The organism is Pseudomonas sp. PLMAX (genome assembly GCF_046042685.1).
Taxonomy (GTDB): domain Bacteria; phylum Pseudomonadota; class Gammaproteobacteria; order Pseudomonadales; family Pseudomonadaceae; genus Aquipseudomonas; species Aquipseudomonas putida_AE.
Map to the genome: position 1 here is coordinate 5816996 of NZ_CP064949.1, position 56745 is coordinate 5873740.

Consider the following 56745-nt stretch of genomic DNA (forward strand, 5'->3'; position numbering starts at 1 on the left):
CTGGCGCAATCCGCGAACTGCTCGAAAACGCCTTCAGTGGCAAAAGACCTTAACCAAAGTACCGCGTTCAAAAACGCTAACAACAGGAGAACGTCATGGAACTCAATCCACACATCCTTCGCCATCACCACATCACTCTGAACGTAGGTGGCGCCCAGGAAGACTACGACTTCCACACCAAAGTGCTTGGCCTGAAAAGCGTCAAGAAGACCGGTCTGTACGATGGCACCGATCCGATCTACCACTTCTACTACGGTAACGACATTGGCGAGGAAAGCACGCTAATTACTTGCTTCCCTATGCGTCAATCGGGACGTATGGGTCGTCCAGGTAGCGGTCAGATCAAGACTCTCGCTCTCTCCGTTCCGGTTTCGTCCCTTGCCTTCTGGGCCAAGCATCTGGAAAACCACGGGTTCAAGCCTGAGTTCCAGGAACGTTTCGGTGAGCACCTGTTACATTTCGCCCACCCGTGCGGCATTTGCTACGAGCTCGTTGGCATTGCTGACGACGATCGTAAACCGTACTCGAACGGCGTCGTTCCGTCCGAGTGTGGCATTCGAGGCACCCACGGCATCACCGTCGCTGTTCGCGATCTGGAAAACTCTGCAGAGTTCATGCACTACGGCTGGTCTGGCAAGCAACAATTAACTGATGGTTCCTTTAGCCGCTACGAGGTAGGCAACGGCGGCTCCGGTACCATCATCGACTTTGAAGTTCGACCGGAACTGCCTCAAGGTTCTTGGACTTATGGTGAGGGTACAGTGCACCATTGCGCCTTCGAAGTGGCAGACCTCGAGATCCAAAAGAGCGTCAAACTGCACCTTGAGGCAATGGGTTTTACCGACGTCTCTGACCGGAAAGATCGCGGCTACTTCGACTCGGTGTATGTTCGCACTCCAGGTGGTGCCTTATTCGAGGCAGCTGTGTCCAAGCCCGAGGGCTTCCTCGTTGATGAGGCCTTCGAGGATCTCGGAAAAACCATCCAGATTCCGCCACAGCTGGGGGCTCGCGCCCAGGAAATCGCGGCATATCTTGAACCGTTGAAATATTGAGGTTGAAGGATGAACGAAAACATCCATCTTGGCCTTCCCACTCAGGTCTCGAGCCTCGCGCCCGAGACCGCAGGAGCGGCGATCATCCTCATTCATGGGCGCACCCAAAGCCCTGCCGACATGTTCGCCATAGCAGAGCAAATCAACCTGAACGGAATGCCTTACATCGCTGTGGAAGCGGCGGGCAAGAGTTGGTATCCGGACAAGTTCATGGCTCCGCTGGAGAACAACCAGCCATTCTTGGATTTCGCACTAGAGCGCCTTGATCTGCTAGTCAGCCAGCTGGTGGAGCAAGGGATTCCTCGTTCGAAAATTGCGCTAGTCGGTTTCTCTCAGGGTGCATGCCTAGCATGCGAATACCTTTACCGAAATCCACAGCGTTGGGGTGGACTCATTGCTTTCACTGGGGGGTTAATCGGGCCAGTCGGTATGACCTGGGAAAAACAGGTCAAACTGGAAAGCACGCCTGTCCTGCTCACAAATGGAGACAATGATCCCTGGGTGCCACTTCCTCGCACGGAAGAAACCCTGGAAGTGCTACAGGCGATGGGAGCGAAGACCCAATTCAAGGTCTACCCTGGTCGAGAACACCAGGTTAGCGACGACGAAATTGATCTCGCTCGGAACATGCTGCAGGAAATATTCGGCTCGTGAAACGCCCGCCGAATTTGAAAAGGCCACCTTTCGGTGGCCTTTTTTTTACTTTTCTGTAGCAAGGGTCATAACAGCCCCGGCATCTTCGCTCCTGTCCAACGACCAGATTGCTTCCACCAACGCTTCGATGTTGATGGTACTTCCACTTCGTTTAGCGAGGATGTTTAGCTTTTCTACTAAGTCAGAATCAGAAAGCGGCGCCATCAAGCCTCCTTTCGCTGAAGCAACACGGTGCTCAAGATAGCGCCCAGTATCCAAAAGGATTCTCACCGTCGCCGACTCAACAGAACAGTCAGGATCATCATAAAAATCCACCAACGGGTACATTGCCCGCAGAACCGGATCTGCCACGGCAGCATCACTGAACTGATCGAGGCCAGCCATTCCCGTCGCCAAGGTAACGGCAACAGCATGCTGCGCACTCACTTGAGACTCCCGCCCAAGTTTGATGTGCGGACGGTCTGTACGCTCTCGCAACAATGGATTACCGATCAGCTCTACTCGACATACCTGGCCGTACGTCCAACTTTTGTCTGCACGCAATGCGATGCAGGCCTCGATGACCGGATTGAGCACAACCCCACATGGATACGGCTTATAGGTGTTGGCCAACACCGCCCATGAGCTCCCCAACTCGTGCGTAAGCTCGTCAAACTTTGGAGAATCACCCATGACCCGGAGAAACCCTCGCGCGCCCTCCAGAGGGTGCTCAGGGCCCGCAAACCCTCTCTGCGCCAACAGTGCCGACAGCAGTCCGTTTCTTGAAGAGTTTCCGACACTCAGACTCTTCGCTGCACTCCCTAGAGTCTCAACGAGACCTGAAGCTTGCGCACTGGCGTTTCCAATAGCCCATGCCAACTGGCGAACATCAAGTCCTATGGCTTTGCCGGCAGCCAAAGCAGCTCCAAATATGCCGCAGGTTGAGGTGATATGCCAGCCTCGTTGGTAGTGCCAAGGGTGAAGCGCGTTACCCAGACGGCACTCAATTTCCATCCCCAACACTAGAGCGAGCAGTAACTGCTCACCCGAGACGATTGTCTCTTCAGCCAACGCAACGAGCGCAGAGGCAACCGGCCCAGTAGGATGGATGATTGTCGGAATATGGGTGTCGTCATAATCGTAGACATTGGCGCTCATCGCATTCAGAGCAGCAGCGTCAAGCATTCCCAGGGCTTCTGAGCGTCCAACAACCCCTCCTCGACCGCCAGGATGAAGGCTCTTGAGCAGCGTCATTGCAGTGTCGATATCTGAATCTTTGCATCCAGCAAATGCCACAGCGAAGTAGTTGATCAGAGCGCGCTTGGCTTCATGACGTACCTCGTCGGGTAAGTCAGCCCACTCAGTTGCGTACACAAACTCAGCGATCAGTTGAGTTATCGCCGGCACTTCTTTGGTCATGGCAGCGCAATTATCCATACAGCATCTCCAGGCAGACTCTAGCAATACGCGACGTTAGGAGCGCCAGCGGCAAGTAGGCACCTATCCAACGGCAGGAACGCCACACTCGCTCCGCCACTATCTTTCGGCAGGTGCCTATCCTGCCCATGCGCGCAACTCTGATCTCACAAATGAGCACGGGCAAGCTCTGCCTAGCTGCCGTCGACAAAAATCAGAGGGCGTAAGAAATGCTTAAAGAGCATTGCGCGTGGGCGCCTGCCAAGGCCCTTAGCCAGACTCCACACTCAGTTGCCTGTAACACCGATTTACTTGGGGGCCTCGGAAAATGAAGCCTCTGAAAAACAAGCGAGCTCTGATCACAGGCTCAACAGCAGGACTTGGTCTGGCCATCGGTGAAGCCCTGGCAGCGGCCGGCTGCAGCATCGTCTTACACGGCAGAGCGCCAGCCGATGAATTCAGCGCTTTGTGCGCAAACCTGCAAGATCGACACGGCGTTGAAGTTAGTTACGCTGCAGCAGATTTGAGTACCGAAGCAGGTGTTGAAGAATTAGTCAGCATTGCGCAAGCCCGACTGGGCGGCATCGATATTTTGGTCAACAACGCAGTGGCCAGACACTTCGCCACGGTACATGAACTCCCCGTCGATGCTTGGAACCTTGCTCTAGCAGTCAATCTGTCTGCCGTTTTCCATGCCACCCGACTTGCGCTACCCGTAATGCGCCAGCAAGGTTGGGGCCGCATTTTCAACATGACATCGATCTACGGAGTACGTGGTGCTCCGAACAGGGTCGATTATGTAACGACAAAGAGCGCGCTCCTCGGCTTTACCCGCGTTGTAGCTCTCGAAAATCTCGACTTCGGAATCACCTGCAACGCCATTTCACCAGGCTCGACGTTGACGCCTTCGATCGCAGCTCGTGTAGACGAACTGAAAGAGCAGGCCCAACTGAGTGAGAAGGACGCGGTTCGGCAGTTTCTAACCGGAAAGCAACCGTCCGGTCGCTTCAACGAAGCCACGCATGTTGGCGATCTCATTGTTTTTCTTTGTGGCCATTCGGGCACCGATATCACTGGAGCGATGCTACCGGTCGATGGCGGCTGGCTGGCTAGCTGACTACCTCGAGGAGACACGAAACAAATGTCACAACTCAGTATCGGATTCATCGGCCTCGGCACCATGGGTGAGCCTATGGCCACTCGCTTGGCACAAGCAGGTCTGAACCTCACTGTATTCGACCTAAATGAGGCTGCTGTAGACCGCCTTGTTGCGCTTGGAGCAAAACGTGCCGACAGCCCTGCTGCCGTTGCATCGCAAGCGGAAGTTGTCTTCGCAAGTCTGCCTACTCCTGATGTAGTTCAGAAGGTTGCCCTAGGTGATCAAGGTGTAAGCAGCGGAAGTAAAGTCCGCATTTTCGTGGATCTCTCCACCACAGGCCCTCGCACCGCCAAGCTGGTCGCCGAAAGTCTCGAAAAAAAAGGCATTGTCGCTGTTGACTGCCCTGTGAGTGGCGGCGCAGCAGGAGCTGCGAAGGGCACACTCGCGCTCATGGCTTCGTGCCCTACAGCCATATATGACGAAGTTAAACCGATCTTGGATAACCTCGGGAAGCTGATTTTTTGCGGTGAGGCGCCTGGTCTCGGCCAGACCATGAAGCTGGTTAACAACCTAGTCTCGCTGACGGCGTTGGCAGTGTCGTCAGAAGCTCTCGTTATGGGCGTTAAGGCAGGACTTGATCCTCAAATCATGCTCGATGTTTTCAACGCTGGCAGCGGCCGAAACAGTGCGACGGCCGACAAAATTCCACGTGCAGTTCTTCCCAGAACCTTCGACTTCGGGTTCACCACTGGCCTCTCGCTCAAAGACACTCGTTTGTGCCTTGACGAGGCAGAAGCCATGGGCGTACCGATGCCCGTTGGCAGTGCTGTTCGACAAGTCCTCAACATGACCCGTGCAGCCTATGGCGATAACGCCGACTTCACCCGCATCGTCTGCCTGTTCGAACAGTGGGCTGGCGTTGAAGTACCCACCCGTCCCAAACCGTAATCAAGCGAGACACCATGAACAACGAACTGTTTGAGAAAGGCTTTGCCAACCGTAAGGCCGTGCTAGGTGACATCCATGTTGAAAAATCGTGGGCAGCAGCTGACGAGTTCAACAAGCCGATGCAAGCTCTTGTCACCGAGTACTGCTGGGGCGCCATTTGGGGCGACGACGCTCTTCCGTTCAAGACTCGTAGCATCATCAACATTGCGATGCTCACAGCCATGAGCCAACATCATGAACTGGGTGTGCATGTGAAAGGCGCACTTACAAATGGTGTCACTAAAGAGGAAATTCGAGCTGTGCTCATGCAGGCCGCAATCTATGGTGGTGTCCCGTTGGCTCTCGCCGCATTTCGAGTAGCCAGCGAAGCCATCAAAGCTTGGGAAGCTGAACATAACGCTTGATGCTGCATGAAGCATCGCTCACCGGAGCGGTGCTTCAAAAGTGACGATGGATATCACAGCAAGGAGTCCTCCATGATCAGCCTGCTATTCCATGACCTTGTCGCCCTTGGCCATTCGCCATCACACCTTGTACTTTCCACTCAGCGGCTAAACTAGACAGTCTCCGCCCTTTCAGAGATAAGAGTGTTACCTGACACTTTATGTGGCACAGCTGCCCAATCTGCAATTGGCGACGAGCAAAACAATGTACAAGAGGCCGAAGAATCGGCTCAGATTTTAGAGGCTCCAAGCCCATGTCCAGAGCTCTATTACACGCTGACAGCAGCAACCATGATGCTATCCAGGTATTCCTTTTGGGATCCCGCCTGCAGCCGCCTGAAACCACAGGAGTAATCTGCCGCTCCCGACTTGCCAAGCGCTTTGGTGACTCTGGTGATGCCGTCTTGGCGCTAATTCAGTCACCTCCTGGCTATGGCAAAACTTGTTTTATGGCCCAGCAGTATCATTCGCTGAGGCAGCATCACCATAGGGCGGCCTGGCTATCTCTCGATGCCGACTGCCGAGACTTGCCGATTTTCATCGCCCACTTGAAAGGTGCCCTGGAGTTGGCTGAAACCCCGGAGCTATTGATCGAGCAGCTCTCCCGCATCGGTGAAGAAAACCTGCAGCAAGCCTTTAGCTCAACCATTAGGCTCATCCGGTCGCAGCCTACTCCCCTCTACGTTTTTGTAGACGACGTTCATCACCTCGCAGGTAGCGACTCTGTACGAGCGCTTTCGATGTTGGTAGACCACGCTCCTCCAGGACTCCATTTCATTCTTTCGTTTCGCGGCGAACCATGCATGTCGGTTGCCCGCCAGAGGATGCACGGTCAGGTATATGACGTAGGCTCAAGGGATCTGAAATTCACTCAGCCCGAAACGGCAAAGCTCATGGAGCGGCACGGAATTGCGCAGCTAGATCAGGCCCATCTGGACATTCTCGAAACTCGTTTGGAAGGCTGGGCTGGCGGCCTGAAACTGGCCGCAATGCTGCTCCAGCGGGATCCTGATCTACTCGAAAATCTTGCCAACTTCACTGGAGAGCGCCGACAGTTCGCCGATTTCTTCCTTCAGGACGTGCTATCTCGGCAAACACAGTCCATTCAAAATTTCCTTCTCCAGAGCGCGATTCTTGATCGATTAAGCATCCCTCTCTGCAATTTCCTAACGTCGAGCAACGACGGTTTGGAGCTTCTGCGAGAGTGCGAAACCAAAGGTCTGTTTTTGCTACCGATGGATGATGAACAGCGGTGGTATAGGTACCATCCTTTGTTCGCGGAGTTCCTACGTCGACATCTACGTGAAAGCAATCCAAGTCAATTTGAGCAGCTCAATCGAAGAGCCAGCGATTGGTTTGCAGACAACGGTCACTATGTCGAAGCTTTCAACCATGCGCTTAGTGCTGGCGACGCGATGCGTGCTGCGGAAATAATGGACGCCCACTGCGACTTTATTTTCGGAAATGAGTCCACTGCCGATCTCCTTGCTGAAAAGCTCCCGAAGCATATTCTCGAACGCTTCCCTCGGATTGTATTGGCCCAGACCTGGCGCCTTCTAATGGGCTGGCATTTTGAGACTAGCAAAAAGCAGTTGGAGGTTGCTCGTCAGCGCATCCAGCAACTCAAGACAGAGGACAGCGTTTCGGAATCGGAGCTGACCTCATTAACCCACCATCTGCTGCATCGTGAAATGATGTTCGCCCTCACGTCAGATGAGATGCAAAAGGTAGAAGAACTCGCTAGAACACTGATCGATGAGTTCGACGATGCCCCTCCACTGGTTCGGGCAAGCTTGTATTCAGCATTGATATACACCCGCCGGGAGCACTACAAGCTTGGCGATATCGAGCGATTAAATACTCAAGCGACGGAGTTCCTAAAGTGTCTCGATAATCCAGCAGGAAAACTCGCCCACCAAGCGATTCTGGGCCCGTCTCGGTTCGTCGCTGGGCGCGTTCACGTCGCCCTTCAGTCAATGACTGATACGCTAAAGCAAGCGGAGCGCATTGTGGGAAAAGGCTCCCCTCTTGCCGCCGCCGTCGCCATGCATCTTGCGAAGATTCACTATGAACGTGATGAGCTCCCGCAGGCCCGGAAACTTCTTGAAGATTACCTCCCTCAGATACACGGTCTGGGGTTCGTAGATCAAGCAATCGCAGGGTGGCTGACCAGGGCGCGCCTCTCGATGATTGATGGCGACGCCGCTACTGCGTTCCAAATGCTCGACGAAGCAGACATCTTCGCCCAAAAGCACAATTTTGAACGACTCCGTCTTTTCTCACTCGCAGAGCGATTGAAGTGGCTGCTTCGTCAGGGCAACACCGACGCCGTTATTAAACTTGGTCGAAAACACGAGCTACGGGTGCCCGCCAGCCAGGTAGCGCCACACCACTCAATCACAACCCGAGATGAAGCTCGAGCTCTCGCCTGGGTTCGAGTGGCCCAAGCTGAGGATCGCCTTCCTGAGGCACTAAACCTTGCCAAGCAATGGCATCGGTACATGAGCTCTGCAGATGCCATTCGCAGCGTATTGAGGTGGGATCTGATCATCGCTCATTTGTCCTTACTAGCAGGGGATCAGCGAGCGGCATTACGAATTGTTCGACGAGCAATGTTCCAAGCAGCGCCAGGAGGCTTCATCAGAGTGTTTCTTGACGAAGGTGCTTGGCTACACAACTTGCTCCGCGAGCAGCTGCAAAATACCCAGGTCGACGGAGAGCAAACAGACGCGTTTGCTGCTGAGTTGCTCAAGCGCCTACAGACCGACAAAACCCTTGCAGCAAAACCCATCCTTCCTCCGCAGGAGCCGGTAGCAATCGCAGGCTCCCTCAATAGCCGCGAGCTAGACATACTCAAGATGGTAGCGGTCGGTATGCTCAACAGGGAGATTGGCACGAAGCTAGGTATGACCGAAGGTTCTGTGAAGTGGTACCTACAACAGATCTACGACAAGATCGGCATCCGACGCCGCTCCCAAGCGGCCGAGCGTGCACGTCAGTTAGGCATCCTGCGCTGACTACTTATCCCGGCACTATCCATCGATAGGTGCCGGGCTATCCCCCTCTACCTAGCCTCGCCTTAGAACAGCGGCCACCAGTCGGCCGGCACGTCTGTTCGCCTTATAAGCAGCCCACAAGGACAACAACATGCTGCAGACCATCCTGAACGCACTGATCAATCTATCTGTGGGGCGAAAGCTTCTAATAGGATTTGGCTTGGTCTCTGCTCTATCCCTGGCAGCGATTGCTCTAGCCATCCATTCAGCAAATCTGCTCCTAGACGGCAATCGGCAATTTGAAACGATCGCCGAAATAAACCTTCTGTTGCTTCAAGCACGAGGGGCAGAAAAAGACTTTGCGCTCAACCATGACAGCCAAGACGCAAAAGCGCTCTCACTAAAAATGGATAATCTTGGTAAGCGAGTAGACGATCTGTTGACCGAGAGCACGACTGACCACGAGATTCTGCAGGACATCCGCTCTACTGCTGGTTCGTACCGTGGCCAATTCGATCAATTTGTTTTGGATACAGAGAAATCTAAGCAAGCCCTAATAGCAATGCAAAAGCAGGCGGACGAAGCCCGCATCCAATTCGAATTCGTCGAGATGGATATGTACACCGCGCTGCGAGGCAGCATGAGTGCTCAAGAGGCTCTCAACCCGGACACCCTCACTTTTGCTGAGAATGCATCTGCCCTACTCCGCCAGATGATGGCGATTCGGAGCAGCGAATTCTCATTCACTCAGCTTGGCGAAGGAGAAGCGCTGAAAGAGTGGAATGAGCTGATGCAGGGCACAGAGGGAGATGTAGCAAGGCTGCACGAACGTATTGGCCAAGAGCATGACGATATCCTTCAAGCTGCTGAAGAAGCGCTCGCGAACTATCGAACCTCCTTTCAGCATTATGAGGCAAGCCGAAAGGCCAACGAGGTTGGCGCGCAGAAAATGCGAGACCAAGCACAGCGAGTTCTTCGACAAGCAGACGAAGCACTTGCCAACCACAAGCAATGGATGGCCCAACGAGCCGGCATGATTCTGCGCCTCTTGATCATCACCGCACTTGTGATCACCGGACTTGCACTGATCGCGGGTTACACGATCCGCAAGCTAATACTTCCTCCACTACAGCAAGCACTTAACCTAGCCCAGGCGATAGCAAAGGGTGACCTGAGCCATGAAATATCGACGAGTCGTAGTGACGAACTTGGCCAGTTATGCCAAGCGATGGGCGACATGACTACGGGTCTTCGATCGCTCATTCAGCGCATTGTCCAAGGCATTAACCAACTCCACCATTCTGCCCATCAACTGCAACAAGCCAGCTTGCAGAACAGTAGTGGCGCGAAAAGTCAGCAGCAAGTAACGGAGCAAGCTGCCACCGCTACACAGCAAATGGCCTACAGCGCAGAAGCAGTTTTTCGACATGCAGCGGACGCTTCAAATGCAGCTGAGTTAGCTAACCGTGAGGCCAGTGAGGGTGACGAAATCGTACGCCATAGCGCCGATCAGATTAGTCGACTAGCTGAAGACGTAAGCCTATCGATGCAGACCATTCAACGCCTACATGATGGAAGCGATCGTATTGGAAGCGTTCTTGATGTTATCAAAGCGGTAGCAGAGCAAACGAATCTCTTAGCTCTAAACGCAGCAATCGAGGCTGCCCGTGCAGGTGAACAAGGTCGCGGGTTCGCCGTTGTCGCTGACGAAGTTCGGGCACTCGCAATGAGGACTCAAGACTCCACCAGTCAGATTGAAGCACTCATCGCTGGATTACAGTCGCTGTCCGAGCAAGCGGTCAAGCAGATGGCCAATAGCGCTCAGCTCAGTCAGGAAGTAGCAGAACAGGGAGAACGCGCGCGAGTTGCAATTTCAAGGATCACAGTAGCAGTTAGCAGCATCCAGTCACTCAACTCACAGATAGCCTCGGCAGCCGAAGAACAGAGCTCAGTTGCTGGGGAGATCAGTGAAAATGTTGACCGAGCTCGGATGATCACTGACCAAGGCGTGGCCGCGACAGACAGCATTGCTCAGTCCAGCGCCGAGCTGGCACACCTTGGTGGAGAACTGCAGCAGTTGGTTCGTCAATTTCGGATTTGACGGAGCTATCTTTGGGTAGGAGTACGAACTCGAAATCAGGGTGACTATTCGGCTCCCAGCTGAGCTACTCGATCCCTTTCAGGCTGGTTTTTAGGAGCGATCTCGCACTTGTGAGCAGAGATCGCTCCTTTTTTTTGTCTCGTCATTACAAACAGCTCTTCATTTCGCACGCTATCCATGGATAGGTGCCCCCTCCATCAAACCATTCCTAACATCGCCTCAAGCTCTACCAATTCCAATTCAATAAAAATAACAGGACTCAGCAATGAGCAGCGCCTACGATGTCGTTACTGTGGGGTCTGGCCATAACGGCCTGGTCGCAGCCGCCTACCTCGCGGCTGCTGGTAAAAGAGTTTTAGTCCTCGAAAGAAATGAGTGGTTTGGTGGCGGCGTCGTCACTCGCGAGCTCACCGTCCCGGGGTTTCGCCACGACCAACACAGCGTCGGCCACATTTTCATCCAGGCAAACCCACTCATTCGCAACGACGAGCTTGGTCTGCTCAGCAAATATGGCCTGAAGTATATCTACCCTGAAGTACCGCTGATCTCGGTATTTGCAGATGGCAGTACGATCAACTTGTACCGCGATCGTCAGAAAAACTATGAAGAACTCGCAAAGTTTTCACAGAAGGACGCCGAAGCCTATCTGAAATTCTCAGAGATTGCGGCTCACTACCTACCTATGCTACTCGGCACTCTGTATTCCGCCCCGGTACCCATGGGCGCCCAATTCGCGATGATGGATCAAAGCCCGGAAGGTCGTGAGATGTTTGCGACCATGATGAAGAGCAGCTGGGAAATCATTTGTGAGTGGTTCAGCCACGAGAAGATCAGGCTGCACTTCGCTCGAATGGTTGGCGAGAACCTCGCCAGCCCCGAAGAGCTGGGTTCCGGCATTAGTCTCTTCATGTTCTTGGGCTTCATGGAAAAGTATGGCGTCGGTATTCCTGTCGGCGGTAGCGGTGCCCTTACCGAAGCTTTGATTCGATGCATTGAAGACCACGGCGGCGAAGTACTGGCTTCCGTCGATGTCGCCAAAATTGAGACGCGAGGAGGAAGAGCAGTAGGTGCTCGCACCCACGACGGACGTACCTTCGAGGCGCTCGATGGTGTAATCGGGGGTATTCATCCGCACCTGCTTCGCAGCTACCTCGATGATGCAGGCGTGGCGCCAGTGGTATTTGATCGCGCCGAGCGAACCCAAACCTCTCCCTGCGCCTGCATCACGATACACGCGGCATTGAATGAAAAGCTGCAATTCAAAGCAGGCGAGCACGTTGAAAAAGCAGCTTTCATCGAACTCTTGGGGGTGAATCTGGAGCAGTTCCGTCGCTCATTTGACGATGTCCGTTACAACCAGCTCCCCAGAGATCCGCTAATAGCCCTCGCCTCTCCCACCAACATCGATCCAAGCCGCGCACCAGCGGGCAAGGCAACAATGCACGCGTGGGCATATGTACCCTTCCAGGTTGAGCAAAACGCTCCCGAATACTGGGACGAAATCAAAGAGAGTTATGCAGAAGAGCTGCTCACCAAGATGCGCCCGTTCTTCCACAACCTCGACAGCAGCCTGATCATCTCGATGCACGTTGACACCCCTCTGGACATGCAGCGCACGTCGCCTAGCTTCCAACGCGGAGATCTACACGGCATTGCTGGTTACCAACATCAGTTCGGTGCTCACCGCCCTACTCCAGACCTTGGGCGCAACACCGTACCTGGGCTGGAACGCTTCTACCTGGTCGGGCCGTTTCAACACCCGGGAGGTGGCGTATTCGGCGCAGGCCGAGCGACCGCCATGCGCATGTTTGATGACCTCAAAATGAACTTCGGAAAATTCAATAAGGTGGCGTGATGAAGCTCTATTCCCCTGACGGGAGCGAATTAATGAAGATCGAAATGCTGGAGCGAGAGGGCGAAGTCTTGCTTCTTCGGGGCACAGCCTTTGGCGCCATGCCGATCACCGCAAAACTGAGCCCACAGGAAATGCGTGGTGGATTTAGTCTGCTAAACCTCAGGCTCGTTTGCTTTCTCATCAGCATGCTTTTCCGCCGCTAAGGAGTACCTATGCAACTCTCTTCCAACAAACAATTGGCACTCGACTATATGCGGCACATGGAGAGTGGCAAAACCTCCGCCGCGCTAGCCTTAACCAGTGATGATGCCCGTTTCTGGATGCCTGGCCCAGGGGATCTGAGCAAAGGACAAATGGCCGCGCTCTTCGAACAAATTGGCCCGCTGATCCTAAGCATGCGTCTAACGATCCACGGCGCAATTGAGGAGGGAGATCGGGTTGCGATAGAAGCCAGTGGACTCGCTCAGCTTGCCAACGGTAAGGAGTACGCCAACAACTATCACTTCCTTTTCGTCATCCGTGAAGGACAGATCGTAGTAGTGAAGGAGTTCGCCGACACCGCTCCTGCTGCAGTAATTTTCGAACAGTAGCCTCAACGCCGGACGGCGCAATGTCGTCCGGCCCGCTCGATGCGCAGCCGTTTCTCTCCCAAAGCCCCCTCCTGCCAATACCAAAAAATCCTTCATCAGTGGCTAACGATCGAGAGGAGGTTTGTCCTGCGAGCTGTTTCTGCCTCCGTTTGTGCGCCTGTTTTTAACACACGTATCCGGCACCTCACCTCAATAGCAGGTTCGTCATGTTGGAAACGTTGGGCCGCTTATCCTGCAAAAAACACTATCTGTTGATAGGTGTTCCCGAACCTGACGCTCTAGACAATTTCCATGCCTGCTTAATAAACCGCTGATCTCGCGGAATAAAAACAAGGAACAGGAGAGCTTCCGTGCCCTACCTATTGCTCCATGCAGCCGTATATCAAAAACCCGCCCGCAAAAGATTGGCCAGTTCGCTCAATTTTTTTTCCAGCTACTAGGTTGGATACTGCCCATGAAACGACGCACTTTTCTAAAGACAAGCTTCGCAGGTATTGCGGTGCCGGCGCTGTGTGGCACCTCAGGTTTGAGTCTTGCGCAATCACTTAGCGAATGGGTTGGAGAGCGACCTACCGCTGTTATTTCAGACGCCAGGTTTCCCTACTGCCAGCGTTTCGGAACAGCCGCTAGCGAAGCAGGTATCCGACATTTTTCGGTCGACGGTGACATTACTGGGATTTGGTTCAAACACCTGGATCCCATGTGGCGTAAGAGTCAGCCCGTCATCATTGGCATGACGGCTCACCAGCCGCTGTTCGTTCTTGAACGCCTCGGATGGGATAGAGGTATGCGTGTAGTGCTGCGTGTAGAACACGAATGGCTACCTGACGGCACGGTTCATCACCGCCTTGAAGCACCTACGCACCAGCTGCCGCAAGTCGAGGCGCTACTGACAGATGCCTCCGATTGGAGCGAACGCTTGGCCAGATTAGGCGCCAACTGCAACTGGAGCCATCAGGGCATGTGCACTACAAGTCAGGCCCGTGCACCAACCCCCAATCTACTTGAAAACGCATCAGCCCCCTTAGTCACTTGGATCATGGCTCCAGCACGAGCTGTGTGACTGCAATCCAACAATTACAAGAAGAGGATCTTCAAATGCGCCAACCTCCCGGCATCAGCAAACACGACTTCGAAGAAGTCGTTCGCCAATTCCAAGAGGCCGTTGGGAAGGAATGGGTATTCACTAGCGAAGAGGATCTCAACCTATATCGAGATGCCTACTCACCGTTCCGGGGAGAAGCCGAAGAGAGGGTTGCATCGGCTGCGGTCGCCCCCGCCTCAACGGAAGAAGTGCAGGCGGTGATGCGGATTGCCAATCGGTACAAGATTCCGATGTACCCCATTTCCACCGGTAAAAACTTGGGATATGGCGGCTCCGCTCCTGGATACTCAGGATCTGTAGTACTCGATCTCAAGCGCATGAGTCGCGTGATTGAGGTGAACGAGAAGCAGGCGTACTGCGTAGTGGAGCCAGGAGTCAGCTACTTCGACATGTATCGCCACCTCCAAGAAAACAACATCAAACTTTGGATCGATGTACCTGATCCAGGTTGGGGCAGCATGATGGGCAATGCCTTGGATCGTGGCGCAGGCTACACAGCGGCTCAGTACCGAAACCACTTTGACGCACATTGCGGTATGGAGGTTGTCCTCGCAGATGGCACGCTGATGCGCACCGGTATGGGAGCGATGCCGGGAGCCAAGACTTGGCAGACATATAAGTCGGGATTTGGGCCGTGGATTGATGGAATCTTCAGCCAGTCCAATTTTGGTGTCGTCACCAAAATGGGATTCTGGTTGATGCCGGAGCCAGAAGCTTTCCTCAAAGGTTCGGTTCATTTGCCACGCTACAAAGACATGATCCCTCTAGTAGACATCATGACTCATCTTGAAAACTCCAAGGCCTTCACTGGCTATCCAGACTTCTTTAGCCCTGTGCTTGGAACTCCTAGCCTTGCAGGTCTCCATGACTTTCTCGTTAATGGCCCAGAGCCGAGAGATGATGAGTACATGCATCTGTTCCAGAGCGGAGCAAAGCCTGAAGAGTATGAGGGATACGGACTACGCAACAAACTTCCTTTCTGGACATGCGACTTCACCTTCTACGGGCCAGAGAAAGTAATTCGGGCGCAATGGGAACACGTCCAAGAGAGCTATCGAAAAGCCATCCCTGATTCGACATTCGAAGAGAAAGAGTTCTACAACCTCCCGCTCACCGAGCAGCAAAAGGAAACCGTGCAATATCCAGCGCAGTTCGGCATCCCAACTATGCGAACATTCGCAATTGGCGCACGCTCAAAGTGGAGTCCTGCACCACCTTCAGATGGCCATGCCTGGTTTTCTCCAGTGATCCCTCGCGATGGTGCCGAAGTCCTGCGTATCAACGAGATCCTGGGCAATGCAGCGCGAGAACTGGGTGTGCCGCTGTTTTACGCCATGAACGTTCCGGTGCCGTCTTGGGAAAGGTCGTTCGTCTTCATTCTTCCATTCTTCATCACGAAGGATCCAGTGAAGAACAAGAAGTCCCGCGAGGCCTTCAATAAGCTGGTAAAGATCGCTGCAGAGAATGGATGGGGTGAGTACCGCACTGGATCTGTCTTCCAGGATGAAGTGATGGACACCTATTCCTTCAACGATCATGCGCTGTTGCGATTCCACGAAAAGGTTAAAGACGCGATCGACCCCAATGGGATCCTCTCCCCTGGCCGGTATGGAATTTGGCCTAAGCACCTCCGCAAGGAGAAAAAGACATGAGGCTTACAACTACTCTGACTCTCCTCGCACTTTACCTGGCCCCTACCTTGGGCGTCTGGGCCAGTGAGCAACCCGACGGCCAAAAAGTCTTCGAGAAATGGTGTATGCCATGCCACGGTAAGGGCAATAACTACCCAGGTACTGTTGCCTTGGAGGCGCGCTATAAAGGCGCGCTTCCAGGGCCTCTGCAAGAGCGTGTAGACCTGACACCTGAGATCGTGAAGTACTTTGTGCGCAACGGGATTTCCGTGATGCCGTTTTTCCGAAAAACGGAAATCAGCGACACCGAGCTGGATGCGTTGGCGAAGTATCTACAGAAGCAACCTGAGCAGGCATCTAAGTGATAGAGGTCGCGCGCCTCTGCATGGTGTCAGAGGGTATTCATGCTTTCGCCCGCGATCACCGCTGCCCTTCATCATACGTCGTGCCAAGCAGCCACTTCATACACAGCGAGGGCCACCTGAGATGTACAGATAACAGGGCGCGAAGCACCGCTGCTGACGATTTCTATCCTTCGATAGGTGATAGGCGATCCTCATTCGGAGAACTTCTACTGACACCTCTGGGCCAAACAGCGGCGTTGGGCGTGCGTAACTTCTGCGGTCAAAGAAGTACAAGTTCAACCGCTCCAAGTGCGCTGACCGAATTTATCGCTAACCACTTAAATTCAGGTCAGTGATTGTGACATTCTCGTCCAAATCGGAGACTACTGATGAAAAACAATAAAAAATTATCAGCCTTAACTTTTTGCCTTTCAACTCTTTTGGCTCACCAGTCCATGGCAGCCGTAAGTCCTGCAGAGGCAGAAAAACTTAAAAGTGAGTTGACCCCAGTCGGAGCCATTAAAGCAGGAAATGCCGATGGCTCGATCCCGGAATGGACAGGAGGTTTAGCTAAAGGCGGCAATCCACAGAACTCTTCCAATCTGACACGCCCTAGCCCGCTTTTCCCTACTGAAAAGCCAATTTTCACGATTACTTCTGCCAATGTGGGACAGTATGAAAGCAAGCTGACCGACGGCGCCAAGTATCTGCTGAAGAATTACCCCGACTATAAAATCAATGTGTACAAGACTCATAGAATTGGAGCCGCGCCTCAATACTTCTATGACCAATCAATCAATAATGCCACCAATGTCACCATGACCAACTCAATAATGTCTATGGAACATTACCAAGGCGGCATTCCTTTCCCCATTCCTAAAACTGGGGAGGAAGCTATTGCTAGCATGAAGTGGAACTGGCGGGGTGGAGACTCCACACTTGAAGCCAGCACCTGGTTTGTGTCTTCTTCTGGCAAACGCGCATTGACATCTGCAAACATTGTTAACATGACGACGCCATACAATTACCCGCCAGGTCGTGAGAACAAACTCGATAAAAAATTGTGGGGTGGATCACTGATCACCGCTACAGCACCCGCCTTTTCAGCTGGCGAAAAGCAAGTAGTCAATATCCCCGCTGACCCGATCACTACGCAAACCAACGCTTGGGTATACCTTGCTGGGCAGCGTCGGCTACGCAAAGCGCCTAATGTCCAATACGATGTACCCAACAACTTTACCTCTGGGCTTACAAACTTCGACGACTCCTGGGGCTTCAGCGGTGCCACCGACCGCTATGACTGGAAGCTGATTGGAAAGGAAGAACGTTACGTTCCTTACGAAGGCAATGTGCTGGTGAATACCAAACCAGAAGTTCTTTTGGGTGAAAAATTCATTAATCCAGAAGCAATGCGCTGGGAACTTCATCGCGTTTGGATCGTAGAAGCAACGTTGAAACCTGGTGCCCGCCACGTAGTACCGAAACGCCGTCTTTACATCGATGAAGATACTTGGACAATCCTCACCAGCGACCTTTGGGACGCTAAAGGGCAACTCTGGAAAAGCATGCAGCTCCCGCCGCTTACCTATCCAGAAATGTCGCTCACCCTTTCCGTCCCTCTCATTATCTACAACTACCAATCTCGTGATTACGCGGTGATGAACGCAATGAACGGTGATAAGGAAGGTATGAGCTTCGCCGAACTTCCAGCAACCATGTACACCCCACAATACCTGGAGCGCACGGGTGTAAGATAAGTAGCTTAATCTTTCCTGTACGCGCCTAGCAGTACTCGCTGCTAGGCGCGTTTTTCATTCATATTTGGCGCCGATTCTTTCGGAAAACCAAGTACCAAGGTCTGAAGTTGTTCGATAGCCAGTTCAGCTTCTAGCCGTGCCTTGTACTTGGCTAGGAGAAACGCTCTTGGCGCAAACGCTGAGCTGCCAGTCAAACTCCTATACCTTCATGTACTAGCACGTTGATACGGTCGGCGAGCAGATAAACATAGTTGCGCTTCGCCGCACTGATCACAGCCACAACGGTCAGAAGCAGCCGGAGGACGGAGCGATAGCAAATGAGTAGCTATGCTTGGTCTACTGCCGGAACTGATTGAGTAGACTGGACTGTCCGTTCATCGTGTATAAACCCCTTCAGCGGTCAGCCGACTGTCACAATGCCTGCCCTAGTCAGGGATAGAGACAGAACTAGGAATGTTATCCCTCACGCCTGTGAAGGCGTTATCAGCCCACTCGGGGTCTATTTAGAGTTAGGCCAAAAGAGGAGTCCGCCATGACCGAAGTCGATCGCCTCAGGTATCTGCGCGTCGTTCTGGTTTTGGCTGGGCTCGCGTGCCTCGCGCTCTACCCACTTATGTTGTTCTGGCCGTCCGGCTGGGCCTGGCACGTCGGTCACTCGGATTACCCGATGATGATCGTTGGCCTCTACGCCACACTTGGCGTGTTCTTGATCCTGGTCGCACATGATCCATTAGCCAATCTGAGCCTGATCTGGTTCACCGTGTGGTCTAACGCCGTGCACGGAGCAATCATGGCCGTCCAGGCGGTCGCCCAATCGGGGCAAATGGGGCACTTGGCAGATGAAGTGCCGGCGCTCTTCATCGTGGCGATTGCCTTGGCAATCTTGACGCCCCGCTCGCAATTGACCGCTAAGCCCCGAACACACGATGGAGCCTAAACCACTCGATCCAATTGAGGCTTAGTCCGCTCCGCAGACTCGAACAAGAGAAGCTGGCTGCTCTTTTGGCGGGGCGCAGCTATCCCAGGCTGGCCTTCACATGACATAGCAATCGTCAAAGGCCAGAGACACGTAGAGATCGGCCTCATTTGAGGCCCCCTGAGAAACGCACTCTAGCGGACGCGAATGCAGATGCCCTACAAAGCTAGCCATTTCCCGAACAAAACAGCACTCAGCCAATCAAGGAAAACGAGGCCAACCTGGAACTCCTGGCGGTAATGCACAGGGATAGCTGCCGTACTGGCACCCTGGGGGATAGGAGGCATAAACAACGCTTGCTGCACGCGATGGCTGATTCAAGATAGCCAGCGCGAAAAGCGCGAGGAAAGACAGACCTGTGACGGTGAAGAACATTTTTTTTATTTTCATGGCAGCGCTCTCGGCAGTGCTTGGAGACTCGATTACACCGCCGCTGGAGGCTACGAAAACCTATCTTTAGAAAGCAGATAGCACCGTTTATCGCTTTTGATCTGCATCATCAATGTGATCTGGCCAGTCGAGCCGGTTGCGAATGGTGGCAAGAAACGAAGGCGCCCCCAAAATCGGGGGCGCGTTCTTTTATGCACGTTGACTCGCAGTTATGCCACACGCGGCTGTATCAATGCGGAAAACCGTGGAGCAAGCGCTGCATCGCAGGATCTTCCTCAACCTTCGTCCCAACCTTCTTCTCAGAAATCTCTTGGGCTTCATTTGCTAGTGGACGAGCAGCCGGTTTCAGTAGGAAGCTCGCTAAGGCTGGGAGCAAGATGAGTGCCCCCAACATGTTCCACAGGAACATGAATGCTAAAAGGACGCCCATGTCCGCTTGGAACTTGATCGGAGAAAGCGACCAGGTAGCAACACCAATCGCCAATGTCGCACCAGTTAGCAATACGACCCGGCCGGTAAATAGCAGCGAACGGTAATAAGCCATCGACAGAGACTCTCCACTGCGGAGATGTGCTAGTAAGATACTCAGGACGTAGAGCGCATAGTCGATGCCAATACCTACCCCCAATGCGATCACCGGCAACGTAGCTACCTTCACACCAATGTCCAGCCACACCATCAACGCCTCAGCGAGGATCGATGTTAGGATTAACGGCAAAATCGCACAGGTAACTGCTCGCCAGGAGCGGAACACAATGAAGCAGAGCAGTATTACCGCGCCATAGACCCAGAACAGCATCTCGCGATTGGCTTTTTCCACCACGATGTTAGTCGCAGCCTCGATGCCCGCAGTGCCTGCTGCCATTTTGAATTGTTGATCGGCAGTATTGTTCTGAGCGGCAAAAGCCTCAACAACACTAACGACACCATTCAATGTCTCGGCTTTATGATCCGTCAGGAATATCCGGAGCATCGACATGTCGCAGGCTTGACTGACGATGGTTGAGGGCGCGTATTTAACCAAGCTGTTGATAACGGCCTGGTTGGGAATGAGGCCGATCCACTTGGGGTTACCCTCGGTCAGCTGGCCAGTCATGATGCCAATGAAGGAAGCAAAAGAATCCGTTGCAGCTACTCCTGGCTGCTGGCGGAGCTTCCACTCTAGACGATCAATTTTCTCCAGCAGGTCATAGCTCATGCACTGTCCAGTAGGAGAAGTGACCATGACGATGAACACGTCACTCGCGTTTCCAAAGTGCGAAGTGATGTAGCCATTGTCCTTGTTGTAGCGAGAGTCAACTCTCAGTTCAGGCGCACCAGGATCCAAATCACCAACCTTGAGTTTGTGACTCACCACAAACCCAAAAAGTCCTAGTGCGAAAGCAATGAACAGGGTTGGCGCGGCTACCTTCCGACGGGTGAACAGATCCAGGAACCGCCACAAAGGATGCCGAATTCCGTCGCTTAGGTCAGACTCCTCGTTGCGCAGGCTCCGCACAGCAGCCCGCTTTCCGACTCCGACGTAACTGAGAACAATCGGCAGCAGGATCAAGTTGGTGAAAATCAGGAATGCCACGCCAATGCTTGCAGTGGTAGCAAGCTGGCGGATCACCTCGATATTGATCAGCAGCAGCACGGCGAAACCTACGGCATCACACGCAAGTGCCACCAATCCCGCCATGAAGAGACGGCGGAAGGTATAGCGTGCAGCGATCAGGCGATGAGTACCTCGACCGATATCCTGCATGATGCCGTTCATCTTCTGAGCGCCGTGACTCATACCGATAGCGAAGACGAGGAATGGAACTAAGATGGTGTATGGATCTAAATCGTAGCCTAGGATGGGAAGTAGCCCCAGAAGCCAGACAACTGCGATTACGGAGCACATCAACACTACAAGCGTGCTTCGCACACAGCGGGTGTAGTTGAACACCAGAGCGCCGGCAATGAGAATCGCGGTGGCAAAGAAGACCAATACTTGACCGAGCCCTTCGATAAGGTCTCCAACCACCTTGGCGAAACCAACCATGTGGATGCTGATTTGATCACTCTGGTACTTCGCACGCACCTGCTCAAGCTTGCGACTGAAATCACCGTAGTCGAGCGGCTTCCCTGTCTCCGTGTCGATATCGAGTAGTGGTACCAGTAGCATGGTCGATTTGAAATCTGGCGCAACAATGCTACCGATCTCCCCCGATCGTTCGATGTTCAGACGCATACGTGCCAAGGCGGCAACCGAACCGTCGTAATTCGAGTCGATCACAGGCCCCTCTTCAATCCCGACTTCAGTGATACCTCGCCAGCGCATGGTCGGCGTCCAAAGGGACTTCATATACGGGCGGTTTACCCCTGCAATGAGATACACCTCGTCACTGATCTTTTGCAATGTGGCCAGATATGAAGCGTCTAGAATGCTGCCCTTTTTGCTCTCCACCACAATCCGCATGACGTTTCCTTGCCCTGCCAGGTCATCCTTGCGAGCAGTGAAGTTCTGTACGTACGGGTGGTCATTCGGAATCATCCGAAGGAAATTTGCATTCAGCTTGAGCCCCGGGAACTGGAAAATGAAAAACACGGTAAGCAGCAAACAGAACAGCAACACATACATTCTGTGATTGAACAGTAAGCGCTCTAACCATGAGCCTGAAGCTCGGTCAAAGTCCCGCAGGTTAGCAATGACGGGTGCTTCTTCGTGAGTAGATTGCATGGTATTACTCCTTGGAAGCCGTCTCGGCCAAAGTAGCCATTGGGATCGTTACAACACCAGCGAGACTCGTCAGGAGAATGTCCCCGCTTGAGGTCTCGGCGGCACCGGTCAAGGGAGCTCCCCATTCAAAGTTAAGCGTTTTGAATACTCGGCCTTTGTCATTGCTAATGTGCACGCGCCCCGATTGATCCAGAAGGAGCACGTCACCATTGCTACGCGCGAAAGCGAAGTTGAGTGTTGCGTTGTTGCTTCCTGGAACCTCTGCCTTGTTCCAGCTAAGGCCTGCGTCATCGGAGACAAACGCATTCCCTCGCAGACCGTAAACTAGAACCCTCTGCTGACCGAGTGGCAACATGCCAAAGTAGCTACCGTCATAAGGAGAGGTAAGAGATTTCAATGTTCCGCCACCATGCTCCGAAAAAAGCGATCCCTGCTCTCCCGCTGCCATGAGCTCGCCAGAAACGCTTTTCAACGCATAGACATGCATACCATTAGGATTGTCGATTTGCTGAGAATAAGCGGCCCAGGTGACCCCACCATCATTGCTATGTAGAGCGAGATTGAACGCGCCAACCACCGTGACGGTATTGCGATCCTCGACTAGCAAATCTAAAAAAGGCTTGTCTGGGCCGTCATCGACCAGACTTTGCGCCCGTAACAACAAGTCTTCTTTGGCGTCCGGCTCCAGTGATGCTGCCTGTTGTCGTGCCTGATCCAAGATGACACTTGCGGCGGTAAAACCGTCGAGCTGTTTCTGCCAGCTCTCGCCGCCATCAGACGTATGAAGCACAACACCCATTTGGCCGATAGCCCAGCCATTATGCTCATCGGCAAATGACACTCCGGTCAGGTTTACACCAACTGGAACCTTGCCATTACGCCAAGTTCGACCCTCATCATCAGAGAGCGCAACGATACCGTGCTCTCCGACTGCGACCAGGCGTCGTCCGCTTCGTGCTACAGCAAATAGCATTGAACGCTCTGGTCTAGCTGCAGGTTCTGCTGGTCGCTCAAGACGTGCTTTCGCGGCATTGAGTATGAGGTCGGAGTCAGCTGTTTGAGCACCCGCCATGGGCGCTGCAAAAGCAGCACCCATGGCGGCCATCCCAGCCATCAACCAGTGAAGCTTAAGGCGCTTCATGTATTTCACCTGCTTTAGGCTGAGTGAGGGTATTGAAGATGACGCCCTTCACAAAGCCGGACGGGTGCCAGTTCTTATTGTTCATGTAACGTCTCTCATCAGAACGAGTAAGCTAAATTCACCATCACGAAGTCTCGATCGTGGTAGGCGTTGTTCTCTTCATCGCCCAGGAACTTCGTATAGCTAATCCCACCTCTCAAATTCGCTAAGTACTTGAAGTTGAGTGCGGCGGATACGTCTCCGCCGTGGGCGGCTCCGGTGACGTTGAAGCCCGGATCGACTGCAGATTTGCCAGTGAAGTTGTAACCCAGGGTGATGGGAGAACTGAGGTCAATAGACGGCAACGCCTGGTACCAGGTCGGTTCGAAAATTCCACGAAAGCCGGCGGCGGTGCGCACGGTGTCATCCTTGTCACGCAGATCGCCGTTCTTGGTCACTTTGTATAAGTGATTTGCGCCAAGCTCGGCTGTCAATGAGGACGTGTCCCAAAGCGGCAAACGAGGCAGCACCCAGATAGTGGATACTTGGGCATGAATGGTCTGTCCTACGGCGTACTCTTGGTTGTGGCGACCATCGACGCTTTGATCGTCGAGGATCACAAGTTTGGTCGCATCGCTGACGAGAGGCATGTTGTCTCGGAAGGAGATTTCGCCCGCAACGTTGGCATCACCAACCTTCGTAGAAGCACTCAGACCAAAGAGCTTGATGTCCTCTGGATAGATGAATCGGTATTCATCCGGCACTGCGACACCAGGCGCAACTGTCGACATATGGAGAAACACCTGTGGCGTCTTGGCATGAAAGCGCAGGAAATACGCACCGTAATCCCAGTCGTTTTCTAGGTCACGGTACTTCAGGGCGATGCCCCACTGGCCGCTGTCACTACGCGGCTTGACGGAATCCCCTCGAGGAACACCAAAGCCTGGAGCCAAAAGCAAGGACTCGCCCCCTTTGAACACCATGTCGCCAGTACTCCAGAAAGTACCGGGCGCTGGAACACGAGTTTGTTTGTATTCAAACTGGTAGTAGCCCTCGACCGAAAGGTTGTCCGTCAACGTGAACGCCGATGAAAGTTGCTCTACAGGAAGGAATACTTCCTTCGCCAGGGTGCTTGGAACGGAGAGTGCTTTGTACGCGTCATTGGGTGCCTGGCCGTTGGCGATCCCGTTCGTTGCCATGAAGAGGCTTTCACCCCAAAGCAAAGTATGCTGCCCAAGCCGCCAGGAGAGGTAATGATCCCCAAAGGCCATTCCGCTATGAATGAATGCATCAAGAATCTCTAGATCCTTGCCCGCCATGTCTTTTGCTTTATCCGTGAACTCATCAGTACCCACAGATGTCATGTTATAAGTGGCAGCTGGAATCGTACGATGGTTTCGCTCATAAACATTGTCATACCAACCAGCGACACTGATGCGAAACCCACTTTTCGCCTCATCTTTCAGGTTGAAATCGAACTCCGAAAGAATGTCAACACGATTACTGATCAGGTCATGTTTATTGAACGCAGCATCACCATCGTTAGTATTAATATTGCCAGTAGCAAAATTAGAAGGGGATTCAGTCCGCTGGCCGACTTGATACTTCAAAGTATTATCCCAGCGAACTTGATAATTCTCAGTATCAGCCAGCGCAGCAGCCTGAGAAACTCCAGCCCCACTTGCTGCCAACGCGGAAATAATTGATGCAAGAGTGGTGCGGCAGATACGTTTTTGTTGTTTTTTCATTTCTATCTACACCCATTGTAGCGATGATAATGAGGTTTATTTATTTATAGCAATGCTTTTCCGAGCTAGCCAAAAATCGACTCTCCGAAATACAGAGCAATAGATCTTTTTAAAAAAACTTCAGAAAATCAACGAAACTCATTCTCATCCTGAGATTACCAAAGGTGAGTTGTTAAAGCTTACGAAACTAGAACAGCGCAAGATCGAAAGTACGACGCCACCAGACGAGGCGACGCGAAAATATGGCAGGCACGGCGGAAAAGCATTCATGTCCTATTTTCCTTGTAGTTTCTGGACAACCCAAGCATTTGGCTTGGCCCCCTCCTCGATACAAAAGATCAAGGAGGGGTACGACTTCACAATTGCGCAATCTTTTCCTATGTTCTCCTATCGAAAGATAGAGATAGGCACCAAACCATCCTTCATCCACGGGAAGCCCTGCCTAGAGCCCTAAACACAAAAAGGCGCCTCATTCGGCAATACCTAGCAGAGCGCCGCCGTCGATCACAATCTCACTACCAGTGATGAAAGAGGACGCTCCTGACGCAAGCAGTAGGGCAAGCCCCTTGATCTCGTCGGGATCAGCAACACGGTGCTGAGGGTTAGATGCCTCTAACAGCCGACGCACCTCGGGATCTCGCACATGGCCATTGGCGATATTGGTTGCGAAAGCACCTGGTGCAATCGCATTTACCTGAATGTTAAAGCGTGCTAATTCAAGAGCAGCCTGCCGCATGAGGTGTGCAGCTGCCGCCTTCGCTGCGAAGTAGGAAGTGCCAACAGCCCCAACATTAATACGACTAGCGATAGAGGTAGTTATAATAATTTTACCACTACACTGGCGCTTCATATGCTTGGCCGACTCTTGCAAAGTATGTAGTACTCCACCAAGGTTAATACCTATATATTTGTTCCAGTGCTGATCAGTAATATTCTCTAGAGCTCCCTCAACGCTACGACTACCATCTTTAGCAATGAAGCCCTCTCCGACGTCAACACCAGCATTGGCGAACACAACATCAATTCGCCCCACATTTGCGATAACTTGATCAAACACTCCGGCAACTGTCGATCTGGTACTGACGTCCATGTTTACCCCTTGAACATCGAGGTTTTTACCCCGCAGACGCTCCACCACAGAAGCTAGTCGAGCAGAGTCTATGTCCGTCAATATCACCCGAGCCCCGTTCTCCGCCATCGCCTCGCCACAGGCCAACCCAATACCACCAGCACCACCAGTTACGATGCAGACCTGCCCCCTTACATCGAAAATTTGTGCCGACTCCATCTCCCACCTCCTTATTTATGAGAATGGCGAGAAATGCCCCCTCACAAGCAGACATAACACCTATCTATCGAAATCAAGTAATGCCACCCATCACGGCTTTACTAGTTTCAGCACCCCACCTGAAATCTACGCAGATTAAATTTAGTCAAACCTATCCTTCGGTAGGTTCGCCCCCACAAAAATTACACTTTTCTAAAGGTTTATTCAAAACATACAAAATTTAAGGAGCTCCAAATGATCTTCACCGTCGCCAACATCAGCAAAATTGAAAGTATTGAGTACAACGAGATCGATAAAGAATTGGACATTACATATATCAACCCTCATCGGGCCAGCGGGGGAAAGCATTTGCAAGTCAAAATCAATAACGGCGCACTGGGTCAGCTGATCAACGAGCTCGCGAAACTGGATCCCACAAAATGGCAGTCATCCGACTCGAAATCCTGAACCAACACATGACAAAGGCCATGTAACCTTACCGGCCTCCATGACAAACGCGCCTACTGCACCCCCGCCAAGCAGATAGACGGTAAGCCCCTTACATCGTGGCATTGAAGCTATCCGAGACCAAAGATAGAACGAGTCTATCTTTCGATAGGTGATACCCATGCAATGTTGCGGGAATTTTAACTCACACCTTCAGGCCACCTAGCAGTGCCAGGAGTGCAAAGCACGATATGTCCAACATGTACAAGGAAACCGGACATTATTAATTTCAGCTTGGCAATTATGGCTTACCATCCGCCAATAGAAACGACAATCGCATTAAGCTCGAAGGCCCTTGCTTAACGTGACCAAAGTAGACCACCATAAAAGGCCGAGAAGCATGAAGCATGCTCTGCGCAATGCGGACTAACTGAGGCTCCTGCATCCAAACTAGCGGATGCAAAAAAACTCGCTTAATCGGAGATGACTGATGAAAAACAAATATAAAATTTCCGCCATATTTATCTGCCTTGCCACCGTTCTATCACAGCAGATTTTCGCCGCGGTAAGCCCTGAAGAAGCATCGAAACTTAGTAGTGAACTTACACCCGTTGGCGCAATTAAGGCCGGAAATTCCGACGGCACCATACCTGCTTGGACAGGGGGTCTGACAGACCCGGCAAAAAAAAGTGATGGCAAACGGCCACCGCAACTATTTTCAAATGAAAAGCCTCTGATTACTATCACGGCAGACAATCTGGATAAATATGCGGACAAGCTGACAGATGGCGCAAAGTACCTACTTAAAAACTACCCAGGATACAAGTTAGCCATTTACCCCACTCACCGCACCGGGGCTGCACCTCAATACATCTACGATCGCTCTATAAGCAATGCTACAAAAATCACTCTGCAAGATCATAAGATGTCTTTTGATGGTTTCGCCGGTGGAGTTCCTTTTCCCATCCCAAAGACAGGGGAAGAGGCGATGTTCAATATGAACTGGAACTGGCGCGGTGCCGACTCAACTCTTGAGGCCAGCACTTGGTTCGTATCATCCTCTGGCAAACGTGCCTTGACCTCATCCAACATTATTAATATATCCACCCCTTACAACTATCCGCCAGGCCGCGAGAACAAATTTGATAAAAACTTGTGGGGCGGATCTTTGATCACTGCTACGGCCCCAGCATATTCGGCGGGTGAAAAGCAGGTTGTAAATATTCCCCGCGACGCTATTAACATGCAGACCAATGCTTGGGTTTATTTGGCTGGGCAACGCCGGCTTCGGAAAGCCCCAAATGTTCAATATGACGTACCGAACAACTTCACTTCTGGCCTCACCAACTTCGACGACTCTTGGGGATTCAGTGGCGCAACAGACCGCTATGACTGGAAGCTTATCGGAAGGCAGGAATTCTACGTCCCCTACCATGGTAACTCTCTCGCAAACGCAAAAGCTGAAGATCTCGTAGGCGAGAAATTCATCAATCCAGAATTCATGCGCTGGGAACTGCACCGTGTATGGGTCGTGGAGGCGAACCTCAAAGCAGGTGCTCGCCACGTAGTTCCGAAACGTCGGCTCTATATTGATGAAGACACCTGGACAATCTTGACCACCGATATGTGGGACGCGAAAGGCCAGCTCTGGAAAAGCATGCAGATCCCGCCGCTGACTTATCCGGAAATCCCGCTCACGCTTTCTGTACCGCTTGTCATCTATAACTTCCAATCTCGTGACTACGCACTAATGAGTTCAACTAGTGGAAGCAATGAAGGCATTAGCTTTGCTGAGCTCCCGGCAAACATGTATACCCCGCAATACCTAGAGCGCTCTGGCGTAAGATAACTACATCTCCATCGACACGCCTATCAGTTGAAACATTGCTGATAGGCGTTTTATTTCATCACTCATTACCATAACTATCTTTCGGCAGGTGACCAGCACAAAGGGTGCGCCGATATTTCTCACAGCGCTTAGATACATCGCAATAGCGCTCCAAATTATAACCGGAGATAGCCAGGGGTTAATCGATGAGTCTTCTTTCACTTAGCGGCAAGGTCGCCGTCGTCACCGGTGCCGCTGGAGGCATCGGAGCCGCAATGGCGAGGCTTCTTTCCGAATCCGGCGCAAATGTGGTGGTTGTTGACATCAATGGTGATGCAGCAATCGAGCTAGCACGAACACTCCCAACCGCATCCATTGGCGTTAAAGCCGATGTGAGCAACGAAGATGACGTGAAAGGCTACATGCAGCAGGCCGTGAATCATTTCGGCCGAGTAGACCTGTACCACCTGAATGCTGGCATCGTTGGCTCATTTGCCTCACTTCCCGATTTATCCACAGAAGACTTCGACAAAGTAATCGCGATCAACTTGCGAGGCCCATTCCTCGGATTGCGTGAAGCGTTCCGTCAGTACATGAAGCAAGAGAGTGGTGGCGCAATCGTATTGACAGCGTCGATTGCTAGCTTGCGCGGCAGTCACGACCTGCTCCCCTATCAGACGTCAAAGCACGGCGTGATGGGCTTGCTACACGGTGCTGCCATGTACGGTGGGCCGATGAATATCCGGGTGAACGCAGTGGCTCCTGGCCTCATTCCCACCGAACTCTTTGCTAGCAACAAGTCTTCAACAGGCGGCGGGAACGACATGGTGCAGCGAGGTACAACCGTTCCAATGCGTCGCGTCGGAACACCCGATGAAATCGCCCGCGTAGCAGCATTCCTCTTGAGCGATCAGGCTTCCTACATCAATGGGGAAGTCATTTCAGTCGACGGCGGATCGAGCATCGTAAACACCGTTCGGCCTGCAGGTGGCGCAGGCGCTTGGGACACCTCCACCGTAGACAAGCGTCCTTGATTTTCTCTTTCGGAAGCAAAAAAATGATCACTAACAAAATTGGTTTCATCGGTCTTGGCAACATGGGCGGCCGTATGGCTCGCTGCCTGGTTAATGCAGGGATTGAAGTCCTTGGGTATGACGCCAGTCTTGGACGATCTGAATCCGTCGGCGCAACTTCAGCGGCTTCAATCAAAGAGATCACTCAGAACTGCAACTACATCTTCCTCTCCCTTCCCGACAGCAACGTTGTCGAGAAAGTCTGTGAAGGTGACGATGGCCTATTGCAGCATTGCCGAGCCGGCCAGGTTGTAGTCGACCTAAGCACTTCAGCCGCCAGTTCGACAAAACGGCTAAACAACCTGTTTAAATCCAAGGGCGTGCAGCTCATTGATGCAGGAATCTCCGGCGGAGCTGCCGCCGCTGAGAAAGGGACGCTGACGCTGATGGTTGGTGGTGACGCACTCACGATTCGCGACCTGGAGTGGGCCTTCAATCCCATCAGCAGCAAGGTCTTCAACATGGGAGAAAGCGGCGCGGGACACACTGCAAAGCTACTCAACAACTTTCTCAACGCAGTGAGCCTGGCCGCAACAGCCGAAGTGATGGTTGCCGGCAAAAAGGCCGGCTTGGATCTGAACATTTTGCTTGATGTTTTGAACTCAAGCAGCGGTGTGAACTTCGCAACCCTCAATCGATTCCCCCACATCGTGAACGGAAACTACCTCGAAGGTGGGCTGACCGGCAAGCTGATGACGAAAGACGTCGTCCTCTACGTCGACCTAGTCCGGGAGCTTGGCATTGCCTCCCTCAACGCTTCCGGCCCACTGGCAAGTTTCGGACTTCAAACAGCACTGGGGTACGGTGATTTGATCAGTAACAAAGTGGTCGATGCTATCGGCGATGTCTCAGGTGGCATCCGCGTGCACAAAGAATTTGGTGAGCAAAAATGAAAGTAATCCACGCTCGCGACAACGCTTCGCCGTCCGAACAGCGCTCCTCCACTTTCAGCGGATCGGTCTGGGCCGACCCTGTGATGCCCACAACTGATGGCGTCACGATTAATACGGTGTTCTTTGCGCCCGGAGCCAGAACGTATTGGCATACCCATGAGGTAGGTCAGGTATTGAGCGTTACTGCCGGTTCGGGCTGGGTCTGCTTGGAAGGAGAAGAGCCGCAAGTGATCCGTACAGGAGATGTGGTCTGGATTGCGCCTGGAGAGCGCCATTGGCACGGCGCCAGCGACACCAGCTATATGGTTCATGTGGCAGTTTCGATTGGCAAAACAGGTTGGCAGGAAGAGGTCTCCGATAAGGACTACCTCCCACAGTTAGCTTCGGCTGAAGAAGCATCTGCCTGATAAAGCCCTCACTTATTGCCCATCAAAATCAGGATCAGAAAATGGCACTCAATGAATATCAGCAAGCAGTAAAGGACGAGTTCGTCCGTATTCGCGGCACGTGGAGCCCTACGTGGGAGAGCATGCTGCGTTTGGATGCTCGATTTGTAGAGAGTTACCTCGGTCTCTCTGGCGTGCCTTGGAAGAAGAATCACCTTGAAGACAAGATCAAGGAGTTCATCTACATTGCGCTCGATGCAGCAGCTACCCACCTGTACGTGCCCGGCATCCAATCGCACTTGAAGGCCGCCCTGGGCTTTGGTGCTACCAAAGAAGAGATCATGGAGGTAATTGAAATTACCAGCGCTTTGGGCATTCATGCCTGCAACGTTGGAGTCCCCCTTCTCTTGGAAGTGTTAGAGGAAGAAGGCCTGCGCAAAGAGGCAACGCCCTACAACGCTGAGCAAGAGCAGTTGAAGGCTGAGTTCATCGAGAAACGTGGATACTGGCACAGTACGTGGGACGGCCTGTTGGAGTTGGATCCAGAGTTCTTCAAGGCCTACCTCGACTTTTCCTCTGTGCCTTGGACTCACGGTGTTTTGGAACCGAAGATCAAAGAGCTGATCTACTGCGCCTTCAATGCCTCCGCCACACACCTGTACCAACCTGGCCTGAAGCTACATATGCGCAACGCCATCAAGTACGGTGCAACCGTCGAAGAAGTGATGGAAGTACTGGAGATCGTGAGCGTTGTTGGCATTCATACCGCCACCGTCGCCGTCCCCATGCTTGAGCAAGCCCTTAACGACGCCGCCAAGGTCGCTTAATTCCAGAGTGCTCTCTTTATACGGGGCTTCGGCCCCGTTTTTTGCTCCTCATCACTTCGAGCTACAAGTCCAGTACGCTGGTGGCCTATCCATCGGTAGGTGATGCCCTTCCCCCTCGGAGCGATCCTTCCTTAAGGCAATAAATTGCCCACGCCTGATTCGCCTAACTCATAAGGCACACAGCCAAGCCTAGGTTTCCCGAGGGGATCCACAATGAGCAACACACCTTGCTATGAAGTTTACGCGCTGCGTTATGCCCATCTCGAGCGGCAACGAAGAGACAATTTTATGGATGGCCATGACCTGCACGACGGCCCAATGCCAATGGACTATTTCGTTTGGCTGATCCGAGATGCAGAGCGCGTGTTCTTGGTTGATACAGGCTTTAACCAAGCAGCTGCAGACGCCAGGGGCCGAAAGCTACTGAAATGTCCGATAAAGGCGCTCGAAGCGTTCGACTTGCAGCCAAGCGATGTCACCGACACCATCATCACGCACATGCATTACGACCACGCAGGCAACTGCAATCTGCTCCCCAATAGCAGGTTCCACCTGCAAGAGTCGGAAATGCAATATGCCACCGGCCGCTATATGATTTACAAACCGCTGCGCCACCCTTTCAACATCGAGGATGTGGTGAATATCGTTCGCGGGGTTTACCAGGAGAAGGTGGTCTTCCATAACGGCGACGTACGCCTTGCACCTGGCATTGAGCTTGTTCATGTTGGGGGGCACACCCAAGGACTACAGGCTGTCCGCGTACACACCGCAAGAGGCTGGATAGTGCTTGCCTCGGATGCAAGCCATTACTACGACAATATTGAGTTAGAGTCGCCATTCCCCGTCGTACTTAATGTCGGTGACATGTTGGATGGTTACCGTAGAATTCTCTCGCTAGCGGAAAGTCCTGACCATGTCGTGCCAGGTCATGACCCGCAGGTGCTTGATCGTTATCCCATTCTCAATCCTGAGAACCCAGATATCGTCGCTCTTCATCTAAGCCCTTCCACGGCCAAATAAACAGCATCAAATTCCTACCGGGCCCAGATCATCGCAAAACCACTCCGTCCGTTTTTGCTGTGCCAGGATTTCGGTATCTGGCGCAGTTTTTTTCAAGGCAGGTACTACATCCTCCTTTTAGTGCAATTGAGTTCGCCTTCCCTCCCTACTCCCCCAATTGCCCCGATGCCAGTATATCTACCCTGCCAGCAGGCGGTGCTACGTCGCTATCTTTGGGTAGGGTACTCAGCACTGCCTCTGAGAAACAATCGGGGGGAGCACATGCCATTTCTGCGCCTATGGCGGGCCAGTGCAATACTCAAACAAGAACGGAGAACCCGATGTCTAAAGGTAAACGCGTCGTCATTATCGGGGCCGGCCCAACCGGTCTAGTCACTGCTCTGGGCTTGGCTCGCAAGGGAGCGCAGGTAACTGTTATCGACCGGGAAGACGATATCCTTCGCTGGCCACGCGCCATGGTTTATCTTCCATCCACCCTTAAAGTTCTGGACGAAATCGGTCTATTAGAGCGCGCAAAAGAAGTTGGCGCCTATGGCTATGAGTTCAATCTTCGGTTCCCATTAACCGGCAATATCGGGCGCCTCAGCTACAAAGACCTTGAGGGCCTCACGCCCTATGCCTACAACCTCCATTTTGGCCAAGACATTCTGGCCGAAATCGTCCTTAAAGAGTTCATCGCACTACCAGGCACTGAGATTTGCTGGAAGACGTCATTCGACTCCATTGAACAGTCGAACGACTGCGTCCAAGTCTCCGTCCATACTACTAATGGGCCACGCATCATCGAGGCTGATTGGGTCGTCGGCGCCGACGGTGCTCGCTCCAGCGTGCGTAAAGACCTTGGTGTCGATTTCGAAGGTTTCACCTGGGAAGACACCTTCATGGCCACTAATGTCTACTACGACTTCGACAAGTACGGTTACGCGCCGTCAACAATGGTTGCCGGAGCAGAAAATTGGGCTGTCATCGCGAAGATCAATGATCAAGGTTACTGGCGCGTCGCCTACGGCGAAGACAGCAGTCTCAGTGAACAGGAGCGTGTTGCACGTATCCCGGAGCGCTATAAGAGCCTCCTGCCTGATCCTAATGCACCATGCGAAATGGTGATGGCCAACTCCTATCGGGTGCACCAACGCTCAGCTACAACGTATCGGGTCGGCCGAGTGATGCTCGCTGGCGACGCAGCACACGCGACAAACCCAATTGGTGGGATGGGCTTCACGTCCGGCGTACAAGACGCAGATACCCTGATCAAATGCTTGGGTGGTGTGATTACTGGTGAACTTAGCGAAGACGCCTTGGATTGGTACTCCTACGAACGCCGCCGCTGCTTCCTTGAAATTGCAAACCCTACCGCAATCGAATTCAAGCGTCGGACGCAAGAACGAGACCCTCAAAAACGCCTGCAAGACGAAGCCAATATGTTTGCCTTGATGGCAGATAAAGACATGTGCCGACAAGCGCTCTTCTCCACCTTCAGCCTTACAGGGCGGGGATACCGACCGGACTGGCGTGAGACCTACCTAGTTGACGACCAGGCCGGAAAGGGCTCGCAAGGCCCGGGTCACGGCGGCATAAACATTCAGAAGTAATTGAGAAAGTCCGCCCCACGTCACTTGGGGCGGGCCACTCCTGCTTTCCACCGTGACTCGGGCCTGCCTTCTCTTTATATACAAAATATATCTTTAGATAGGTGCAGCCTACCAGGAAGCTTAATAATTTATATGAAGGCTTCGTAATTAATACTTACTACCTAAACCCTTGTAATAACGTATCACCCTCAGGGTGCCTTATGAGCATAGAAAATATAAAAAGGGTGCTTCGCAACCCTTTCACATTACTAGCCTTATATCTGATTTACTCTAGCGGCGCAGGCGCACAAACCGCAGAGGATATCGTAAAAGCAGAAAAAACGTTTTCCGAGACTTGCGGCTATTGTCACATCACGGGGGTGGGGCCTGCACTCAAGGGCCGAAATCTCCCCCCTGAGATCTTCATCTATTTCGCCCGACATGGAAATCAAGGAATGCCGGCATTTCGCCCGTCGGATATTTCCGATGAAGACTTAAATATCCTAGCGGAATACCTATCAAAATCAGAAATGCCGGTCACCACTCCTACCAAAGCTGGTAACTCTCAATGAACATTAGTCGACGCGGGCTGTTGCGCGCATCGCTGCAAACGACCGCGATTGCAGCTAGTAGCTCTGCATTGGCTTTCCCCTTTGTAAATAACATTGATCAATCGAGTAAATCCATTCTATTGCTTAGAAATGTTGAGCAAGGAAGATTAATTTCTGCAGCCATACAAACATGGCGCTCCCTTTCCATATCGAACTTCTCAGAACAGGTACTGGATGAGAGTCTACTTTTCGACTCAATGAGTCTGCGCAGCATTCTTGCGAATAACCGAGGCTCAAGGGTCGTTGCCCTAGTCGACTCCTGTGGAGACTCACTTCTCCATGAGGCGATCCGGGACGTTGATGGAACCCTTCTACTGCGCGGAACTCACGCTGCTGGTGCAACGTTTTATCTCCACGCCCTGCAGACAAGTCAAAAAACTCAGGGTTGTGGCGCCGCCCTAGCACGTGCAATTAGCCAAACAGATCTAGATACCTGGATTACCGAGTTCTCCCAAAGTACCTCACAGCCGAGAACAAGCAAGATCTCGCTGAATCTTCCTCGCGGTGAGACGCAGGAAGCAATTGGTAGTGCTTTGGCAATTCTGACGGCAAATGCATGGCCAACGGATAGCGCGCCACTTGCAACAGCAATCCCGAACAATAAAGAGCTCGTCATTAGCGATACCTTCATGACGCTAATAGCGGACGTTTGATATCTACACAATGTGGAGACCTCAATATGAGTAACGAAAGCTTCACAGAAAACAGTCGTAAAATTGCGCTCGAATATTTGATCCGAGTCTCTTCCGGTGAAATCGATAGCGCGTTAGAGCTTGTTGATGAAAATGCAAAAGTCTGGTTTCCAGATAAAGGTGACATGAACCGAGAGGAGCTTCGGGACATCCTCAAATATGCAAAATCATGCTTTGTAGATCGAATTTCTCTAGTGCCTTACGGTATTACCGCAGAAGACGAGCGGGTTGCAGTTGAAGTTAAAGGCGATGCGGCATTGAAGTCAGGCGCAGTGTACGACAATCGGTACCACTTTCTATTTATTGTCAAAAATGGATTGATTGTAGATCTGCGGGAATATCTAGATACGATTCCCGCACAAAAAGCATTTTGGTCTTAAACATAAAAAACCAAAGAAGTGACCAGCATGACAACCATTCTTCCAAAAGGACTGACAGCCGCAGAGTTTAGCTCGGCTATTACTGAGCTAACGGCAATTGTCGGTGCTAAAAATACGCTTATTGATCAAGATCAACTCGCTTCCTATCGCAAGCCTTATGTTCCAGTTAAAGACGATGAGCTTGTACTCTCAGGAGCTCTGATGCCGGAATCTGTTGAGCAGATTCAAGGCATTCTGGCTGTTTGCAACAAATACAAAGTGCCCGTGTGGCCGATTTCGACAGGGCGCAACATTGGTCTAGGTTCTGCCCTACCCGCCTCCACAGGCCAGTTGATCTTAGATCTGCGGAAGATGAATCGCATTATAGAAGTTGACGAGGAGCTAGGGACTGCTCTCATTGAACCTGGCGTTACATACCGTCAACTCCAAGACTACATCGACGCTAAGAACCTTCCCTTCTTGGTGGACGCTCCGTCGCCTGGCCCGATCGTTAGCCCCCTGAGTAACACACTGGAGCGCGGCAACGGCTACACCACGAATCACGATCATATGAAAAGCTTTGCGGGGATGGAAATCGTTCTAGCCAACGGCGACGTGATTAAAACTGGCATGGGCGAACTGCCGAACTGTAAGAGTTGGCAGGCATATCGTTACGGTTACGGCCCTTACATCGATGGTCTATTTACTCAGTCCAATTTTGCAGTCGTAACAAAAATGGGGATATTTCTTACCCCTAAACCCGAAGGTGCCAAGGCTTTCGCTGTCCATTACAACAACGCGGAAGATATTAGCAAGGCAATTGACGTTTTCCGCAAATTGAGGATGGCAGAAATTATTACTGTTCCCGGGTCAGCACTCAGCGGCCTTACTATGCTCGCCTTTGGTAGGAAGCGTATTGATTTATACCAAGGCAAGGGCGCAATTCCAGACGAAACCATTAATGGGCTTCTGAAGGAATATGGAATTCCGCAGTGGCGAATCGCCGGCGTCGTCTATGGTGATGAGCAGGAGACTGCCATCAAACTCAAGAAGATTGAAGATGCATTCAAAGCCACTAATCCAGCAAAAATCTTCACAGACGGAGCGGGAGATGGGCCTGGTTCTGCAGCCGATCTGGCTGTCGCGACTGGTCATATTAGCCTTGAAAACTTTCGAATCCTAAATTATGTAGGAGGCGGTGGCGTTATTTGGCATATGCCGGTATCAGCAATGAAAGGCCAGTATGTTAACCAACTGGCCAAACTGTCGAAAGAAATTCTCAATCGCCATGGTTTCGACTACCTGTCAATGAATTGGCTTGATGGTCGGGACATGCACAAAACGACTGGAATATTTTTCAACCAAGCAGATCCTGCTCAGGTTGAAGCCGCACGGGCCTGCTACGACGAGTTAGTTCAACTGACCTCAAAAGAAGGCTTTGGGAACTATCGAGCAAGCGTCCATTACATGGACAAACAAGCCGAACTGTTCGGCCCCAAAATGCGCAACTTACACAGAAACATTAAGAAAGCATTAGACCCTAACGGAATCATTGCACCTGGAAAGTCCGGCATAACAATATGAGACGTGCTCGCGTACGCCCCCTCACGCTAAGATAACACAAACTCAAGGAGTAACCACATGAAACTCAAAGGCCTAATTTTGAGCGCAGCAATTATTCTCACCACCCTATCTTCAAGCTCTTTCGCCGCACAAACAGTGGACACCAAAACCATGGAAAGCAACAAAAAAGTAGTTCTCGAATTTTATGACGCCGCTCTTAACAAAAAAGATGCTGATAAAGCGAGCTCTTACTTGGGCAGTAATTACATCCAGCATAACCCTATGGCGCATGACGGTGCTGAAGGTTTGAAAGGTTTCATCGGTTTCCTGAAAGCAACCTTCCCCGATGCCAAAATTGAGATGAAGCGCGCCTTTACGGATGGAGACCATGTGATCCTGCATTCGCACGCAACTATGGTTCCCGGCACCCGAGGCGCTGCAGTAATGGACATCTTCCGCCTTGAGGACGGCAAGATTGTTGAGCACTGGGACGTAGTACAAGACATCCCTGAGAAGAGCGAAAACAAAAACGGGATGCTCTAACGTCTCTCTGTCCCAGTATCCTGCATACTAGGGTACTGGGATCACCCCATACAAAACCGGTCAAAGCAACGACGTAAAATATTGGCAGCGTTTGCGAAGACCGCGAGGTTGGATACTTACTACGCGCGGACATCGTCCAACAGTGGCAGAGCGGAGCTAATTTCATCGGCGGATTCATCAGCCCCCTTTTCCCCAAAGCTAGTTCAGAATCTGCACCTCACGTCCCATCACAAGCTGTTTTATCACCCCTTGATTTCTATCAAATCAGCCTTCAAACGCTCCTGAACGGAACTGTAATATGCCTCCTGAGAATCAAATGGAGGGTCGCACTTCACGTTGAAATCTCCGCAGTAGAGCGTCGGCTACTTCAACTTATGGATAGAGGGGGTAAGGGTCTTGCGCTCCAGTGATCCAGCCACTGCACCAGGTGAAGCCACTGCGGGCTGCCCCTCGATGTCGATCAGAGCGTTGGAAGGATCATTCGCAAGTGCACAGTTACGTGTCGCCTGGCAGCCGCTCCCCTCTCATCCAACCTCTCGCTGAACTGATCCGATCCAGGTCACTCGAAGCACCGAGCCAATGCGCCATAAAAAAAGCGCCAGTCTGTAATGACGGGCGCTTTCTTCACCAGCAATGCTACCTATTAGGCAACACTTTCAACCTGTGGCTGATTTTCTTCCTTGATGAGCTTATCCAGTACCCAACGCATTTGTGCGAGCGCGTTGTCGAACGCAATAGCGACATGCTTGGTGCCAGGCGGAGTATTGTTGTACTGAGCCTCGATCATCACACGGTCTTCCTCGAATGCCATACGAGCGATGGCGATCATCCCTTCAGCAAGCTCATCAGTACCACCCTTAGTCCTGAACGGTGCCCAAGAGAAGAAGTAACGAGATGACCCATCCGTAGAAGGCGTGATTGACTGGCAGGTAACCTCTCGGGTTATACAATCCAAAACCTCAGGGTGCCCACCGTTGTATTTTTCATAGGTACCACCAGGGAAATTGTACGAATACATGACCATGACACCAGGTGCCAGATAGTCATAGTGGCTGTACATATCTAAATATTCTGCATCAACCACGTCCTTGATGTGGTTCGGAATGGGCTGCTTCGGGAGCCATCGCTCAATACGGACTCCGCGCTCCAGTCGAGTCACCTTAGGACGAATCTGCGCCCAGTCTTCACCCACACCAAAGCTATTCGGGTGAAGGAATGTCAGGTGTGAGAAGTCGAGCAGGTTGTCGTTTACAAAGAGATAATTAGCCTGGTACTCAATACTGCCAGAGCGGAAGTTCCATTCAGGGTTATCCAGCGCTACTGCCGGTGGAATGAGGTCAACGCTCGCTTTACTCGGATCGCCCATCCATACCCAAACCCAGCTGCTTTGAACGACAACGGGGAAGCTTCGAACACACGCTTGCGGCGGGATGGAATCTTGGCCCGGGATATCCACACAAGTACCCGAGCTGTCGAACTTCAACCCATGGTACATGCATCGTACGGCGTCACCTTCCTTGCGCCCAATGGAAAGTGGCGCAGCGCGATGGCAGCACCGGTCTTGGAGTGCAGCAACATCGCCATTTTCTTTCCGAAATAGCACGATCGGTTCGTTGATAATCGTCCGTGCAAGAAGATTATCTTCAGTAATTTCATAGTCCCACGCAGCTACGTACCAGCAGTTACGAAGAAACATATACTTCCCCTCTGCAATTATTGTTTTAAGCTGAACTTATAGAGCCAGCCCACTGACAGATATGTTTCTATTAGAAATAGAAAATATTCTTAGCCTCGATGGTAGGATCTAAAATGGGAAATAACACCTATCGATAGATAGCCGAAGCATGTGCACACTTCGGGGGCGGGGCAACTCTAAATCAAGGCTCACGGCCAATTTTTCATCGAGAAATCTAGAAATTGGAAGGCGTGGCAAAGAATGAACAATAGCAACCTAGTCGCCGTGGAAGAGCAGCATCTTCGATCCGCTCAACCTTCGTACGACGAAGAATGATTGCGTACTACTAAAATTTGCTAACTCATTACTGCCCATCACGAATTTCATGCCAATAGAACACAGTGTAATACACACTACTTTATCAAAATCTCGCCTTGCATTATTGCCCGGTGACCTGGGAACGTGCAAAAGAACACATAGTCTTCGCTAATATTTAATTTTTTTACATCAAGGATGGCTTTGCCTTGTTCCCCGCCACCAATCAATGGCGTATGTGCCAAAACGCGAGAGTCACTAGCCTTTAAATAACCACTATCAGGCCCAGCCGCCATTGCGTCGTTTGCAACGAACTCGAGGTCTGACTTCTTTACTATTACCAAGTTATGCCCCATTACGAGCTTTGGAAGTTTTCCACTATGGCTCAACGTAACTTCGAATTTCTCGCAGCTTTTAGGAATGGCAATGGTTTTTTGATCATATGTCATCTGATCACTGCTGGATATCGTGATCTGACACTCACTTGCAAATGCCGAAGTGGATAGGAGCAAACCCATAAATAGAATTTCCCGCATGAACAGCCTCTCTTCTTAGATTGAGGCGCACATTTTAGTAGCTCTCAATTCACAGTGCCCCCCTCTAAAGATAGCTGACCAGCATGCGGATCAGATTGCCGACCCAAACACATCGGCAGTGCGATGCAAAGGGGTGATCAAGGAGGCTACACTGTGAAAGTACAGGTGGTACAAAAAACTATGGCCCTCTTTGTTGGCTACTTTTCGAACCATGCTGAGCACGAGTCTGCTCCCAACACACCTTTGAATTAAGCAATAAAAAGGGCCCTCGAAGGGCCCTTTTGTATTCAAACAAGTATCACTTGGTCAGCCAAGACTCAACGGTCGCAGCGCCGTGTTCGGTCTTCCATTCCTTGAGCGTTTTATGGTTGCCGCCTTTGGTTTCGACGACTTCACCGGTGTGGGGATTTTTGTAAACCTTCACTTGGCGAGGCTTGCGAGACCCGGTTTTGGATTCGACTGTAGGAGCGCGACGACCCGCTTGTGGATCAAGCAGGTTGATCACGTCTTTCAGGCTGTAGCTGTGCTCCGCGAGCAAAGCACGCAGCTTGGTTTCAAATTCGATTTCTTTCTTCAGGCCATCATCACCTTTCAGGGCTTCGAGCGCCTGGAGCTGTTCAGCCAAGTGTTTTTCGAGCTGGCGGTATTCTGCGAGTTTGGACATGGGAAATCTCTACGTAATTAGTTTGCTAATAGTGAACACAAAAACAGCCACTCCAATTCAGTACGCCAAGCCGTCACCTCAGCCGAAGATAAGGCTTCACGGAACTCCCAGCTGTCAGGTCGTTAAGGCTCACCAGCCATCGTGATTCTAAAACATTGTGCTGATATCATTCTGCGCGCTTTCTTCCCCCTCAGGGCCACAGGGAAAGCACAGAAGCCCCGGTAGGGCCAACCTCCGGGGCTTCACTTAGTGCATCAGACACACAGCGGTGATTAGCGACGGGCTGTTCAATACAACACAGCCGCTGCATCCCTCATAAAAATCTCGATCGTCTTTGGCCCTATCCCTTCGAATTCAGACAAGCGCTTTTCGAATGCCTGACGATCAGCGTAGACCGCCACGATGTTGCTCACCTTGCCGTCGTACTCAGTGTTGAGCTTGTTGGCCAATGCCAGTAACCGTGACGCTGTGCTTTCGTCGTATCGCACGTAGTGAGCCTGACCAAGCATTACGACCAACTGACGGTGGGTGCAGCGTGCGAGCTTTTGCGGTGTATCTCGCTGATGCTGCTCGACGATGACCCGGTACGCCTTGACGGCAATGGCACCCTGAATTCTTTTACCCATCAGAAAACTGGCAACCAGCCATTTGAATAGGGCAGCTTCGCTCGCGCCTTGAAGGTTGATCTTTAAGTCTTGTGCACTGATGATTTTGCTCACTGCTTCATCCCTTCATGCAGGGTCACAATTCTGAATTTAGACCCCGTGCGACCGCGAACACTCCTGAATAGTGAGGCATCCGTTATGGAACCCCTATCCGTGCCAGGCACCTAACAGTTGAACGCTGAAATTCGGGAGTTACGAAATGCATATGTCTGAAACAACCCATGTCATGGAAGCGCTGTCGGCCAACGAAGCCAACTTGAAGCTTCATGAGGGCTGGTCATTGATATCGGTGGCTGTGACAACACACCCTAACGGTCAGCTTCACCCCTGCTACATCCTGGGGAAAACAGAAAAGCGCCCCAACAATCAGAGCGTCGACTGAGCAACGCGGCATCTCACTAGCGGCTCAGCTTATGAAATGCGCCGGGAGGTAATTTGGCTTCTCTAGATTGGGTTCAATGGCCCGCGATGCTAGTGACGGTGGTCGCCGCATGGCTCATCGGATCGCAGCGGCCAGGACAACGGATGATCGGGTTTGTATCCTTCAGTTTGAGCAACGTGCTGTGGGTGATATGGGGTGTTCATGCCGGGGCTTATGCCTTGATTGTTTTGCAGATTTGTCTTTTTCTTATGAACCTTCGAGGGTTCAGAAAAAATTTCAAAAGAAAGGAAAAGGAGGAGTCTCAGGACTGACGGTGGCCATCGAAATTCTTTTTCAAGCCTCGGGCGTTCATCCCCAAAAGTATGCACTCTAGGAGGATCATGTAGTGGCAAACACTGTTCCTAGCGACCGCTTACCCTGAACAAGCCGAGTCTATGCCACGTGCCTTGCAGAAGGTTGAAGATCGATTGCAAGCCGCCTAGCACACCCTACTCCCCACGCCAAAGCACGAGTCATGGATTCACCCGGCCTACTATTAGGCACCTCTTCATGCAGAGCCATGCCGCTCGCTGCGTATACCCCGATAAACATTTGAGTGTTGCCCGAGGCCGACAGCCTTACTTGGACATCGATAAACGTGCCGTCGTCCAACGTTTCGTCATGAGTACGATGGTGCAGCGTCGGATCAGCCCATTGCCAGAACACATCCCCGCGAATTCGCATGCCGCGCCCTCCTACGACTTTAGTCTTATATGCTCGAACCTCACCATAGCGCACAGCCGAAGTGACGCAACGGGAGTGCTTTATAAATGACAGCTAAATCGGATAACTGGCCCAAAATCCTATACGCTCTACGAAATTTTGTAGAGGTTTTTGGCTCATAGTGTTCACCCCCCAGACACTCAGCCTGTCAATCGCTAAACCGTCAGGATAATTGCCGAAACTACTCGACGACTGAAACTCTCGAAAGGAAGCGGTTTGCCCAGCTTAAAATGACAGCGCGTCACGAAATTGACCGGAGGTGTGGGGTATTGGATTTCCCGCCGATTCACTGTCGTTAGCTTTACTTCCTACTTGCGACAGAACTTGTAACGTTCATCAACCTCGGCGTCTCCAATCGGTCATGAAAGCCTGCTCAATACCTCAAGCGCCATTGCCCACACCTTCCACTGCCTGCGCATATCGAACGGTTGCCTCCTTGACCAGGCCCTTTCGCTCCTCACGGTCAATGAACCCTTGGAGGAAATACTCTTCAGCGAGTCGAAGCAATTCTTCGTATTGCTCTTGAGCAGTCGTGCGATTTTTAGGCGTTTCCAATAATGCATGCCAAGTCTCAAGCGAGTGCGCTTTGCGATCTTCGTACATGTCAATTACCTCCCATGACAACCTTGTCCGGTAGAGTTCACAACGTGATGCTCGTTCACCATCGACGACGTACGGCCAGAATCGGAAGGAATGCGAAACGCCCTTTGTGCACGCCAAGCAGGCGGGATCAGACAGGGGTTCACCTGCACCCTAGAGCTAATAAATCAATTAGATACCCGTGCCAGGTAGGTTTGAAGGGAATGAGAGACTGCAGACGCCCTCATACTCCCTCTTGACCACCAGCGTGCTGGCATTCAGCTGTTCAGTCATCTCGATGGAACGTTGCGCTCAGGCCAGTCCTCTATCGCAACACCAGTGAACCTGAGGACGTCATCATGATTGACCCAGCAACCGGAATGAGAGCGGGCGAACGTTACATCGTAGAGAGTCTCGAACGCACAAGACATTTCCTTGGATTTTTTCTCGATGGGAAATATTACCTTGGCCCCGAATTGATGACGGCTGTAGGTTGGCTGGAAGGACAGCAGTTTTTTTACGATGAGCTAGATCCCACCGGTGAACCGGTTTTTCCAAATCGGCTCGCTGGCACTGTCGATAACCTAATGTTGATTCTCGCCGACGGTGCGCGTTTGCGGCTGAACGAAATGCCGTACAAAGCAGAGAGGGATCCCGCTGACAGTCCCATTAGCCTCAGACCATCGTTTTCAGCACACCTGCTGACTCCGTCAAGCGATCAACGCCCAGCCCAGTGCGGCTGGCGGTCAGGTAAACATCCGTACCCAATACTTTTGGCGGCGGGCGCTGCGTTCATATTAGGGGTACTGCTTGGGGTTAAACAAAGTACCAGCCGGCCTACCCGAAAACTTCCTTAGTCAACCATTCTGCGTTCTCTGGACGAGCGCCCTTTGGTGAACGGAGGTGACGGATGCATCCAGTGACACCTGACGGTCGTTACTTTGTTGTCAAAGGGCAGCTTTGGCGATGTTCCAATCCTGCGTTGGGAGAGGACACTCGACAGCGTCTGGTAGATGAGCTCATGGCAGCTCGGCGTAAAATTAAGCAAGCGAAGGCATCGGGCGACACTTGGCAGATGAAGCTGGCTCGGGAAAGCGTGCAAAAGGCCAAGGTAGCACTTGGTGAGCGGGGCCCTGTTTGGTGGGAGGACGGCAGTCCTGATTTCAATAGACACCAGATCGCCAATTCCCCGTATGCAGAGTGGTTCAATTCGCTGCTCAAAACATCCGGTGATAGGTAACCGGCGACGCGAGCACTCACAGCTGGAATTATTTTCCGCGCACAGGAAACTATGACGTAGCCGCAGGAGACCGCGATATGGTTGGCAATCTGCAATGGCGGATTTGACCTTATGTGCACTTTGCATGGCCACTCTAGGGTCACCGCACCCAACAGGCCCTACTGCGCTTGGCTTTTCGAAAAATGCACCGCTGGCACGGTAAATGCGATTGGCCCGAGGGTATACGCAGGCAACGCCCACTTAGCGGCTTTATCCTTACGTCAGCGCAGAGGTTTTTATGAACGCCATCGATCTCTTGAAAGCCGATCACGAGAAAGTGAAATCCATTCTTGCCCAATTGAGTGAATCCACTGACCGGGCCACCAAGAAACGTACCGATTTACTTGGAAAACTCGAAATGGAGATCGCCATCCACACTAAGCTGGAGGAAGAAATTCTCTACCCTGCCTTCAAGGCAGCCGGCACCAAAGAACAGGACATCATGTACTTTGAAGCCAAGGAAGAGCACCGCACCGTGGATTCGTTGGTATTGCCAGATCTCAAGCTGACCGACCCTGGCTCGACGGAATTTGCAGGACGAGTGAAGGTGGTCAAAGAGCTCCTAGAACACCACATCGAAGAAGAAGAAACGGAAATGTTTCCTCAAGCGAAGAAGCTCCTCGGAAAAGCCCAGCTCGACGAACTCGGGCAACAAATGGAAGTGATGAAAGCCAGTTACAAAAAAGACTGGGCTGCAGGCAACGTCGCGGCGTGATCCCAATGTCCCAAAGCCCGGCCATTCACCGGGCTTTGTTCCATGAGGCGTTACCAGCATAGACCAGATACCGTCATTTACGGACAGGGCGAACCTTACCGCTGAAAACGCTGAATCCGAAGGTGTTGTAGAGGAGCGTCACCGGGATCAGTACCGCGAAACCCACCAGCATGAACACCTGACTGTTGGGTTTGGAGGCGGCAGCCTGCAAGCTCAGATTGGGTGGAATGATCAATGGATAAAGCGCTGCGTTCATCAAGGCAAACGCCAGAACGAAAACACCCAACGCCGCAAACAGTGGCGGCCCCTGACGAAGGCTGCGAAACCCCAGCGTAAAACCCATCAGCAGCGCGATAAGCAGGATCGCCGCCGGAAGGCACACCCTCCAATCCGATAGTCGTTGCGCATAATGCGAGTCTAATGTTGCTGTCCAGGCAACCGACAGGATTAACAGCATGACGGTCACGGCAGCCAGCACCTTCGCCTGATGTTTGAATCGCTGCTGGAGCTCCCCCACAGTGCGCCAATACAACCAGTAAGCTCCCAGCCACGTGTAGCCCACGATAAGCACTGCACCACTGAACAGCGAAAACAGGTTGAGTCATTCTGTGCCGTCTCCAATGTACTGCCCACCATCAAGAGGTACGCCTTGCACGAGAGTGCCCAGCACGATTCCCTGAATTGTGCCGGCAAGCACCGAGCCGAATAACAGCAAGCCATCGACCGCACGCTTGATGCGTTCGCTGGGCGCGTAGTCACGAAACTCCAAGGCTACCGCTCGCAGGATCAACGAAAGAAACATCAGAATAAAAGGCAGATAAAGCGCTGGCAGCAAGATGGCGCAAGCCATCGGAAACAGCGCCAGCAGACCGCCACCACCGAGCACAAGCCACGTTTCGTAGGCATCCCAAATTGGCAATATCGTCACAGCCATGGCTCGCCGATGCTGGGCGCAACGCCTCAATCCCATCATCACCCCAACACCCAACATCCAGATCAGTACCATCGAGCAGCACATAGTTCATCACCGAGAAACGCCAGGGCTCCGGGAAAGCAGAACAATCCAGTCAGTCTCCAACATGGATTTAACTCCTCAGGATGGCCCCGTCAGCGCCTGCGTTCGGGGGCGAAATCAGATTACCCCACCGGCACATTGCCAATCGCCTTGCTGACCATCACGTAGCGCAAGTACAAGTTGCCTTCGCTTGAGGCCAGATCCCTGCGTGCTTGCAGGTAACCGCGCTGGCTATCCAGCACGCTGAGAAAGTCCGTGGTGCCCCCTTCGTAACGTGCCTGAGCCAACTCGTAGGCTTGCTCTGCACTTTGAGCCCTGGTGGTGAGCGCTGCATTGCGCTGGCGCTCTGCGGTATACGCGCTCAGTGCATCATCAATTTCCTGCCAGGCCCTGAGCACGGTTTGTTGATAGTTCACGGCGGCCTCTTGTTGTTCCAACCCGCGTAGTTGCACCACGCTCTTACGGCGGCCACGATCAAACAACGGCAAGTTAAGGCTGGGGCCAACAGACCAGGTGCGACTCCCCCAATCGGAAAACTCGCCACTCAGAAACGACTCGTAACCGAACCGAGCCCCCAAACTGATGCTGGGGTACATTTCTGCTTCGGCGATACCGATGTTGGCGGTGGCGCGATGCAAGCGGGCTTCTGCGGAGCGAATATCGGGGCGGTGACGCGCCACCTCAGAGGGCAGCCCGAGCTGCAGATCGGGCAGCGATGTGGCTACCTTTTGGTTCGGCTTAGCGAGCAAATCCCGCAAGGCGCCGGGCTGCTTGCCCAGCAGTAACGTAAGCTGGTTGTTACTCGCGCCTTCTTGCGCCAACAACGGGGGAAGCTGAGCCTTAAGGGCTTCCAGATCAGCACGCTGACGCTCCAGATCGAAGTGATCAACCAGCCCACCATCGACCCTCGCCTGCAGCAGTCCCAGGCGATCCTTCAGCGCTGCAATGTCTTCACGTGTGAGGGCGATCTGTCGTTGAGTGGTACGCAGCTCAAAGTAGTCGCGCCCGACATCACAGGTCAGACTGAGCCGCGCCAGATCAAGCAGCGCTCGCTGATCATCAATGTCGGCATCGGCCGCTTCGATGGAGCGGCTGATGCGCCCCCACAAGTCCAGCTCCCACGACGCATCGATACCGGCTTGGTATAGAGTGAACGGCTCACTCAACTGTTTGATCAGCGGGTCAGCGTTGTCGGGGTTTTCGGCGATTGAAGAGATCAGACGCGTGCTGGCCCCTGTCTCACTCTGACGTTGGCGGGTGACGTCACCGCTGGCGTTGAGTTGCGGGCCGCGCTGCGCCGCCACGGTGCTGCGCTGTGCGCGGGCCTGAGCATAGTGCAGTGCGGCAGTACGCAAGTCCGGGCTGGTGTCGAAGGCCAGCTGTTGCAACTGATTGAGCACTGGATCACCCAGTGCCAACCACCATTGCGCGGGCAGCGTTTGTCCATTGGCGGTGGCTGCTTGCAACTGTGGGTCGGTGCCGCGCCAACTGACCCAGTCCGCCGGTGCAACAGGTTTGGGCTTCTCGAAGTCAGGGCCAACAGCGCAACCCGATACGGCCAAAGTAATCAGGCAGAGCTTGAACGGTAGAAGCAAGGCTTGAAGATTCGTTCTGCGAAATGGGGACATAACCAAGACCTACGCTCAAGAAAGACGATTGCGAAACAACCAGGCCGCCAACGGCAAGGTAACGGCAGCCACCAGCAGCATCGGCACAAAGTCGAAGGCGATCTGCTCAAAGCCCGCGCCCTCCAGATACACCCGGCGCACCAGATCGGTGGCAAAGCGCAGAGGGTTCACATAGGTGCCAATCTGCAACGCCATGGGCATGTTGTTGACGGCGGTCAACAGGCCAGAGAGCAGCATCATCGGCATGATGAGTAAGAAGGTGTAGAGCATGGCCTGCTGCATATTCAGCGACATGGCCGAGATGGACAGGCCGATACCCACGGCCGCACCAGTGAACACAAAAAGCCCCAGGTACAGCAGCGCCGGCGATCCCGCCATGGGAATCTGAAACCAGAAGCGGATCACCAACAAAATGATGGTGGATTGGGTCAGGCCAACCAGAATCGCCGGTACAGCCTTACCCAGCAGGATTTGCATGGGCGTTAGCGGTGTCACCAACAGTTGGTCAAAGGTGCCCTGCTCCCGCTCGCGCGCCACCGACAGCGCCGCCAACAGCAAGGTTTGCAACATGCTGAGTGAGGCGATCAATGCCGGCATCAAGTTCCAGCGCGACTCCAGGTTGGGGTTGTACCAGGCGCGGCGCTCCACACTGACCCTCGCCGCCCCGCCCCGTGATTGGTTATAGGCGCTGACAATGGCGCTGATCTGCGCCGAGGCGGCACCCGCGGTGGATGAGTTACGACCGTCCAGAATCATCTGCAACGGCGCTGCTTGCCCAGCCGCCAAGCGCGATTCGAAATCGGCCGGGATACTTAACACCAGCAGCACGCCGTGATCATCAATGGCGCTGGCAATCTGCTGGGATGAACTCAGCACCTGCTCGCGCCTGAACACACCGGTACCGTCGATATGCGCCAACAACTCGGTAGCAGCGGCGCCCTTGCTTTGATCGAGCACGGCATAGGGCGCGTAAGTCAGGTCATAGGTGGCGCCATAGCCAAACAGCAGCGCCTGAACCAACGCCGGGGCGATCAGGATGGCGCGACTGGAGGGCTCTTTGAACAAGGCGAGCAATTCCTTGCGAACCAGAAAGCCAATAGCAGTTAGGGTGCTGAGCAATTCGTGCATGGCATCAGTCCAGGGTTTTCTTCAGCGTGCGATTCACCGCTGCGGTGAGCACAACGATGTACAGGCAGAGAATCGAGCAGTCGCGCAGGGCCATCTGCCAGTTATCGCCGGCCATAAACAGCGTTTTGATCAGGCCCATGAAGTGTGTCGCGGGCAACAGTTGGCTGATCACTTGAATGATGACCGGCACGTTGCGCAGATCGAAGACAAAACCCGAAAGCATCATGGCCGGCATAAAGCTGACCAATAGCGCCATTTGACTGGCTTCGAACTGATTGCGGGTTTTACCGGAGATATACAGGCCCAGCAGCAACGAGACGGTCAGGTACAACATGGACGCCAACATGATCAGCCACAGCGAGCCACGCATTGGCACCTGAAACAGAAATTTGGCGGCCAGTAGGCAAAACATCAGATCAATCGCCCCCACCACCAGGTACGGCGCCAGCTTGGCCAAGACCAATTCCAGCGGTCTAACGGGGGTGACAAACAACGACTCCAGGGTGCCGCGCTCCCACTCCCGGGCGATGAGCAGCGAGGTCAGAAAGGCGCCGATCAGGGTCATAACCAAGGCGATCAGTCCGGGCACCAAATACCAGGTGCTGGTGGAAGCTTCGTTGAACCACATGCGCTGTTCTATTTGCACGCTACCGCTGGCAGCCTTATTACCATCGCGGTCAGCTTGATGCTGCGCCCATGTGCCAATCACACCGTTGACGTAACCTTCCACGACGCTGGCAGTGTTGGAGTCGACCCCGTTGAGGAACAGTTGCACTCGTCCCTCACCTGCCGCTAGTTGGCGTGAGAAATCCTGTGGCACGCGCACGATGGCATTGACCTTCCCGAGGCGCATTTGCTGCTCCGCTTCCGGCATGCTGGTGACCCACTGCGGGGCGAAGTAACGGGAATCTTGCATGCCCGCAAGCAAATCCCGCGCTGGTGGTGAACTGTCCTCCAGCACCACGGCAATCGGTGCGTTCTCGACGTCGAAAGACAGGCCATAACCGAATAGCAGAATCAGCACCACTGGCAACAACAAACCCACCGCCAAGTTGCTACGATCTCGCAGTATCTGCCGGGCTTCCTTACGCACCAAGGCCAACAAGCGTCGAGCGAAACCTGTTCGGATCATGACGTGGTTCCTTGAGATGATCGAGCAGCGCGGCCTTGTTCAACGATGGCGATAAACGCGCTGTTCATATCCCCGGAATGATCATCACCCGCCTGTTCACGTACTTGCAGTGGCGTGCCCAGCGCCAGCATTTGTCCGGCATCCTGGATAGCAATACGGTCGCAGTATTCGGCTTCCTCCATGAAGTGTGTGGTGACAATGATGGTTACGCCGCTCTGCGCCAAAGCTGTAATGGTGCGCCAGAACGCGCGTCGTGCCAGCGGATCGATACCACTGGTGGGCTCATCGAGAAAAAGAATTTCTGGCTCGTGCAGCAGGCTGGTGGCCATGGCCAAGCGCTGTTTGTAGCCGGCGGGTAGTTCGCCGCTGCGGGCGGAGGGTTCCAGCTCAAACTGTTCCAGTACGGTGCTGATTCGTCGGCTCAACGCCGCCACGCGCAAGCCATAGGCACCGCCGAAAAACTCAAGGTTTTCCCGCACGCTGAGGTTGCTATACAGAGCAAATTTCTGTGCCACATAACCTATCCGTGCGCGTGCCTGGGCACGGGCATGGCGCAGATTCACTCCAGCCACTTGCAGTTGGCCACTGGTGGCCGGAAGCAATCCGCAAAGCATACGAAAGGTGGTGGTTTTGCCTGCGCCATTGGGCCCCAGCAGGCCGAAGATTTCGCCACGGGCGACCTCAAACGAAGTACTGGCCACTGCAGTGAAATCGCCGAATTTTCTGACCAGATCATGTACCACAATCGCTGGTTGATCGCTGCTGCTTGAGGCCACTGTGTTTGGCCTTGCAATAACCGTTGCCGCCGTTGCCGCTGCAGGCGCGGCGCTGTCCTGCGCCTGATGTTTGCGCAGCAGCATCATAAAGGCGTCTTCCAACTCTTCTGGCCGAGCTTCGGGTTCGATCGATCCCAACAACTCGCTAACCGATGCGATGCTTTCTCGTGGCTGTAAAATAAAGCACACAGCACCGCCTTTGGGCACTGCATCGACAATCAGTTGATCGGCATCGATCAAGCGCGCTTGTAAATCCCGCGCCGGCATTCCCGCAGGCGGCGTGGCGGTAAAGGTCAGCCCTTGTGCCTTGGCACGCAACGACGCCGGTGTGCCCTGCGCCAACAGGCTGCCTTGGTTCATGACGTAGACCTGTCCGCAGCGTTCGGCTTCGTCCATGTAGGCGGTGCTGACAATCACACTCAGTTGTTCATCATCGATCAGTTGCTGGACGATCTTCCACAGGTCGCGGCGCGATAATGGGTCTACCCCTACGCTTGGTTCATCGAGCAATAACAGGTCAGGGGAACGTACCAATGTGCATGCCAAGCCGAGCTTTTGTTTCATCCCGCCGGACAGTTTTCCTGCTGGACGAGCGGTAAAGCGCGCCAGATCAGTCATCTCTAGTAAACGGGCAAAACGCTCGCGGCGTACTGTTTGGGCAACCCCGTGAAGGTCGGCATACAGATCAAGGTTTTCTTGCACACTAAGGTCTTCGTACAGGCCAAAGCGTTGCGGCATATAGCTGATGCGATCCTGTACAGCTTGGGGCCTAGCGATCACATCGATATCCAACACCGCGAGGCTGCCTGCGTCCGGTTTGAGCAGCCCAGCCATCATACGCAGCAGGGTAGTTTTGCCCGCGCCATCAGGCCCCACCAACGCCGTAAGCTCACCGGCACGCACGGTCAGACTCACCTCGTTTACGGCCGTTAACCGGCCACTCCCCGGCGCAGCAAAGGACTTGCTCAGCCCTTGCGCACAAACCGTAATGCCGCTATCGCTCACCGCGCAGCACTGCCGTCGAGGTAAACGGTGGCCGGCTGCCCCAGGCGTAGTACATCGCTGCCGTCGTCCACCAGCACCCGGACTTCATAGACCAGGTTGGTGCGCAGCTCTTCGGTCTGAACCGCTTTGGGCGTGAATTCGGCTACCGAGGAGATGTAGCCGACTTTACCGGCGATAGGTTGATCAGGATGGCTGTCGGTCAATACCCGGGCGCTGATACCTGGCTTGATGCGACCCAAGTCTGCTTCGCCGATGTACACCCGCACCCACTTGGGTTTAGTCAGCGCCAGTGCGAACACGGGGCGCTGCGGCGTGGCCATATCACCAGGTTCCAAAAGGCGCGAGCGCACCACTGCATCGGCGGGCGCGGTTAAAGTCCCCAAGTCGATTTGATGCTGCAGCAATGCCAGTTGCGCTTGCGAGACCTGCAGCTGTGCCTGGGCTCCGGCAACGTCTTCCGCGCGAGGCCCAAGCTCAGCAAGGCGCAAGGCCTTTTGCTGCTCCTCGCCCCTGGCTTTGGCGACTTGCAGCGAACTCTTGGCCCGATCCAGATCTTGCACGCTAACCCCACGGCCACTGGTTTTATTGGCAATGCCCTGTAAGCGAACCAGGTCTTGGTTGGCCAGAGCGGTATCGGCGTTGGCGGCAGCCAGGCGGCTGCGCGCCTGGGCGATTTCTTCAGGCCGTGAACCATTACGCAAGCGCAGCAGGTTTTTTTCCTGCACGGCAATCTGCGCTTGGGCCTGCTCGGCTTGCAAGGTCAGGGTACGGGTATCCAACACCGCGAGTACGGCGCCGGCTTTAACTGAGTCGCCTTCTTCGGCACGCAATTGTTCAACACGACCATTGCCATCGAAGGCCAGTGACACCTGGCGAATATCGACATTGCCATGCAGCGTGAGGGTGCTTGGATCATCGCGGTGGCGGCTGTTCCAGAAAAGCAGCCCAGCGATCACCAGACCAGCAACCACTGCGACAATAATTAGAGGCTTCTTCATAAGCAGATTCCGAAAGCAGACGTGCGCAACACGACACTGTCAAAAAATTAGATTAAATTGACTTTAATCTAATCCGCGCGAAAATCAACTATCACGAATCAGCAGAGATGAAGGTCATGACCAAATCGAGTCGCAGCAGCCGTATTGACGGTGAAGTGACCCGCGCGCGCATCCTCGAGACGGCGGGCAGGTTGTTCGCCCAAACCGGGTTTGCAGAAACCACCAGCAAGGCCATCGCCGCAGAGGCCGAGGTGGATCTGGCATCGATCAACTACCACTTCAACAGTCGCATAGGTCTTTATCAAACCGTGCTCGCCGAGGCGCACCGACACATCATCGACCTCGATGACCTGCTGCTAATCGCCGAGCGCGATGAGTGCGCAGAAGAAAAACTGCGCGCGTTTTTTACCCTTCTGGTAGATGCCGCTCAGTCGGGACGGGGCTGGCACACCGGTGTATTGGCCCGGGAACTGCTGGCGCCATCATCCAATTTGCAGGTGCTGTTTACCAAAGAGTTGCAGCCAAAGCTCACGGTTATCCTGGGGATACTGAGCGAGATAACCGCCATCCCCATCAGCAACCCTGCACTGCTACGCTGCTTGGTCAGCACGGCAGCACCGTGCCTGATGCTGCTGGTTGCCGGCAATGGTTTACCCGGCCCGGTGCAGTTGGTGTTGCAGATGCCGAAAGAGCAATTGATCGCTCACTTATTTAGCTTTGCGCTGGCGGGCTTGCAGGCAATAAGCAAGGAATGCGTGGCGCAGCCATCCCAGGATAATCAACATTCTAAAAACTAGCCGTAATGGGCAACCAGCTGCCAGCGCCACGCACTTGGGCTAGGCATTACTTGTGATGTTGAGTCTTGACCGATATTCGTTGCGTCATCGGCAGCCATGCAGTCGCTTCTTCGCGTAAGCGCCTAAAGTCACCATCAAAAACGCGTGCTTTCTAGGGATTGGTTTTAGCTGTAGGCTGCCAGCAGGGGATCAGATGTGCTCGAGATAGGTACCTCATCGCCCCTGTAAATATCTGCAAAAAGATGAGTCAGCAGAAGTGAGCCGTGCAAGCGGAGCGCGCAGGCGTGAGGATAGAAGCCCGTCAGGGCCAAGACGCACAGCGGCTTGGTTCACGAAAGCCGCCCGCAACGCGGCACGCCCGACCACTTACTTGCAGAGTCTCAACACGAGCTATTCACACCATATGGGCCTGAAAGCCCCAATAAACTTTGGAGCCGCATTCAATCGGTGATCGAGCCGCTGGCCGGCTATCCCTTGGGCAGGCAGCGTCTTTCGATTTCGTGCCGATTGTTGGGTGACACCCTCCAAATTTGGCTTAAAGCGTATTCAGCCCCTCACAAGCAAAGCTCCTGATACCCATCGAAAATTCGAACCCTCATCGCTCAACTCCATCCAATAGATATCCCAAGGGAGGAAATCAAAATGAGCAATGACGACGGTGTTAAACAAGCTTCAACAACAACCACCAGCGGTCAACCCACTGATGCGTCAGGTACTCCGGTTGACGTAGTAAAACGTGATTTAGAAGACATGGATGAGGACACAAAAGCGATTGATGAAACCATCACGCCCTCCTCTACCAGGGTTAAAGAGCAGGAAGCTGAGGAACTGCGACGCAAAGCGGCAGAAATAGAGAGGCAAGTGGCTGACGGAAAATGATTGGTTTCCCTACGGGGAATCGAACCTTCATGGCCTGGAAGGTCATGGCTGGCTTTTGAAAGAGCGCTACGTGACTGTTGAATTAGTATGCGTCACTTAGTGAGTTTTACTCGGCTGCCTGGATGCCGCTTCAGGCTGTCCGAGCCGTCGAGACCTGGCTGATCAGTGCTGAAGGCACGATGAAAGGAGAGCACTTAGGTGAACGGCTTTTCGCTGGCGATACCCTCGACTGTAGGGGATGGATTGAGTTTACCAAAGCTGGTCGGGCCTGACTGATTTATCAAAACAACGGAGGCGCGAGAGCTGGCGGGAGTAAGGAGAGTAACCTCAATCGGTGGCGCTTATGCGAAAACCCATCCCGGCATCGTGTTTGCCACCGCTTCTAGTTCTATAATCTTGGCTTCCTGCCAATTTAGAAGGGAGCCAATGGACACCTTAAGCAAGAACGAAATCGAAACTCTCTTGGCGTCGCGCTTGCCGAACTGCTCGATTGTATGCTCTATCAATTTCGACGGGACTCTTTCAGTAGAAGTCTTGGGCCCTGATATGAATCAGTTTACGGTCGCAAGCATAGACCGCACTCAATACCACGGTGAAGTGGGTATCTACAGGCTGGTACGCGAGATCCTGGAGGAAATGGTGCTGTCACGGCAGGCGTCGCATCTAAACGATCCACGCTGATGGATGTTGGGGGAGGCCATGCGGATTCAACCGTTCAGTTGGCTTCTTAGCCAACGCCGGCCTGAGATTGACGTGAAGTATTCGAAAGCTTTCGTGATCACCTCACACCCTCGAACCTAACTCGAATATCTTTTCATCGAATGAGTTTCACAACGGTCGTACGGATCAAAATTTCCTCCTGCTCAAAGCGCGCTTCCAAGTCACGCTTATAACTTTGCCACCAGAGCCGATCCAATGCTTCAACCATAACCTCATAGACAACGATGTCGTCCTCGAAGCGGTCACTCTCGTCCTGCTGCACGATGCCTTTCGCTGGGCTGCGGGTGAATGTCGTCACGCCACCGAACTGATCGATCAACTGTTCCCGTACTTGGCGAAAATGCCCCATGGGCTGTCGGATGCCATCGTTTTTGTTGAGCGGCAGAAAAATCTCGATGAGATGCATACTGATGCCCCTTGGCACGACACGCAGTGTTGAGCCGCTCGAAAGCTATAGTGCCTTTCGGAGTTCCGTCAACCTCTCCGAGACCGAGGACACCTGAGACAGCTACAGCAATCTTGCGTTGCTTTCGTGCAACGCGACCCAGGCCATTCCCCTGACAGCTCGCCACTGGTCACGGAATGGACATGAGAACTCTACCCTGAGGTCTTAGATGGTTGACCTGTTGCGGACGGCTTCATTCCAAAAATTGCAGGCGCCCGTGTTTGACTCACCAAACGGCTAACACCCGCGATCAATACGTCTTTCGCCAGCAATCTACGGGTAGCTGCATCGTAGAACCCTTTGAATTTTTTTTGAATGAGCCACTCCTTTGTCTATGGGAAACATGGAGGGAGCCTATGAATACCGGTCTTTACATCATCGAGTACAAGCTCCATGGGGAGCCGAAGTCCTTCATCATTCGCGCAAAGATCATGCGCGATGTCGATGCGTGGCACTGGGCGAGCTGTGACGCCGGCGTGGCACCCATTCCGAAACCTGGAAAACCGCCGCTGAAGCTTGTGTCCAAACCTCAGGCCGAAAAATATGGGCTGAGCGATGTCACCTGGCGCGAATCGTCGACGTTGAACTGGACGGGGGTAGCAACATGATCAGCGCTCAGACTTTCGGCGCCGGTACGTTCGGATCGCCGAGGCACAGCC

Annotated in this window: 54 protein-coding genes and 2 pseudogenes (1 of these 56 running past the window's edge); 38 read left to right on the top strand and 18 right to left on the bottom strand. The window is 53.0% G+C overall.

Annotated features, from left to right (window positions below; all coding sequences use genetic code 11):
- The 3 genes in view from DKB71_RS26425 to DKB71_RS26435 are tightly spaced (at most 42 nt apart) and all read left to right on the top strand, a layout consistent with a single transcriptional unit that may run on beyond the window.
- A protein-coding gene (locus DKB71_RS26425; RefSeq protein ID WP_408598415.1) for a maleylacetate reductase crosses the window boundary here: on the top strand, positions 1-53 show its final stretch. The gene continues 1003 nt to the left of window position 1, outside the view; 53 of the gene's 1056 nt are visible here — the last part of the coding sequence; the start codon falls outside the window, past its left edge; the stop codon is at positions 51-53.
- Positions 54-95: 42 nt separating this feature from the next.
- Positions 96-1052: a glyoxalase gene (locus tag DKB71_RS26430; RefSeq protein ID WP_408598417.1), complete on the top strand. Its 957-nt coding sequence runs from the start codon at positions 96-98 to the stop codon at positions 1050-1052.
- Between the two features lie 9 nt (positions 1053-1061).
- Positions 1062-1706: an alpha/beta hydrolase gene (locus DKB71_RS26435; protein ID WP_408598419.1), complete on the top strand. Its 645-nt coding sequence runs from the start codon at positions 1062-1064 to the stop codon at positions 1704-1706.
- Positions 1707-1751: 45 nt separating this feature from the next.
- On the opposite strand, the gene DKB71_RS26440 is transcribed toward DKB71_RS26435, so the two are convergent.
- Positions 1752-3104 carry an MmgE/PrpD family protein gene (locus DKB71_RS26440; protein ID WP_408598421.1) on the bottom strand — a complete coding sequence of 451 codons (1353 nt, stop codon included), beginning with the start codon at positions 3102-3104 and terminating at the stop codon, positions 1752-1754.
- Positions 3105-3429: 325 nt separating this feature from the next.
- On the opposite strand from DKB71_RS26440, the gene DKB71_RS26445 reads away from it, so the two are divergent.
- The 14 genes and pseudogenes from DKB71_RS26445 (at position 3430) to DKB71_RS26510 (ending at position 18907) form a co-directional block, all read left to right on the top strand.
- Complete coding sequence (locus DKB71_RS26445; RefSeq protein ID WP_408598423.1) at positions 3430-4218, top strand: SDR family oxidoreductase; 789 nt, start codon at positions 3430-3432, stop codon at positions 4216-4218.
- 24 nt (positions 4219-4242) lie between these two features.
- On the top strand, positions 4243-5148 hold the full coding sequence (locus DKB71_RS26450) for an NAD(P)-dependent oxidoreductase (RefSeq protein WP_408598425.1): 906 nt from the start codon (positions 4243-4245) through the stop codon (positions 5146-5148).
- Between the two features lie 14 nt (positions 5149-5162).
- Positions 5163-5552, top strand: coding sequence for a carboxymuconolactone decarboxylase family protein (locus tag DKB71_RS26455; protein ID WP_408598427.1), 390 nt, complete (start codon positions 5163-5165; stop codon positions 5550-5552).
- A 293-nt stretch (positions 5553-5845) separates the two neighbouring features.
- Positions 5846-8608 (top strand): LuxR C-terminal-related transcriptional regulator, encoded by a 2763-nt coding sequence (locus DKB71_RS26460; protein ID WP_408598429.1) that lies wholly within the window; start codon positions 5846-5848, stop codon positions 8606-8608.
- Positions 8609-9620: 1012 nt separating this feature from the next.
- Positions 9621-9830 (top strand): annotated as a pseudogene (locus DKB71_RS26465) (HAMP domain-containing protein); the annotation flags it as partial.
- Entirely contained in the window at positions 9825-10688 is an 864-nt protein-coding gene (locus DKB71_RS26470; protein WP_408601158.1) for a methyl-accepting chemotaxis protein, read from the top strand. The pseudogene DKB71_RS26465 and the gene DKB71_RS26470, both read left to right, overlap by 6 nt.
- A gap of 265 nt (positions 10689-10953) precedes the next feature.
- Positions 10954-12543 (top strand): phytoene desaturase family protein, encoded by a 1590-nt coding sequence (locus DKB71_RS26475; protein WP_408598431.1) that lies wholly within the window; start codon positions 10954-10956, stop codon positions 12541-12543.
- Complete coding sequence (locus DKB71_RS26480) at positions 12543-12746, top strand: hypothetical protein (RefSeq protein WP_408598433.1); 204 nt, start codon at positions 12543-12545, stop codon at positions 12744-12746. The genes DKB71_RS26475 and DKB71_RS26480 overlap by 1 nt, the downstream gene beginning before the upstream one ends.
- Positions 12747-12755: 9 nt before the next feature.
- Positions 12756-13133 (top strand): nuclear transport factor 2 family protein, encoded by a 378-nt coding sequence (locus DKB71_RS26485; protein WP_408598435.1) that lies wholly within the window; start codon positions 12756-12758, stop codon positions 13131-13133.
- Positions 13134-13587: 454 nt separating this feature from the next.
- Entirely contained in the window at positions 13588-14196 is a 609-nt protein-coding gene (locus DKB71_RS26490) for a hypothetical protein (RefSeq protein WP_408598437.1), read from the top strand.
- The gene (locus tag DKB71_RS26495; RefSeq protein WP_408598439.1) at positions 14193-15890 is read left to right on the top strand and encodes an FAD-binding protein; all 1698 of its coding nucleotides are present in this window, start codon (positions 14193-14195) and stop codon (positions 15888-15890) included. Before DKB71_RS26490 ends, DKB71_RS26495 begins: the two co-directional genes overlap by 4 nt.
- Positions 15887-16234, top strand: a complete 348-nt coding sequence (locus DKB71_RS26500) for a c-type cytochrome (protein WP_408598441.1) — start codon at positions 15887-15889, stop codon at positions 16232-16234. Before DKB71_RS26495 ends, DKB71_RS26500 begins: the two co-directional genes overlap by 4 nt.
- Positions 16235-16602: 368 nt before the next feature.
- Positions 16603-17970: a DUF1329 domain-containing protein gene (locus tag DKB71_RS26505; RefSeq protein ID WP_408598443.1), complete on the top strand. Its 1368-nt coding sequence runs from the start codon at positions 16603-16605 to the stop codon at positions 17968-17970.
- A gap of 532 nt (positions 17971-18502) precedes the next feature.
- Positions 18503-18907, top strand: coding sequence for a DUF6632 domain-containing protein (locus tag DKB71_RS26510; RefSeq protein WP_408598445.1), 405 nt, complete (start codon positions 18503-18505; stop codon positions 18905-18907).
- 658 nt (positions 18908-19565) lie between these two features.
- On the opposite strand, the gene DKB71_RS26515 is transcribed toward DKB71_RS26510, so the two are convergent.
- From DKB71_RS26515 to DKB71_RS26530, 4 genes are all read right to left on the bottom strand, one after another.
- Positions 19566-22043 carry an efflux RND transporter permease subunit gene (locus tag DKB71_RS26515; RefSeq protein WP_408598447.1) on the bottom strand — a complete coding sequence of 826 codons (2478 nt, stop codon included), beginning with the start codon at positions 22041-22043 and terminating at the stop codon, positions 19566-19568.
- 4 nt (positions 22044-22047) lie between these two features.
- Positions 22048-23184 (bottom strand): WD40/YVTN/BNR-like repeat-containing protein, encoded by a 1137-nt coding sequence (locus tag DKB71_RS26520; protein ID WP_408598449.1) that lies wholly within the window; start codon positions 23182-23184, stop codon positions 22048-22050.
- A gap of 98 nt (positions 23185-23282) precedes the next feature.
- On the bottom strand, positions 23283-24911 hold the full coding sequence (locus tag DKB71_RS26525) for a DUF1302 domain-containing protein (RefSeq protein ID WP_408598451.1): 1629 nt from the start codon (positions 24909-24911) through the stop codon (positions 23283-23285).
- A gap of 469 nt (positions 24912-25380) precedes the next feature.
- Positions 25381-26199, bottom strand: coding sequence for an SDR family NAD(P)-dependent oxidoreductase (locus DKB71_RS26530; RefSeq protein WP_408598453.1), 819 nt, complete (start codon positions 26197-26199; stop codon positions 25381-25383).
- A 234-nt stretch (positions 26200-26433) separates the two neighbouring features.
- On the opposite strand from DKB71_RS26530, the gene DKB71_RS26535 reads away from it, so the two are divergent.
- The 13 genes from DKB71_RS26535 to DKB71_RS26595 all read left to right on the top strand — a co-directional run bounded on the left by DKB71_RS26535 (position 26434) and on the right by DKB71_RS26595 (position 37991).
- Positions 26434-26646, top strand: coding sequence for a hypothetical protein (locus DKB71_RS26535; protein ID WP_408598455.1), 213 nt, complete (start codon positions 26434-26436; stop codon positions 26644-26646).
- 469 nt (positions 26647-27115) lie between these two features.
- Entirely contained in the window at positions 27116-28474 is a 1359-nt protein-coding gene (locus tag DKB71_RS26540; protein ID WP_408598457.1) for a DUF1329 domain-containing protein, read from the top strand.
- A 185-nt stretch (positions 28475-28659) separates the two neighbouring features.
- Positions 28660-29487 (top strand): SDR family NAD(P)-dependent oxidoreductase, encoded by an 828-nt coding sequence (locus tag DKB71_RS26545; protein ID WP_408598459.1) that lies wholly within the window; start codon positions 28660-28662, stop codon positions 29485-29487.
- On the top strand, positions 29484-30419 hold the full coding sequence (locus DKB71_RS26550) for an NAD(P)-dependent oxidoreductase (RefSeq protein ID WP_408598461.1): 936 nt from the start codon (positions 29484-29486) through the stop codon (positions 30417-30419). Before DKB71_RS26545 ends, DKB71_RS26550 begins: the two co-directional genes overlap by 4 nt.
- Positions 30416-30826 carry a cupin domain-containing protein gene (locus DKB71_RS26555; RefSeq protein WP_408598463.1) on the top strand — a complete coding sequence of 137 codons (411 nt, stop codon included), beginning with the start codon at positions 30416-30418 and terminating at the stop codon, positions 30824-30826. Before DKB71_RS26550 ends, DKB71_RS26555 begins: the two co-directional genes overlap by 4 nt.
- A gap of 41 nt (positions 30827-30867) precedes the next feature.
- Positions 30868-31632, top strand: a complete 765-nt coding sequence (locus tag DKB71_RS26560; RefSeq protein WP_408598465.1) for a carboxymuconolactone decarboxylase family protein — start codon at positions 30868-30870, stop codon at positions 31630-31632.
- A gap of 213 nt (positions 31633-31845) precedes the next feature.
- The gene (locus DKB71_RS26565) at positions 31846-32652 is read left to right on the top strand and encodes an N-acyl homoserine lactonase family protein (protein ID WP_408598467.1); all 807 of its coding nucleotides are present in this window, start codon (positions 31846-31848) and stop codon (positions 32650-32652) included.
- Positions 32653-32972: 320 nt separating this feature from the next.
- Positions 32973-34244, top strand: a complete 1272-nt coding sequence (locus tag DKB71_RS26570) for an FAD-dependent oxidoreductase (RefSeq protein WP_408598469.1) — start codon at positions 32973-32975, stop codon at positions 34242-34244.
- A 200-nt stretch (positions 34245-34444) separates the two neighbouring features.
- On the top strand, positions 34445-34795 hold the full coding sequence (locus DKB71_RS26575; RefSeq protein WP_408598471.1) for a c-type cytochrome: 351 nt from the start codon (positions 34445-34447) through the stop codon (positions 34793-34795).
- On the top strand, positions 34792-35487 hold the full coding sequence (locus tag DKB71_RS26580; protein WP_408598473.1) for a hypothetical protein: 696 nt from the start codon (positions 34792-34794) through the stop codon (positions 35485-35487). The genes DKB71_RS26575 and DKB71_RS26580 overlap by 4 nt, the downstream gene beginning before the upstream one ends.
- Before the next feature lie 26 nt (positions 35488-35513).
- Entirely contained in the window at positions 35514-35906 is a 393-nt protein-coding gene (locus tag DKB71_RS26585) for a nuclear transport factor 2 family protein (protein WP_408598475.1), read from the top strand.
- Between the two features lie 27 nt (positions 35907-35933).
- Positions 35934-37469, top strand: coding sequence for an FAD-binding oxidoreductase (locus tag DKB71_RS26590; protein WP_408598477.1), 1536 nt, complete (start codon positions 35934-35936; stop codon positions 37467-37469).
- Between the two features lie 57 nt (positions 37470-37526).
- Positions 37527-37991, top strand: coding sequence for a nuclear transport factor 2 family protein (locus DKB71_RS26595; RefSeq protein WP_408598479.1), 465 nt, complete (start codon positions 37527-37529; stop codon positions 37989-37991).
- A 643-nt stretch (positions 37992-38634) separates the two neighbouring features.
- On the opposite strand, the gene DKB71_RS26600 is transcribed toward DKB71_RS26595, so the two are convergent.
- The 4 genes from DKB71_RS26600 to DKB71_RS26615 form a co-directional block, all read right to left on the bottom strand.
- Positions 38635-39687, bottom strand: coding sequence for a Rieske 2Fe-2S domain-containing protein (locus tag DKB71_RS26600; RefSeq protein WP_408598481.1), 1053 nt, complete (start codon positions 39685-39687; stop codon positions 38635-38637).
- Between the two features lie 392 nt (positions 39688-40079).
- Positions 40080-40517: an azurin gene (gene azu / locus DKB71_RS26605; RefSeq protein ID WP_408598483.1), complete on the bottom strand. Its 438-nt coding sequence runs from the start codon at positions 40515-40517 to the stop codon at positions 40080-40082.
- 298 nt (positions 40518-40815) lie between these two features.
- Positions 40816-41181 carry a histone-like nucleoid-structuring protein, MvaT/MvaU family gene (locus DKB71_RS26610; protein WP_408598485.1) on the bottom strand — a complete coding sequence of 122 codons (366 nt, stop codon included), beginning with the start codon at positions 41179-41181 and terminating at the stop codon, positions 40816-40818.
- Positions 41182-41468: 287 nt separating this feature from the next.
- Positions 41469-41900, bottom strand: coding sequence for a DNA methylase (locus DKB71_RS26615; protein ID WP_408598487.1), 432 nt, complete (start codon positions 41898-41900; stop codon positions 41469-41471).
- 145 nt (positions 41901-42045) lie between these two features.
- On the opposite strand from DKB71_RS26615, the gene DKB71_RS26620 reads away from it, so the two are divergent.
- Both DKB71_RS26620 and DKB71_RS26625 read left to right on the top strand, forming a co-directional pair.
- Entirely contained in the window at positions 42046-42228 is a 183-nt protein-coding gene (locus DKB71_RS26620; protein ID WP_408598489.1) for a hypothetical protein, read from the top strand.
- An 86-nt stretch (positions 42229-42314) separates the two neighbouring features.
- Complete coding sequence (locus DKB71_RS26625; RefSeq protein ID WP_408601159.1) at positions 42315-42539, top strand: hypothetical protein; 225 nt, start codon at positions 42315-42317, stop codon at positions 42537-42539.
- A gap of 121 nt (positions 42540-42660) precedes the next feature.
- Here the strand turns inward: DKB71_RS26625 and DKB71_RS26630 are convergent, their stop codons facing one another.
- Positions 42661-42951 (bottom strand): hypothetical protein, encoded by a 291-nt coding sequence (locus tag DKB71_RS26630; protein ID WP_408598491.1) that lies wholly within the window; start codon positions 42949-42951, stop codon positions 42661-42663.
- A 420-nt stretch (positions 42952-43371) separates the two neighbouring features.
- Positions 43372-43593 carry a hypothetical protein gene (locus DKB71_RS26635; protein ID WP_408598493.1) on the bottom strand — a complete coding sequence of 74 codons (222 nt, stop codon included), beginning with the start codon at positions 43591-43593 and terminating at the stop codon, positions 43372-43374.
- 335 nt (positions 43594-43928) lie between these two features.
- On the opposite strand from DKB71_RS26635, the gene DKB71_RS26640 reads away from it, so the two are divergent.
- From DKB71_RS26640 to DKB71_RS26650, 3 genes are all read left to right on the top strand, one after another.
- Complete coding sequence (locus DKB71_RS26640) at positions 43929-44426, top strand: short chain dehydrogenase (protein ID WP_408598495.1); 498 nt, start codon at positions 43929-43931, stop codon at positions 44424-44426.
- Between the two features lie 53 nt (positions 44427-44479).
- Positions 44480-44809 carry a hypothetical protein gene (locus DKB71_RS26645; protein ID WP_408598497.1) on the top strand — a complete coding sequence of 110 codons (330 nt, stop codon included), beginning with the start codon at positions 44480-44482 and terminating at the stop codon, positions 44807-44809.
- A 277-nt stretch (positions 44810-45086) separates the two neighbouring features.
- A complete protein-coding gene (locus DKB71_RS26650) occupies positions 45087-45563 on the top strand; it encodes a hemerythrin domain-containing protein (protein ID WP_408598499.1) in 477 nt (158 codons plus the stop codon).
- A gap of 73 nt (positions 45564-45636) precedes the next feature.
- Here the strand turns inward: DKB71_RS26650 and DKB71_RS26655 are convergent.
- The 6 genes and pseudogenes from DKB71_RS26655 to DKB71_RS26680 all read right to left on the bottom strand — a co-directional run bounded on the left by DKB71_RS26655 (position 45637) and on the right by DKB71_RS26680 (position 53245).
- Positions 45637-46581: pseudogene (locus tag DKB71_RS26655) on the bottom strand (cytochrome d ubiquinol oxidase subunit II).
- Positions 46582-46700: 119 nt separating this feature from the next.
- On the bottom strand, positions 46701-48206 hold the full coding sequence (locus DKB71_RS26660) for an efflux transporter outer membrane subunit (protein ID WP_408598501.1): 1506 nt from the start codon (positions 48204-48206) through the stop codon (positions 46701-46703).
- Positions 48207-48221: 15 nt separating this feature from the next.
- Entirely contained in the window at positions 48222-49334 is a 1113-nt protein-coding gene (locus tag DKB71_RS26665) for an ABC transporter permease (RefSeq protein ID WP_408598503.1), read from the bottom strand.
- 4 nt (positions 49335-49338) lie between these two features.
- Positions 49339-50466: an ABC transporter permease gene (locus DKB71_RS26670; protein ID WP_408598505.1), complete on the bottom strand. Its 1128-nt coding sequence runs from the start codon at positions 50464-50466 to the stop codon at positions 49339-49341.
- The gene (locus DKB71_RS26675; RefSeq protein ID WP_408598507.1) at positions 50463-52247 is read right to left on the bottom strand and encodes an ATP-binding cassette domain-containing protein; all 1785 of its coding nucleotides are present in this window, start codon (positions 52245-52247) and stop codon (positions 50463-50465) included. Before DKB71_RS26675 ends, DKB71_RS26670 begins: the two co-directional genes overlap by 4 nt.
- Positions 52244-53245 (bottom strand): efflux RND transporter periplasmic adaptor subunit, encoded by a 1002-nt coding sequence (locus DKB71_RS26680; protein ID WP_408598509.1) that lies wholly within the window; start codon positions 53243-53245, stop codon positions 52244-52246. Before DKB71_RS26680 ends, DKB71_RS26675 begins: the two co-directional genes overlap by 4 nt.
- A gap of 116 nt (positions 53246-53361) precedes the next feature.
- On the opposite strand from DKB71_RS26680, the gene DKB71_RS26685 reads away from it, so the two are divergent.
- Positions 53362-54042 carry a TetR/AcrR family transcriptional regulator gene (locus tag DKB71_RS26685; protein WP_408598511.1) on the top strand — a complete coding sequence of 227 codons (681 nt, stop codon included), beginning with the start codon at positions 53362-53364 and terminating at the stop codon, positions 54040-54042.
- A gap of 642 nt (positions 54043-54684) precedes the next feature.
- Positions 54685-54921, top strand: coding sequence for a hypothetical protein (locus DKB71_RS26690; protein WP_408598513.1), 237 nt, complete (start codon positions 54685-54687; stop codon positions 54919-54921).
- An 814-nt stretch (positions 54922-55735) separates the two neighbouring features.
- Here DKB71_RS26690 and DKB71_RS26695 read toward each other — a convergent pair.
- Positions 55736-56047, bottom strand: coding sequence for a hypothetical protein (locus tag DKB71_RS26695; protein WP_408598515.1), 312 nt, complete (start codon positions 56045-56047; stop codon positions 55736-55738).
- Between the two features lie 395 nt (positions 56048-56442).
- Between DKB71_RS26695 and DKB71_RS26700 the strand changes: the two genes are divergently transcribed.
- A complete protein-coding gene (locus DKB71_RS26700) occupies positions 56443-56694 on the top strand; it encodes a DUF6555 family protein (protein WP_408598517.1) in 252 nt (83 codons plus the stop codon).
- Positions 56695-56745 lie beyond the last annotated feature (51 nt).

What these genes read in the sequence shown, in the direction of transcription:
- DKB71_RS26430 (WP_408598417.1), top strand. Translation starts at nt 96, where the DNA reads ATGGAACTCAATCCACACATCCTTCGCCATCACCACATCACTCTGAAC.
- DKB71_RS26435 (WP_408598419.1), top strand. Translation starts at nt 1,062, where the DNA reads ATGAACGAAAACATCCATCTTGGCCTTCCCACTCAGGTCTCGAGCCTC.
- DKB71_RS26440 (WP_408598421.1), bottom strand. Translation starts at nt 3,104, where the DNA reads ATGACCAAAGAAGTGCCGGCGATAACTCAACTGATCGCTGAGTTTGTG.
- DKB71_RS26445 (WP_408598423.1), top strand. Translation starts at nt 3,430, where the DNA reads ATGAAGCCTCTGAAAAACAAGCGAGCTCTGATCACAGGCTCAACAGCA.
- DKB71_RS26450 (WP_408598425.1), top strand. Translation starts at nt 4,243, where the DNA reads ATGTCACAACTCAGTATCGGATTCATCGGCCTCGGCACCATGGGTGAG.
- DKB71_RS26455 (WP_408598427.1), top strand. Translation starts at nt 5,163, where the DNA reads ATGAACAACGAACTGTTTGAGAAAGGCTTTGCCAACCGTAAGGCCGTG.
- DKB71_RS26460 (WP_408598429.1), top strand. Translation starts at nt 5,846, where the DNA reads ATGTCCAGAGCTCTATTACACGCTGACAGCAGCAACCATGATGCTATC.
- DKB71_RS26470 (WP_408601158.1), top strand. Translation starts at nt 9,825, where the DNA reads ATGACTACGGGTCTTCGATCGCTCATTCAGCGCATTGTCCAAGGCATT.
- DKB71_RS26475 (WP_408598431.1), top strand. Translation starts at nt 10,954, where the DNA reads ATGAGCAGCGCCTACGATGTCGTTACTGTGGGGTCTGGCCATAACGGC.
- DKB71_RS26480 (WP_408598433.1), top strand. Translation starts at nt 12,543, where the DNA reads ATGAAGCTCTATTCCCCTGACGGGAGCGAATTAATGAAGATCGAAATG.
- DKB71_RS26485 (WP_408598435.1), top strand. Translation starts at nt 12,756, where the DNA reads ATGCAACTCTCTTCCAACAAACAATTGGCACTCGACTATATGCGGCAC.
- DKB71_RS26490 (WP_408598437.1), top strand. Translation starts at nt 13,588, where the DNA reads ATGAAACGACGCACTTTTCTAAAGACAAGCTTCGCAGGTATTGCGGTG.
- DKB71_RS26500 (WP_408598441.1), top strand. Translation starts at nt 15,887, where the DNA reads ATGAGGCTTACAACTACTCTGACTCTCCTCGCACTTTACCTGGCCCCT.
- DKB71_RS26505 (WP_408598443.1), top strand. Translation starts at nt 16,603, where the DNA reads ATGAAAAACAATAAAAAATTATCAGCCTTAACTTTTTGCCTTTCAACT.
- DKB71_RS26510 (WP_408598445.1), top strand. Translation starts at nt 18,503, where the DNA reads ATGACCGAAGTCGATCGCCTCAGGTATCTGCGCGTCGTTCTGGTTTTG.
- DKB71_RS26515 (WP_408598447.1), bottom strand. Translation starts at nt 22,043, where the DNA reads ATGCAATCTACTCACGAAGAAGCACCCGTCATTGCTAACCTGCGGGAC.
- DKB71_RS26520 (WP_408598449.1), bottom strand. Translation starts at nt 23,184, where the DNA reads ATGAAGCGCCTTAAGCTTCACTGGTTGATGGCTGGGATGGCCGCCATG.
- DKB71_RS26525 (WP_408598451.1), bottom strand. Translation starts at nt 24,911, where the DNA reads ATGAAAAAACAACAAAAACGTATCTGCCGCACCACTCTTGCATCAATT.
- DKB71_RS26530 (WP_408598453.1), bottom strand. Translation starts at nt 26,199, where the DNA reads ATGGAGTCGGCACAAATTTTCGATGTAAGGGGGCAGGTCTGCATCGTA.
- DKB71_RS26535 (WP_408598455.1), top strand. Translation starts at nt 26,434, where the DNA reads ATGATCTTCACCGTCGCCAACATCAGCAAAATTGAAAGTATTGAGTAC.
- DKB71_RS26540 (WP_408598457.1), top strand. Translation starts at nt 27,116, where the DNA reads ATGAAAAACAAATATAAAATTTCCGCCATATTTATCTGCCTTGCCACC.
- DKB71_RS26545 (WP_408598459.1), top strand. Translation starts at nt 28,660, where the DNA reads ATGAGTCTTCTTTCACTTAGCGGCAAGGTCGCCGTCGTCACCGGTGCC.
- DKB71_RS26555 (WP_408598463.1), top strand. Translation starts at nt 30,416, where the DNA reads ATGAAAGTAATCCACGCTCGCGACAACGCTTCGCCGTCCGAACAGCGC.
- DKB71_RS26560 (WP_408598465.1), top strand. Translation starts at nt 30,868, where the DNA reads ATGGCACTCAATGAATATCAGCAAGCAGTAAAGGACGAGTTCGTCCGT.
- DKB71_RS26565 (WP_408598467.1), top strand. Translation starts at nt 31,846, where the DNA reads ATGAGCAACACACCTTGCTATGAAGTTTACGCGCTGCGTTATGCCCAT.
- DKB71_RS26570 (WP_408598469.1), top strand. Translation starts at nt 32,973, where the DNA reads ATGTCTAAAGGTAAACGCGTCGTCATTATCGGGGCCGGCCCAACCGGT.
- DKB71_RS26575 (WP_408598471.1), top strand. Translation starts at nt 34,445, where the DNA reads ATGAGCATAGAAAATATAAAAAGGGTGCTTCGCAACCCTTTCACATTA.
- DKB71_RS26580 (WP_408598473.1), top strand. Translation starts at nt 34,792, where the DNA reads ATGAACATTAGTCGACGCGGGCTGTTGCGCGCATCGCTGCAAACGACC.
- DKB71_RS26585 (WP_408598475.1), top strand. Translation starts at nt 35,514, where the DNA reads ATGAGTAACGAAAGCTTCACAGAAAACAGTCGTAAAATTGCGCTCGAA.
- DKB71_RS26590 (WP_408598477.1), top strand. Translation starts at nt 35,934, where the DNA reads ATGACAACCATTCTTCCAAAAGGACTGACAGCCGCAGAGTTTAGCTCG.
- DKB71_RS26595 (WP_408598479.1), top strand. Translation starts at nt 37,527, where the DNA reads ATGAAACTCAAAGGCCTAATTTTGAGCGCAGCAATTATTCTCACCACC.
- DKB71_RS26600 (WP_408598481.1), bottom strand. Translation starts at nt 39,687, where the DNA reads ATGTTTCTTCGTAACTGCTGGTACGTAGCTGCGTGGGACTATGAAATT.
- azu (WP_408598483.1), bottom strand. Translation starts at nt 40,517, where the DNA reads ATGCGGGAAATTCTATTTATGGGTTTGCTCCTATCCACTTCGGCATTT.
- DKB71_RS26610 (WP_408598485.1), bottom strand. Translation starts at nt 41,181, where the DNA reads ATGTCCAAACTCGCAGAATACCGCCAGCTCGAAAAACACTTGGCTGAA.
- DKB71_RS26620 (WP_408598489.1), top strand. Translation starts at nt 42,046, where the DNA reads ATGCATATGTCTGAAACAACCCATGTCATGGAAGCGCTGTCGGCCAAC.
- DKB71_RS26625 (WP_408601159.1), top strand. Translation starts at nt 42,315, where the DNA reads ATGCTAGTGACGGTGGTCGCCGCATGGCTCATCGGATCGCAGCGGCCA.
- DKB71_RS26630 (WP_408598491.1), bottom strand. Translation starts at nt 42,951, where the DNA reads ATGCGAATTCGCGGGGATGTGTTCTGGCAATGGGCTGATCCGACGCTG.
- DKB71_RS26635 (WP_408598493.1), bottom strand. Translation starts at nt 43,593, where the DNA reads ATGTACGAAGATCGCAAAGCGCACTCGCTTGAGACTTGGCATGCATTA.
- DKB71_RS26640 (WP_408598495.1), top strand. Translation starts at nt 43,929, where the DNA reads ATGATTGACCCAGCAACCGGAATGAGAGCGGGCGAACGTTACATCGTA.
- DKB71_RS26645 (WP_408598497.1), top strand. Translation starts at nt 44,480, where the DNA reads ATGCATCCAGTGACACCTGACGGTCGTTACTTTGTTGTCAAAGGGCAG.
- DKB71_RS26650 (WP_408598499.1), top strand. Translation starts at nt 45,087, where the DNA reads ATGAACGCCATCGATCTCTTGAAAGCCGATCACGAGAAAGTGAAATCC.
- DKB71_RS26660 (WP_408598501.1), bottom strand. Translation starts at nt 48,206, where the DNA reads ATGTCCCCATTTCGCAGAACGAATCTTCAAGCCTTGCTTCTACCGTTC.
- DKB71_RS26665 (WP_408598503.1), bottom strand. Translation starts at nt 49,334, where the DNA reads ATGCACGAATTGCTCAGCACCCTAACTGCTATTGGCTTTCTGGTTCGC.
- DKB71_RS26670 (WP_408598505.1), bottom strand. Translation starts at nt 50,466, where the DNA reads ATGATCCGAACAGGTTTCGCTCGACGCTTGTTGGCCTTGGTGCGTAAG.
- DKB71_RS26680 (WP_408598509.1), bottom strand. Translation starts at nt 53,245, where the DNA reads ATGAAGAAGCCTCTAATTATTGTCGCAGTGGTTGCTGGTCTGGTGATC.
- DKB71_RS26685 (WP_408598511.1), top strand. Translation starts at nt 53,362, where the DNA reads ATGACCAAATCGAGTCGCAGCAGCCGTATTGACGGTGAAGTGACCCGC.
- DKB71_RS26690 (WP_408598513.1), top strand. Translation starts at nt 54,685, where the DNA reads ATGAGCAATGACGACGGTGTTAAACAAGCTTCAACAACAACCACCAGC.
- DKB71_RS26695 (WP_408598515.1), bottom strand. Translation starts at nt 56,047, where the DNA reads ATGCATCTCATCGAGATTTTTCTGCCGCTCAACAAAAACGATGGCATC.
- DKB71_RS26700 (WP_408598517.1), top strand. Translation starts at nt 56,443, where the DNA reads ATGAATACCGGTCTTTACATCATCGAGTACAAGCTCCATGGGGAGCCG.